This is a genomic window from Aeromonas sp. R1-2 (assembly GCF_040908505.1).
GTDB classification, from domain to species: domain Bacteria; phylum Pseudomonadota; class Gammaproteobacteria; order Enterobacterales; family Aeromonadaceae; genus Aeromonas; species Aeromonas veronii.
The window spans coordinates 53,286-109,904 of the sequence record NZ_JBFODU010000027.1 but is presented as its reverse complement, the minus strand read 5'-3'; the positions used below and the strand labels follow the sequence as shown (position 1 = coordinate 109,904).

Genomic DNA, 56,619 nt, shown 5'->3' with positions numbered 1-56,619 from the left:
AGCTTGATGAGGGTCTCGCGGTCGAGGTCAGAAGCCAGCAGATCGGCGTGGCGCGGCTTCATGCCGCCGTTGCCGCCCACATAGAGGTTCCAACCCGCGTCGGTGGCGATGATGCCGACGTCCTTGCCCTGCGCTTCCGCACATTCACGGGTACAGCCGGAGACACCGAACTTCATCTTGTGCGGGGTGCGAATCCCCTTGTAGCGGTTCTCGAGGAAGACCCCGAGGCCGACGCTGTCCTGCACGCCGAAGCGGCACCAGGTGCTGCCGACGCAGGTCTTGGCCATGCGCAGCGCCTTGGCGTAGGCCTGACCGGTCTCGAATCCGGCCGCCAGCAGCTTGCGCCAGATGGCGGGCAGGTCATCCTTCTGGGCCCCGAACAGGCCGATGCGCTGGGCGCCGGTGATCTTGGTGTAGAGCTTGTAGTCGCGGGCCACTTCGGCCACCGCCAGCAGCCCTTCCGGGGTCACTTCGCCGCCGGCCATGCGCGGGATGACGGAGTAGCTGCCGTCCTTCTGCATGTTGCCGAGGAAGATGTCGTTGGTGTCCTGCAGCGGGATGTTGCGCGGGCTCAGCACATGCTCGTTCCAGCAGGAGGCGAGGATGGAGCCGACGGTCGGTTTGCACACCTCGCAGCCATAGCCCTGACCGTGCTTGGCCAGCAGTTCGTCGAAGCTCTTGATCCCCTCCACCTTGACCAGATGGAACAGCTCCTGACGGGAGTGGGGGAAGTGGGCGCAGAGGTGGTTGTTGACCTCGATGCCCTGCTTCACCAGCTCGGCGTTGAGCACCTGACTGATGAGCGGCACGCAGCCGCCGCAGCCGGTTCCGGCCTTGGTGTGCTGCTTGATGGCGGCCAGCGTGGTGTGGCCCTCGGCGACGGCCTGGGCGATGTCGCCCTTGGATACGTCGAAGCAGGAGCAGATCTGGGCGCTCTCCGGCAGGGCATCCACCCCCAGCGTCGGCTTGGCACCGGCGTAGGCAGGCAGGATCAGGGTGTCCGGGTGGCTCGGCAGCGGCAGGGCGTTGAGCATCATCTGCAGCAGGTTGCCATAATCTTCCACGTCACCCACCAGCACGGCGCCGAGCAATCGGCTGTTGTCTTCGCTCACCACGATTTTCTTGTAGACGCCAGCCTGGTCATCCTGAAACACATAGCTGTGGCTGCCCGGGGTGCGGCCGTGGGCATCACCGATGGAGCCGACGGAGACACCGAGCAGTTTCAGCTTGGCGCTCATGTCCGCCCCCTCGAAGCGGCTGTCGCCGCCGAGCAGATGGTCGACGGTGATCTGGGCCATCTTGTAGCCCGGCGCTACCAGTCCGAAGAAGCGGCCCTGCCAGGCGGCGCACTCGCCGATGGCGTAGATGTCGGGGTCGGAGGTGAGGCAGTGATCGTCGATGACGATGCCGCCGCGCTCGGCGATGGCGAGATCACCGTAGCGGCCAAGGGTATCTTGCGGGCGAATGCCGGTGGAGAAGACCACCACGTCCACTTCCAGCTGGCTGCCATCGGCAAAGGCGAGGCGGTGTTTCGCCTGTTCGCCGCCATGCATCAGGATCTCGCTGGTGCTCTTGCTGGTGTGTACCTGCACGCCCATGGATTCAATCTTGCGGCGCAGCAGCTGGCCACCCTGACCGTCGAGCTGCTCGGCCATCAGCACCGGAGCAAACTCCACCACGTGGGTCTCGAGGCCCAGCGCCTTGAGGGCTCCGGCCGCTTCGAGGCCAAGCAGGCCGCCCCCGATCACCACCCCGCTCTTGCCGCTTTTGGCGGCGCTGCGGATGGCTTTCAGATCCTCGATGGTGCGATAGACGAAGCACTCGTGGTGCTGGCTGCCCGCAATGGGCGGCACCCAGGGGTAGGAGCCGGTGGCCAGCACCAGCTTGTCGTACCCGACCACAGTGCCCTTGTTGGAGTGCACTTCGCGGTTGGCCCTGTCGATTTTTTTCACCGCTTCGCCGAGCAGCAGGCGGATGCCGTGCTTGTCGTAGAAACCGGGTTTGACGAGGGAGAGATCTTCGCTGGTGTGATGGGAGAAGTAGGAGGAGAGATGGACGCGATCGTAGGCGGGACGGGGTTCTGCACCGAAGACGGTGATCTCGTAACGGCCTGGGGCGGCCCGCTCGATCAACTCTTCGATGAAGCGGTGCCCCACCATGCCGTTGCCCACAACGACCAGTCTGACTTTGCTCATGATTGCCTCTAGTTTGGAGTAATAAAACATCATTCTGGGGCTAGGCTACCCAGTCGGCAGGGGCGGGCAATTGATGCAAATCAAGTGTCTATTTATATATCTCGTCAGGGGTAATTCGATAAAATTCAAAGATATACAAAAATGGGTATACCAGTTGAGTGTTTTGCTGCTGGGTGCGAGTGGGACATAGAGAGAAGGGGACTGGGGCTTAAAATGCAAAACGCCCCCATTTCTGGAGGCGTTTTTTTACAAACAGAACTTCGCTTACAGAATAAAGCGGCTCAGGTCCTCGTCTTCAATCAGCTTGCCGAGGTGGGCGTTGACGTAGTCGGTGTCGATGACAAAGGTCTCGCCGGACTTCTCGGAGGCGTCATAGGAGATATCTTCCATCAGGCGCTCCATCACGGTGTGCAGACGGCGGGCACCGATGTTCTCGGTACGCTCGTTAACCTGCCACGCCGCTTCGGCCAGACGGCGGATGCCATCCTTGGTGAACTCGATATTGACCCCTTCGGTGGCCATCAGCGCCTTGTACTGATCGGTCAGGGAGGCGTTCGGTTCGGTCAGGATACGCTCGAAGTCATCTGTGGTCAGTGCGGTCAGCTCGACCCGGATCGGCAGACGGCCCTGCAGCTCGGGGATGAGGTCGGACGGCTTGGCGATCTGGAAGGCGCCGGAGGCGACAAACAGGATATGGTCGGTCTTGACCATGCCGTGTTTGGTGTTGACGGTGCAGCCCTCGACCAGCGGCAGCAGGTCGCGTTGTACCCCTTCACGGGAGACATCGGGGCCGGAGCTCTCGCCGCGCTTGCAGATCTTGTCGATCTCGTCGAGGAAGACGATGCCGTTGTTCTCGACCGCTGCGATCGCTTTCTGCTTCAGCTCTTCCGGATTGACCAGACGGGCTGCTTCCTCTTCGATCAACGCCTTCATGGCCTCTTTGACCTTGATCTTGCGCTTCTTCTTCTGGTTCTGGCCCAGATTCTGGAACAGCCCCTGCAGCTGGTTGGCCATCTCTTCCATGCCCGGCGGGGTCATGATTTCGACGCCCATCGGGGAGGCGGAGAGTTCCAGTTCGATCTCTTTGTCATCCAGCTGACCTTCCCGCAGTTTCTTGCGGAAGATCTGGCGGGTGTTGGAGTTGTCGGCTTTCTCTTCCTCACCCCAGGTGTTGCGCGGGTTGGGCAGCAGGGCGTCGAGGATGCGCTCTTCGGCAGCCTCCTCGGCGCGGTATTTCATCTTCTCCATCTCGGTTTCGCGCACCAGCTTGATGGCGGCATCGGTCAGATCGCGGATGATGCTGTCCACTTCCTTGCCGACATAGCCCACTTCGGTGAACTTGGTCGCTTCCACCTTGATGAAGGGGGCGTTGGCCAGCTTGGCCAGACGACGGGCGATCTCGGTCTTGCCGACACCGGTCGGGCCGATCATCAGGATGTTTTTCGGGGTCACTTCATGGCGCATCTCTTCGTTGAGCTGCATCCGGCGCCAGCGGTTGCGCAGGGCAACGGCAACGGCGCGCTTGGCATCGGCCTGACCAATGATGTGTCTGTCCAGCTCGTGGACGATTTCTCTCGGGGTCATCTCGGACATGATGGTGTTCCTGTATCCGGGGCGGGCAGTGCCCACCCCTTGGGAAATTGGGTTTGGCTGGCGGCCTTATTTCGCCGAATAGTCCAGCACTTCAATGGTGTGGTTGCCGTTGGTGAAGACGCAGATGTCGCCCGCAATCTTGAGGGACTTCTCGACAATGGTCCTGGCATCCAGCTCGGTGTTTTCCAGCAGCGCGATGGCGGCGGACTGGGCGAAGTTGCCGCCGCTGCCGATGGCGATGAGATCGTGCTCCGGCTGCACCACGTCACCGTTGCCGGTGATGATGAAGGATTTGTGTTCGTCGGCCACGGCCAGCAGCGCTTCGAGGCGGCGCAGGGCGCGATCGGTGCGCCAATCTTTGGCCAGCGCCACGGCGGCGCGCTCCAGATTACCCTGATGGGCCTGCAGTTTTGCTTCGAAACGCTCGAGCAGGGTGAAGGCGTCGGCGGTACCGCCAGCGAAACCGGCCAGCACCTTGCCGTTATAGAGACGATGAACCTTGCGGGCGTTGCCCTTCATGACGGTGTTGCCAAGAGAGACCTGGCCATCGCCACCGATGACGACCTGACCGTTGCGGCGAACTGAAACTATGGTAGTCACTTTACTTACCTCGCTTGAGCCGAATGACGGCCTGACTGTGCATGGCAAGAAAGATGGGGATGGCAAACGGGCTTTTCAACCCTGCCTTTGGTCGGGATAAACGGGGTAGTAAAGAGCGTGGGTGCGAGTGACACCAAAAGAACAGGGCCGGGTGTTGCCACTCGGCCCTGCGTCATCGGTAAGCGGATTACCCTTTCTTGGGAATGCAGCCGCTGATGCCGGAGCTCTGCAGCTTGCTGTTGGCCGCGTCGGCGGCCACCTTGCCGTTGAAGGGGCCCACCATCACCTTGTAGACGGTGCCGTTGGCGCCATTGATCACCTGCAGGCTGGAAGAGAGGCCGGCGGTGAAGGCGATACGTGCCTTGAGCGACTCTGCGGAATCCTGCGAGCGCAGGGCGGCGCACTGCATCATATAGCGACCGCTGTCGGCGGCTGCGGTCTGGGCTGGCGGGGTCGCCGCTTTGGCCTTGGCCGCTTCGGCGCGCTCCCGTTCCAGCTCGGCACGGATCTCCCGCTCCATCCGTTCCCGTTCGGCCTTGCGGTCGATCACCTGCTCTTGCGCGCTGGCAACCGGCGCTCCGGAGGTGGAAGGGGTGGTCGCCGGATTGGGCTGATAGGGCTTGGGCTGGCCGATAGGCGTTCCCGGTTGGGGAATGTCGGTCGGCACCGGCTGCGGCAGTTTTTCCGGCTGCAGGGTCATGGTATCTGCCGGCGGTGGCGGCAGCACACCCGGCTGGGTCGGCGGCTCTATGATATCGACCTGCTTGTTCTCAAGCCGTTCGATGTAGCTCCACTTCTCCTGAGGCAGCCCGTTATTCTGCGCTTTTGGCTTGTTGGCCTTTACCTGCTCCTCAATGGTGGGGGCGTCGTTGCCCTTGCCATTGATCATGTAAAGGAAGCCACCAAAGCCTGCCAGCAGTGCCACGACCAGCAGCACTGGAATAACAGGAAAGCGGCGAGGGGCCGCTTTCTTGGTATTGCGGCCACCCGCCCGACGTCGCGGGCGGCTGCCGACATAATCCCGGGTTGCCATCTATTACATGCGCTCCAGGGTATGGATGCCCAGTACGCCGAGGCCCAGTTTCAGCACCTTGGCGGTGGCGGCGCACAGCAGCAGACGGCTCTGACGGGTTGCTTCGTCCACGCCATCCTTGTTGATCGGGCAGGCTTCATAGAAGGTCATGAAGTTGCCGGACAACTCGTACAGGTAGGTACAGAGCAGGTGCGGCATGCCTTTGTCGGCCACGCCGTTGACCGCGTCGGAGAACTGGATCAGCTTCTGGGCCAGCACCTCTTCGGCCTCTTCGTTCAGGGTCACGTTGCCGGTCAGCGTCTCGGCATCGATGTTGGCCTTGCGGAAGATGGACTGGATACGGGTGTAGGCGTACTGCAGGTAAGGGGCAGTGTTGCCTTCAAACGACAGCATCAGATCCCAGTCGAAGATGTAGTCGGTAGTGCGGTTCTTGGAGAGATCCGCATACTTCACCGCGCCCATGGCGATGGCGTTGACCACGTTGGCCTTCTCTTCGGCAGAGAGGTCGCTGTTGCGGCTTTCCAGCAGCGCAGCGGCGCGCTCTTCGGCTTCGTTCAGCAGGTCAACCAGCTTGACGGTGCCACCAGAGCGGGTCTTGTAGGGACGACCATCCTTGCCCAGCATCATGCCGAAGGCGTGGTGCTCAAGCGGTACGGATTCCGGCACATAGCCCGCCTTGCGGGTGATGGTCCAGGCCTGCATCAGGTGCTGGTGCTGACGGGAGTCGATGAAGTACATGACACGGTCGGCGCCCAAGGTTTCATAACGGTATTTGGCACAGGCGATGTCGGTGGTGGTGTAGAGGAAACCGCCATCGCTCTTCTGGATGATGACGCCCATGGCCTCGCCATCCTTGTTCTTGAACTCGTCCAGGAAGACAACGGTGGCGCCTTCGCTCTCGACCGCCAGCCCCTTGGCTTTCAGGTCGGCCACGATCTCCGGCAGCATGTCGTTGTACATGGACTCGCCCATGATGTCCTTGTTGGTCAGGGAGACATTCAGGCGGTCGTAGTTGATCTGGTTCTGTTCCATGGTCATGTCGACCAGCTTCTTCCACATGGTACGGCAGTACTCGTCGCCGCCCTGCAGCTTGACCACGTAGTTACGGGCGCGCTCGGCGAAGGCTTCGTCTTCGTCGTAGCAACGCTTGGCCTGGGTGTAGAAGGCTTCCAGATCCTTGAGCGCCATGTCGCTGGCGTGCTCGTTGGACATCTTCTCCAGATAGGCGATCAGCATGCCGAACTGGGTGCCCCAGTCGCCGATGTGGTTGGCGCGGATCACTTTGTGGCCGAGGAACTCCAGCGCGCGCGCAGCCACGTCACCGAGTACGGTGGAACGAATGTGGTGTACCGCCATCTCTTTGGCCACGTTGGGGGCGGAGTAGTCCACCACCACGGTCTGTGGGGTCGGCAACTTCACGTTGGCGTTGGCAGAGGTCACCATGGCCTCGACCTGACCGGCCAGCCAGCGCTGGTCGAAGAAGAAGTTGATGAAGCCGGGACCGGCGATCTCGACCTTGGCGATCAGGTCGGAGGCGGGCAGGTGCTCGATGATGGCCGCTGCCAGCTCACGGGGATTCTTGCGGGCCGGTTTGGCCAGCAGCATGGCCAGGTTGGTAGCCAGGTCGCCGTGAGCTTTTTCCTTGCATCGGTCTACTTGCACGCGGGCTTCCAGGTCCGCCGGCAGGACGCCTGCTGACTTGAGATTGGCTACCGTTTGTTCAAGTAGATGATGAATATGCTCTTTCATAACTGACCACCAAGGTTGCGCGTCGAAAAATGACTGATATATAAGGGCGTGAATTTTACCCGCATCGGCCCGAGAAAACTATAGGGATGACCCGCCGCTCGCTGTCGGGCGGATATTTCACTGCGTTTGGCGCCATATTCCAGAATATTGGGCGGAAATTACGGTGCTTATCCATTTCTACTGCATATCGAAGCGGCTTGTCCAGGCTATTTTCCCCTGATTGTTAAGGGTTTTTCCTTTCCGCTGACGGGAATGATCTCCTCCCTCTGGCCCGGCGTATCAACAGAGGTTCCCAACCGAGGAGTTTGCGATGCGACTGGCGCTGTTTCCCCTATCTGCCCACCTGCTGCCCGGCGGCATCATGCCGCTGCGGATCTTCGAACCGAGATACCAGCGGATGATCGCAGAGGCGGGGGAGTCCGGCTTTGCCCTCTGCATGGTGGACCCTCGCCAGCCCGACGCCCTGCGCAACATGCTGCCCATCGCCACCCGGGTCACCATCATCGATTTCGACCGGCTGCCGGACGGCATGCTGGGGATCACGGTGCAGGGGATGGAGCGGGTGCAGATAGAGGATCTGTGGCTGGAGCCCGATGGCCTGCGTATCGGCGAGGTGACGCCGCTGACGGCCTGGCCGCCCCGCCGACTCCATCCCGATCAGCAACCGCTGGTCGAGGCATTGCGGGAGGTGTTTGCCGACTATCCCGACTATGCCGCCCTCTATCCCGCCCCCTGCTGGGACGATGGCAACTGGGTGGCCCAGCGCTGGCTGGAGGTGCTGCCGATCCCCCCCGAGCAGAAGCAGTTGCTGCTAGCTGCCGCCGACAATCAGCCCGCCATCGCCCTGCTCAAGGGGGTACTGGTGGCCAGCCACTGATTTTTTCTGACCCGCTGATCCGCCACTGCCGCAGCGCCGTACAAGTCATCACCACAGCATGTTCGACAGCACACCAAAGGGATGGCGCAATGGCATATACTGGCCAACCACACTCGACCATACGCAGGACCTCGCCCGTGATGGATAACCCGGATGGCGACCTCAAATCTCTGCTGATCAGGGTGGCAGAGCAGGCCGACAAGACTGCTTTTGCCCGCCTGTTCCAACACTTTGCGCCGCGTATTCGCAGCTACGGCCTGCGCCACCTCGGCAGCGAAGCCAACGCCATGGAGCTGGTGCAGGAGACCATGCTGCTGGTGTGGCAGAAGGCGCGTCTCTACCACCCCGAGAAGGGGGCGCCGACCACCTGGATCTATACCGTGATGCGCAACCAGTGCTTCGACATGCTGCGCCGTCGTCGCGCCAGCAAGGAGGATCTCTGTGCCGAGGAGCTGTGGCCGGTGCTGGAGTTTCAGGCCGAAGAGGAGCACCTGAGCGGCGGTGAGGATGCGGTGCTGACCCGTCAGATGGCCCACTATCTGGGCACCCTGCCGGAGCCGCAACAGCAGGTGGTGCGTGGCATCTATCTGCAGGAGTTCTCCCAGCAGGAGCTGGCGGAGCGACTCGGCGTGCCGCTCGGCACCATCAAGTCCCGCCTCCGGCTGGCGTTACAGAAACTGAAAGAGCAAGTGGAGCAAGGCCATGATTAAAGCCCATCCGACCAACCCTATGCTGCGCGCCTTCGCCGCCGACGAGCTCCCTCTGCCGCTGGCGGTAGGGCTCTCCGCTCACTGTGAACTCTGCCCCGATTGTGCTGCCCGACTGAAGACATTCGAAGAGGAGCTGGCGCAGCAATATCTTGCCTCGCCAGCAGAGCCCGAGCTGGACTCCCGCGATGAAGTGGGACTGGACGCCGGATTCGACGCCATGCTGGCGGATATTCTGGCGCAGCCGCTGGCAGAGCCCCTCTCCGAGCCAACACATGACCAGCCCCGAACGCAGCACGGCGAGCTGGAGGTAGCCGGGCAGGCCTACCGTTTGCCACGGGTGCTGGCCCGCTACCGTTCGCCCAAGTGGCGTCATATCGGGGCCATTCGTCAGCAGAGTCTGCCGCTGGACGAGATGGGGGCGCGCGCCAGCCTGCTCCATATCGAAGCGGGCGGCCGCATCCCCGAGCACACCCATCAGGGTTATGAGCTGACCCTGCTGCTGGCGGGCAATATTCAGGATGGCGATACCCTTTACAAGGCGGGGGATTTCATCTGGCGCGATGCCAGCCACTCCCACAGTCCGCATACGCCGGACGGTTGCCTCTGCTACACGGTGCAGGATGCGCCGGTGCAGTTCACCAAGGGGCTGTCGCGGCTGCTGAACGGCATCAGCCAGCACCTCTACTAAGCACCATGACGCCATAGAAAAAGGGACCAAGTTGGTCCCTTTTGTCATTTCATTGCAGGCTGCCGATCAGGCGACAAACACCAGATAGACGGCGAATGCCACGATAAAGCGGTAGATGGCGAACGGGATAAAGTCGATGCGGCGGATCAATGTCAGGAAGGTCTTGATCGCAAACATCGCTACCACGAAGGCGGTGATAAAGCCCACTGCAAACATCGGGAAGTCGGCCATCGAGAGGAAATCGCGGCTCTTGTAGAGATCAAGCCCACTGGCCGCAACCATCATGGGCACAGCCATGATGAAGGAGAACTCGGCGGCGGCGTGACGGCTGATCCCCATCAGCATGCCACCACTGATGGTGGCGCCGGAGCGGGAGAAGCCGGGCCACAGGGCCAGACACTGGAACAGACCGATGCCGAACGCCTGCTTGTAGCTGATGTCATCCAGGGTTTCGGCTGTGACGGCCGGGCGGAACTTCTCGGCGATGATCAGCAGGATGCCCCCCGCGACCAGTGCGTACATTACGGTCTGTGGACCAAACAAGTTGGCCTTGATCCAGCTGTGGATGGCCAGACCGACCACGATGGCGGGCAGCATGCCGAGGATGACGTGGATCAGCGACAGGGTGGCATGATCCTGAGAGGGCTTCTGGCCAAAGTGGATGCCAATCAGGCCAAACAGGCGGCGCCAGAAGACGGCGACGACGGCGAGGATGGAGCCAAGCTGGATCACCACTTCGAAGGTGGCAGCCTTGGGCCCTTCAAAGCCCAGCAGATGGCCGACGATAATCATGTGGCCGGTGGAGGAGACGGGGAGGAACTCGGTCAGCCCCTCGACGACGCCCAGAATAAAGGCGACCAGCAGGCTATAAGTGTCAGTCATCGAACAAACAATCCTTCACTTCGTTGATGTAAAAACGCCCCGGGAGGGTCTCGGGGCGGCTTATCTTGCTCGATAGTGACTGCTGAGGCTATGTAAAAATCATGAAACCTTTAAGTCAGTCGCGGATAAAACGGTAGCGGGTCTGGTGGTGATAACGCCCGCCCGGCAACAGCCAGGGGTCGCCCAGCTCGGGGCGATTGGGGCTGTCCGGTAGCTGTTGCGCCTCAAGACAGAAGCCGTCGTGATCCCGGTGCGACTGGCCGCTACGGTTCGGGGTGTTGGCCAGCCAGTTGCCGGTGTAAAACTGCAGCGAGGGTTGGTTGGTGTAGACCTCCATCGCCAGCTGTCTGTCACCCGATACCACGCGAGCTGCCCACTCCTGCGCCGGGCCGTTGAGCACAAAGGCATGGTCGTATCCCTTGGCCTGTTGTTGCTGGGGATGGCTCAGCCAATCCAGCCCGACAAGGCGCTCTTGGCGCAGATCGAGCGGCCCCTCCACCGGGGTGATGGCGATCGGCAAACCGCTCGGGTCGGTCGGCAGGAAGTGGTCGGCATTGATGCTGATGAGGTGGTCACGGATATCGCCGCCATCGGTTTGCCCATCGAGATTGAAGTAGGCGTGGCTGGTGAGGCTGACCGGCGTTGCGGCATCCGTGCTGGCCACAAAATCGACCACCAGATCGCTCTGCTCAAGCCGGTACTCCAGGGTGACCCGCAGATTGCCGGGAAAGCCCTGATCCCCCGCTCGCGAGAGCAACGCCAGCTTGACCCGATCCGCCTCCAGCTCTTTGATCTGCCACTGCTTGCGATGAAAGCCCGCCTGCCCGCCGTGCAGACAATTGGGTGCCTGATTGGCATCCAGCGGCCAGTGCTGGCCATCACGTACCAGCTCGGCACCGCCGATGCGGTTGGCAAAGCGTCCTGCCACCGCGCCCAGCCACACCTGTTGGGTGGGATAGGCGTTGTCGGCACAACCCAGCAGCACTTCGCGCCGTTTGCCCGCCACCGGCAGGGTGAGGGAGGTGAGGGTGGCGCCGAAGTCGAGGCCGCGCAGCCGCAGCCCCTCTTCATTTTCCAGTTCGAACGGGGTCATGGCGCTGCTCATAGCTTGCCTGCACCGGCGCTGGCAGAGCAGACGTAGCAGTCGGCCTTGAGGCCCGAGATGGCCGGATACTCCGCCTCGACGGCGGCAATCACCTCGGCCACTTTCTCGGGGCGCAGCAGGGCGACTACACAGCCGCCGAAGCCGCCGCCGGTCATCCGCACGCCGCCATCTGTGCCGATTTTAGCCTTGATGATCTCCACCAGACCATCGATGGCGGGCACTGTGATCTCGAAGTCATCGCGCATGGCGGCGTGCGACTCGGCCATCAGCTCGCTGAGGCGGGTCAGGTCGTGGCTCGCCAGCGCATCGGCGGCCGCCAGGGTGCGGGCGTTTTCACCGACGATGTGGCGGGCACGGCGATAGCAGGCCTCATCCAGCCCGGCTTTGCCCGCTTCCAGTCCGGCCAGATCGAGGTCGCGCAGCGCCTTGACCCCGTAGTGATGGGCGGCCGCTTCACACTGCTGGCGACGAGTGTTGTATTCGCTGTCCACCAGACCGCGGCGCACATTGGAGTTGACGATCAGCACCGCCAGATCCGCCGGCATGGGGATGAGGCGGGTCTCCAGCGAGCGACAGTCGAGTAGCAGGGCGTGGTCTGTTTTGCCGCTGGCGGAGATCATCTGATCCATGATGCCGCAGTTGCAGCCGACGAACTTGTTCTCCGCCTGCTGACCGTTGAGGGCTATCTCGGCCTGGCTGATGTCGAGCCCCAGCGCCTCCTTGAAGGCCTGACCGATGGCCACTTCCAGCGAGGCAGAGGAGGAGAGCCCCGCCCCCTGCGGCACGTTGCCGGAGACCACCAGATCGAGGCCGCGCAGGGCATAACCGCGCTCCTGCAGATACTTCACCACGCCGCGGATGTAGTCGCTCCAGCGTTGGCTGGGGTGGTGCTCGATAGGCTGGTCGAGGTCGAACTGGTCGCGCTGGTTGTCGTAGTCGGCGGCGATCACCTGCACTTGTCGGTCATCGCGCAGGCCGATGGCAACGCAGGTCTCGTAGTCGATGGCGCAGGGCAGCACGAAGCCGTCGTTGTAGTCGGTATGTTCACCGATGAGGTTGACGCGGCCGGGGGCACGCACCAGCAGATCGGGCGCTTTGGCAAATTGCTCGGCAAAAACGGTGCTGACGCGTTGGCTGGGGGTCATAGGGCCTCCTCATTGGTGTGGCTGGTCTGGGTGTAGTGAATGGGGCTCAGGGTACGCAGCCGCTCGGCAGCCTGCTCCGGAGTCAGGTCGCGCTGGGTTTCGGCCAGCATCTCGAAGCCCACCATGAATTTGCGCACGGTAGCGGAGCGCAGCAGGGGCGGATAGAAGTGGGCGTGCAGCTGCCAGGCCTCGGGGCAATCCGACTTTGGTGGTGCAAAGTGCCAGCCCATGGAGTAGGGGAAGCTGCACTCGAACAGGTTGTCGTAGCGGCTGGTGAGCTCCTTGAGCGCCACCGCCAGATCCTGTTGCTGGGCCTGGGTCAGGTTCAGCATGGAGGGGACGTGCGCCTTGGGCAGCAGCAGGGTTTCGAACGGCCAGGCGGCCCAGAAGGGAACCACGGCGAGCCAGTGCTCGGTCTCTACCACGATGCGCGAGCGATCCGCCAGCTCCCGCTCCACATACTCCAGCAGCATGGGGCGGCCGTGCTCGGCCAGCCAGCCGCGCTGGTGCTGCTCTTCGCGGGCGATCTCGTTGGGCAGGAAGTCGCTGCCCCAGATCTGGCCGTGGGGGTGCGGGTTGGAGCAGCCCATGACGGCCCCTTTGTTTTCAAACACCTGCACCCACTCCCACTGGGCCGACAGTTCGGCGACCTGATCCATCCAGGTGGTGATCACCCCTTCGATGGCGGGCAGCGGCAGCTCGGGTAGGGTCTTGCCGTGATCCGGCGAGAAGCAGATGACCCGGCTGGTGCCGCGGGTGGCTTCCAGCTTCAGCAGGGGGTCGCCAGCGTTGTCGGCGGCCGGAGTATCCTGCATCAGGGCGGCGAAGTCGTTGGTAAAGACGAAGGTGCCCTGATAGTCGGGGTTGATGTCACCGGTGACCCGGGTATTTCCGGCGCAGAGGAAGCAGTCGGGATCGTGGGCCTGTTTGGGGGCCTGACTCACCTTCTCTACCTGTCCCTGCCAGGGGCGTTTGGCCCGGTGGGGGGAGACCAGCACATACTGGCTGGTCAGCGGGTTGAAGCGGCGATGGGGATGATCGACGGGGTTGAACATCATCTCTCCTGAGTAAGGTATTGAAAAATAGAGTCGTTTATTACCGGGGAGCAGGTAGGCCTACTCCTCGTAACCGTTCGGATTGGCGGATTGCCAGCGCCAGCTGTCGGCGCACATGGCGTCGATGTTGCGGGTCGCCTGCCAGCCCAGTTCACGCTGCGCCTTGGCCGGATCGGCCCAGCAGGCGGCGATATCGCCCGGGCGGCGCGGTTCGATGCGAAATGGCAGCGGCTTGCCACAGGCTGCAGAGAAAGCGGCGACCAGCTGCAACACACTCTGGCCCTGGCCTGTGCCCAAGTTATAGGTGTGCACGCCACCCTTGCCGGCGCAGTGTTGCAGCGCCTTGACGTGCCCCTCGGCGAGATCCATCACGTGGATGTAGTCGCGCACACCAGTGCCATCCGGGGTGGGGTAATCGTTTCCAAAGACAGACAGGCAGTCGCGACGGCCAATGGCGACCTGGGTGATATAGGGCATCAGATTGTTGGGGATCCCTTGCGGGTCTTCACCCATGGTGCCCGATTCGTGGGCGCCGACCGGATTGAAGTAGCGCAGTAGGGTCATGCTCCAGTGGGGCTCGGCCAGCTGCAGATCTTCGAGGATCTCCTCGATGATCAGCTTGGATCGCCCGTAAGGGTTGGTGGCGCTGCGAGGGAAATCCTCGCGGATCGGCAGGCTGGCGGGATCGCCATAGACGGTGGCCGAGGAGCTGAACACCAGATTGTGCACATTGGCCCGCTTCATCGCCTGCAGCAGGGTGAGGGTGCCGCTGAGGTTGTTCTCGTAGTAATCCAGCGGAATGCGGGTCGACTCGCCAACCGCCTTAAGGGCGGCAAAGTGGATCACCGCATCGATCTGCTGTTCGGCGAAGATCCGGTCCAGCAGGGCGGCATCGCGAATATCTCCTTGATAGAACACGGGTTGCTGGCCGCTGATAGCCGCGACTCGAGTCAATACGCTGCGCTTGCTGTTGCAGAGGTTGTCGACCACCACGGGATTCATACCTGCCGCTTGCAGGGCCAGACAGGTGTGGCTGCCGATATATCCGCAACCGCCGGTGACCAGAACGTTCATCTTGCTCTCCACTGAAAAGTGTCTGTAAGCAGTCTAGCCGAGGGTGTGGCGACCAAACTGTGAGCTTGCTTGCAAAACAGTGTAAACGATTACACTGTTTTTGTGATCATCCTGACGGCAGATATACGTTTCATCCCTGTTTTCAATGGGTTTGCTGGGTATAATGGCGCTCTATTGCACAGTGAAAGAAGTGAAAACAGTATGAGCACCATCAAGGATGTCGCCCGTTTGGCCAATGTGTCAGTGGCAACGGTTTCACGGGTGATGAACAACTCCCCCAAGGCCAGCGCCGCGTCTCGCGAAGTGGTGCAGAAGGCCATGGCTGAACTGGGCTACACCCCCAACGCCAACGCGCGGGCACTGGTCAGCCAGACTTGCGACACCATGGGGGTGGTGGTCGGTGACGTGGCCGATCCCTTCTTCGGTGCACTGGTTAAGGGTGTCTCCGGCATCGCCGTCGAGCAGAACCTTCACCTGCTGATGGGTAACGGTTTTCACAAGGCGCGTCAGGAGCGTGAGGCTATCGAGCTGCTGATCGGCAAGCGTTGCGAGGCGCTGGTGGTGCACAGCAAGGCGCTGAGCGACGAGGAACTTTACGATTACGCCATGCGAGTGCCCGGCATGGTGCTGATCAACCGCGATATTCCGGCCCTCAAGGGACGCTGCATCGCCCTCAACAATCGGCTGGGTGCGGCTACGGCGACTCGCCACCTGATCGAACTGGGTCACCGCCATATCGCCTTTATCAGCTCGGATCACGCCATCGAGGATGCCACCTTGCGTCTGCAGGGCTATCAGGATGGACTGATGGAAGCCGGTCTGGCAGCCGATCCCGAGCTTATCGAGAGTGGCACGCCGAACGAGGAGGGGGGGGAGCGTGCCATGCTCAACCTGCTGGCCAAGGGGCTCAAGGTGACCGCCGTGGTGGCCTATAACGATGCCATGGCGGCTGGCGCCATCTCAGTGCTGGCGGACAACGGCCTGCGAGTGCCGGAGGAGGTTTCGGTGGTGGGCTTCGATGACATCATCTATGCCAGATACCTGAGGCCCAAGCTCTCCACCTTGCGCTATCCCATCGAGCTGATGGCGGCCCAGGCGGCCAAGTTGGCCATTCAGCTGGCGGCGGGGGAGAGTGACGCGACCCAGAGCCGGATCTATACCCCCACCCTGATCAATCGCCACTCGGTGGCACCGGTTCGGGCCGGATAGCCCCCTTTTGTGGCCCTGTTCGGGGCCGTTTCTTGCACAGTTATTGTTTTACCTATTTTTAATCATTTTTACTCCGCTTTACTTAACAAAATTAGTGTAATCGTTTACATCTGTGTGAGCGAGATCGCCGTTCCCTGCGTCATACTTCTCTAGACTGAATACGTTTTCCAATCAGCAGGGAGAGAGTGAATGCTCAGGGAGATAGTGGCGCGTCAGGATTGGCAGACTCAGGCCATTACATCGGTAAACCGGCTGGCTGCCCATACTCCCATGTTCAGCTGGCGCAGCGAAGCGGATGCCAGGGGTGATCTGGCCTCTTCCTCCCGTCTCTTGCTCGATGGCGAGTGGCGCTTCTCCTTCTTTGCCGCTCCCGAGCGGGTGCCCGAGAGTTGGCTGGCGCAGGATCTGGTGGATGCCTGCCCCATTACAGTGCCGGGCAACTGGCAGCTGGATGCCGCCTATCCGGCTGCGCGGCCGCTCACCGATGGCCCCATCTACACCAATATCAAGTACCCCTTTCCCTGCGATCCGCCCCGGGTGCCGGCAGAGAACCCCACCGGTTGCTACTCCCGCGAGTTCGAATTGCCCGCCGACTGGCTGGCAAGCGGCCAGAGCCGGATCATCTTCGACGGGGTGAGCAGTGCCTTCCACCTTTTTTGCAACGGCCGCTGGGTCGGCTACTCCCAGGACAGCCGCCTGCCCGCCGAATTCGATCTGACTCCTTATCTGCAGAGCGGTCGCAACCGGTTGGCGGTGCTGGTACTGCGCTGGTCCGACGGCTCCTATCTGGAAGATCAGGATATGTGGTGGCTGTCGGGGATCTTCCGCTCCGTCAGCCTGTTGCACAAACCGTCCCGCCATCTGATGGATATGTGGGTGACCCCCGAGCTGGATGCCTGCTATCGGGATGGCCGTCTCAAGATTGCCCTGCAAGTCGCCAATGGGGCCGGTCTGTCGGTGGAGGCCAATCTCTATGACGGTAGCGAGCGGGTCGCGACCCTGCGCCAGCCAATCGGCACCCAAGCCATTGATGAAAAAGGGGCGTATGACGATCGCGCCGAGTTCTGGCTCGACGTGGCTGCGCCGCGCAAGTGGAGCGCCGAGACGCCTCATCTCTATCGCCTGACCCTGACCCTGCTGGACGAGCAGGGCCGCGCCATCGAGAGTGAGGCGTGCGATGTGGGCTTTCGGGTGGTGGAGATCCGTGGTGGTCTGCTGCGGGTCAACGGTCAGCCGCTGCTTGTTCGTGGTGCCAACCGTCATGAACACCATCCCGCCAAGGGTTATGCTATTGATCGCGCCACCATGGAGCGGGATCTGCTGCTGATGAAGCGGCACAACTTCAATGCGGTGCGCTGTTCCCACTATCCCAACCACCCCGACTTCTATCGCCTCTGCGATCGGCTCGGTCTCTATGTGGTGGACGAGGCGAATCTGGAGACCCACGGCATGACTCCCATGGGGCGGCTGGCGCGGGATCCCGCCTGGAGCAACGCCTTTCTGGAGCGGGCGACCCGCATGGTGGCGCGGGATTTCAACCACCCCTCCATCATCATCTGGTCGCTCGGCAACGAGTCGGGTTACGGCCCAGCCCACGATGCCATGTATGGCTGGATCAAGCGCAGCGACCCGAGCCGTCCGGTGCAGTACGAGGGGGGCGGGGCAGATACCCCGGCGACCGACATCATCTGCCCAATGTATGCCAGAACCCATCAGGATCAGCCCTTCCCGGCGGTGCCCAAGTGGGCGCTGGCCAAGTGGATCGGCCTGCCCGGCGAGCACCGGCCGCTGATCCTCTGCGAGTACGCCCACGCCATGGGCAACAGTCTGGGGGGCTACGCCCACTACTGGCAGGCGTTTCGCGATCATCCACGTCTGCAGGGCGGCTTTGTCTGGGATTGGGTCGATCAGGGGCTCGACAAATACACCGCCGATGGTCGCCACTACTGGGGCTATGGCGGCGATTTTGGTGATGTGCAAAACGATCGCCAGTTCTGCTGCAACGGCCTGCTGTTCCCGGATCGCACTCCCCATCCCGCCCTGTGCGAGGCGAAGCGTGCCCAGCAGCCGTTCCGCTTCACTCTGCTTGAGCACACCCCGCTGCGGGTGCGGATCGAGAGTGAATACCTGTTTCGGGAAACCGACAACGAGCGGCTTTGCTGGCAGCTGTGCGAGAACGGTCATGTGCAGCAGCAGGGGGAGGTTTCCCTCATGCTGGTGCCGCAAGGGGTGGTCGAGTTGACCCTGAGCGAGAGGCTGCCCCCCTTTGCGGCAGGCTCACTGACCTGGCTCGATCTGGCCATCGTGCAGCCACAGGAAACCCTATGGTCGCAGGTGGATCACAAGGTCGCCCGTCAGCAGTTCACCCTGCCTACCCCCCTTGCCCTCCCTGCTCCCGCCGCTGCCGCCACCCTGAGCGAACAGCCGGATGGCTGGCGGATCACCACCGCAAACAGTCAGTGGCGGCTCGACAAGCAGAGCGGTCGCATCACCAGTTGGCAAAAATCGGGGCAGGAGCAGTTGCTGGCGCCGATCATGGATCACTTTTACCGCGCGCCGCTCGACAACGACATCGGCACCAGCGAAGCGGATCAGGCTGACCCCAACTCCTGGATTGCCCGCTGGCAGGGCTGTGGCCTCGGTCAGTGGCAGCACCGCTGTCTGGGGATCGCGGTCGCCGGAGGGGATATCCGGGTTAGTCATGGCTACTTCCACCACGATGAGCTGCTGCTGGTGAGTCACTGGCATCACCGCTTTACCGACGATGGAGCCATGAGCCTGGAGATAGAGACCGAGCTGGCGCAAGCGCTGCCTTCGCTGCCGCGGATCGGTCTGCTGCTCCATCTGGCCGAGGTACCAGCGCGAGCCGAATGGCTGGGGCGTGGGCCGCACGAAAACTATCCGGATCGCCTGCTGGGCGCCGATCTGGGGCGCTGGAGCCTGCCGCTGGAGGCGATGCACACCCCTTACATTTTCCCGAGTGACAACGGCTTGCGCTGCGATACCCGCCAGTTGCAGCTGGGCAGTACGACGGTGAACGGCAGCTTCCATTTCAGTGCCAGCCGCTTCAGTCAGCAGCAGTTGGCCGCCGCCCGTCACCAGAGCGATCTGGTGGTCGAAGAGGGGCTGTGGGTCTGCCTCGATGGCGCCCATATGGGGGTGGGCGGGGATGACTCCTGGAGCCAGAGCGTGCGTCCCGAGTATCAACTGCTTGAGCGCCGTTACCGTTGGGGCTGCACTCTCCGTTAAGCCAGCTATGGAGGCGACTGTCGAGCCAGTGCGCCATTTTGACAACAGACCAGTAACGACTAGCCTCAATGCAGTGGGAAAGATTGAGTCTCAAATCTGATTTTTATTTATATGTATTTGAAAAATAAATATAAAGTTTCAATGTAACAGAGTGTAAACGTTTTCATTTTGTCGTCATGATCACAGAAGAAATGACAACAAACTGATTACATTGATTGGCGCTTGCTCAATTGCTCGCCACCCTACAACACAGATAGACACATCGGAGCACACATAATGAAAAAACTGACCACAGTTGCCGCCCTGCTGATGGGCATGATGGCTGGAGCCAATGCCCAGGCTGACACCCGTATCGGGGTAACCGTCTACAAGTACGACGACAACTTCATGGCGGTCGTGCGCAAGGCCATCGAGAAGGAGGCGGCAGCCACTCCGGGGGTGGAACTGCTGATGAACGACTCCCAGAACGACCAGTCCAAGCAGAACGACCAGATCGACGTGCTGCTGGCCAAAGGGGTGAAGGCGCTGGCCATCAACCTGGTTGACCCGGCTGCGGCACCGGTGGTGATTGAGAAAGCCCGTGGCGAAGATATCCCGGTGGTCTTCTACAACAAGGAGCCGAGCGCTACCGATCTGGCCAGCTACGACAAGGCCTACTACGTGGGCACCGACTCCAAGGAGTCAGGGATCATCCAGGGTCAGCTGATTGCCAAACACTGGAAAGCCCATCCGGAGTGGGACCTGAACAAGGATGGCGTGATCCAGTTCGTGCTGCTGAAAGGGGAGCCGGGCCACCCGGATGCCGAAGCGCGCACCTCCTACGTGGTCAAGACCCTGAACGATGGCAGCGTCAAGACCGAGCAACTGCACATGGATACCGGTATGTGGGATACCGCTATGGCGAAAGACAAGATGGATGCCTGGATCTCCGGCCCCAACGCCAACAAGATCGAAGTGGTCATCGCCAACAACGACGGCATGGCAATGGGTGCAGTCGAGTCACTGAAAGCCCAGGGCAAGACTGCCATTCCGGTATTCGGCGTCGATGCGCTGCCGGAAGCGCTGGCCATGGTCAAGAGCGGTGCCATGGCGGGTACCGTGCTGAACGATGCGGCCAACCAGGCCAAGGCCACCTTCGAGCTGACCAAGAACCTGGCTGAAGGCAAACCGGCCGGTGAAGGCACCAAGTGGAATATCGTCGACAAGGTAGTGCGTGTTGCCTACGTCGGTGTGGATAAAGACAACCTGTCCCAATTCGAGTAATTCCCTCCTCCAGGGCAAGGGAGATCCCCTTGCCCTTTTTTCAACCAGATGTGATGGCTGATATGACAACACAGCAACAATCAGAATGGCTGTTGGAGATGATTGACGTCAGTAAGAGCTTTCCCGGCGTCAAGGCACTCGATAATGTCAATTTACGGGTCCGTCCTCATTCTGTGCATGCGTTGATGGGCGAGAACGGAGCGGGAAAATCCACACTGCTCAAGTGCCTGTTCGGCATTTACGAGAAGGATCAGGGCAAGATCTTCTTCAAGGGGCAGGAGATCAACTTCACCTCCTCCAAAGAGGCGCTGGAAAATGGCGTCTCCATGGTGCATCAGGAGCTCAACCTGGTGCTGCAGCGTACCGTGATGGACAACATGTGGCTCGGCCGCTACCCCACCAAGGGGTGGTTTATCGACCACGGCAAGATGTATGACGACACCAAGCGCATCTTCGATGAGCTGGATATCGACATCGACCCCAAGGTGAAGGTCGCGACCCTGTCGGTCTCCCAGATGCAGATGATCGAGATCGCCAAGGCGTTCTCCTACGACGCCAAGATCGTCATCATGGACGAACCCACCTCCTCCCTGACCGAGAAAGAGGTGAACCACCTCTTCAAGATCATCAACAAGTTGAAGGAGAAGGGGTGCGGCATCGTCTACATCTCTCACAAGATGGAGGAGATCTTCCAGCTCTGTGACGAGATCACCATATTGCGGGATGGCCAGTGGGTGGCAACCCAGCCGCTCAAGGGCATGACCATGGATCAGATCATCGGGATGATGGTCGGCCGTGAACTGACCCAGCGTTTCCCGGAAAAAACCAACCAGCCGAAAGAGGTGATCCTCGAGATCGAACACCTGACGGCGAAGAACCAGCCCTCCATTCAGGATGTGACCTTCAACCTGCACAAGGGGGAGATCCTCGGCATCGCCGGACTGGTGGGGGCCAAGCGCACCGATATCGTCGAGACCCTGTTCGGTATTCGCGATCGCAGCCAGGGCAGCATCAAGCTGCACGGCAAAGAGGTGGCCAACCACAACGCCCACGAAGCGATCCGCAACGGCTTTGCGCTGGTGACGGAAGAGCGCCGCTCCACCGGTATCTACTCCCGGCTCGATATCGCCTTCAACTCCCTGATCGCCAACATGGACAGCTACAAGGGCTCCATGGGGCTGCTCAGCGACAACAAGATGAAGAGCGATACCCAGTGGGTGATCGACTCCATGCGGGTCAAGACGCCGACCCAGCAGACCCAGATCGGTTCCCTCTCCGGGGGCAACCAGCAGAAGGTGATCATCGGTCGCTGGCTGCTGACCCAGCCGGAGATCCTGATGCTCGACGAGCCCACCCGCGGCATCGACGTCGGGGCCAAGTTCGAGATCTACCAGCTCATCCTGGAGCTGGCGAAGAAGGACAAGGGGATCATCATCATCTCGTCAGAGATGCCGGAATTGCTGGGGATCACCGACCGCATCATGGTGATGAGCAATGGCCGGGTCGCCGGGATCGTCAATACCAAAGAAACTGACCAGAGCGAGATACTGCGCCTGGCATCTCTGTACCTCTAGAGACAGGAAGACATTTATGGAGTCGGCTAAAAATTTCAATCTGATGCAGGCGCTCAAGGAAAACGCCATCTATCTGGTGCTGCTGGTGCTGCTCATGGTCATCGTGATCCAGGAGCCCTCCTTCCTGAGCCTCACCAACTTCAGCAACATCCTGACCCAGTCCTCGGTGCGGGTCATCATAGCGCTGGGGGTGGCGGGCATCATCATCACTCAGGGGACGGATCTCTCGGCCGGTCGTCAGGTCGGTCTGGCGGCACTCATCGCGGCAACCATGTTGCAGGCGTTGACCAACGTCAACAAGGTGTTCCCGACGTTGGGGGAGGTGCCCATTCCTGCGGTGATCCTGCTGGTGTGTGTGGTGGGGGCGCTGATTGGTCTGGTCAACGGTCTGATCGTGGCCTACCTGAACGTCACCCCGTTCATTACCACCCTGGGCACCATGATCATCGTCTACGGTATCAACTCCCTCTACTTTGACTCGGTGGGTGCTTCGCCGGTGGCCGGGTTTGACCCCCGCTTCTCCAGCTTCGCCCAAGGGTTTATCCGGATAGGAGGATTCAAGCTCTCTTATCTTACCTTCTACGCGGCCATCGCCAGCGTCTTTGTCTGGGTGCTGTGGAACAAGACCCGCTTTGGCAAAAACATCTTCGCCATCGGCGGCAACCCCGAGGCTGCCAAGGTCTCCGGCGTCAATGTGGCGGTCAATCTGGTGATGATCTATGCGCTGGCAGGGGTCTTCTACGCCTTCGGCGGCATGCTGGAAGCGGGCCGGATCGGTAGCGCCACCAACAACCTCGGCTTCATGTACGAGCTGGATGCCATCGCGGCGTGCGTGGTGGGCGGCGTGTCGTTTGCTGGCGGGGTGGGAACGGTCGCGGGTGTGATTACCGGCGTACTTATCTTCACCCTGATCAACTATGGCTTGACCTATATCGGCGTCAGCCCTTACTGGCAGTTCATCATCAAGGGCGGCATTATCATTCTGGCGGTGGCCCTGGACTCCATGAAGTACGCCAAGAAGAAATAACGATTGGCAGGGAGGGTTGGCGTTGCCAGCCCTCTCTTCTGGAGGGAACCCATGCCATTCAAGGTCAAGATTTACCTCTTGCTGCTACTGGCCATTCTGGTCACCATCGGCACCGCCGGACTCAGCGTGAATCACTTCATCAGTGGCTACATTCGCACTCAGGCCACCCACAACATCACCGAGCAGATAACTCTGGTCAAAGAGAAGCTGGCCAGCGACATCAATCAGAAGATCCTGTTGGCCGCCAACCTCAACTTCGGGGTGACCAACGTCAAGAAGACCCTGCAAGAGACCGGCTTTCACAACATCGTCAAAGTGATCGGCGACATGGCCTTCGACGTGAGCGGGGTCATCAACGACAGCGCCAAAGTCGATACCCTGCGCAAGCTGATCCCCGCCGCCAACAACCAGATCACCGTCAGCCCGCTGCAACAGGTGGATGGCAAGCCGGTCATCACCATTCTGGTGCCGCGCGGTGCCGATTCCGCCTATCTCTACTACCTCGACATGAGCGAGTTCAAGAGCCTGCTGGAGAAGATGAGTGGCGATGGCCGCTACTTCTCGCTGGCCGACAGTCAGGGCAACAGCCTCTATGACAGCAAGCCGCAGGGGGAGAGCGAGGCACGCCCCAACCAGCTGGATATTCGTGGCAGCAGCTGGATGCTGACCGGCTATATCGACCTTGACTACATCCGGGCCATGACCAGGGCCCTCAACGGCCAGATCATCATGGCGCTGTGCGGCGTGGCGATCGTGGTGATGGTGCTTGCCATACTGGCGCTCAACGTGGCCTATCGCCCCATTCTCTCCTTGCGGGATCTGGTGCTGGAGCTCTCCCGCGGCAGCGGCGATCTCACCCGCCGACTGGCGGTGACCAGCAAGGATGACCTTGGCCAGATCTCGGCCGGCATCAACCGCTTTATCGAGCGGTTGCAGGAGATGATGGGGGAGGTGCGGCAGGCGAGCGGCCAGCTCAACAGCGGCATCGAGGGGTTGGCCAGCCAGACCGGCGCCGCCCAGTCCCTGCTGGCGGACCATGTACGCGAGACCGAGCAGGTGGTGACTGCCATCAACGAGATGAGCCGCACCGCGGTCTCCGTCTCCGAGAGTGCGGCCAGCACCGCCCGGCTCACCGGCCAGAGTCAGCAGCTGGCGAGCCAGTCCCGTCAGGTGGTGGATCAGGCGATGGCCAGCGTGATGGCGCTGGTGGACGAAGTGGAAGCCACTGCCCGCTCCATCGAGGCGATGCAGCAGGATGTGCAGCAGATTGGCTCAGTGCTGGGGGTGATCGGCAGCATTGCCGAACAGACCAACCTGCTGGCCCTCAACGCCGCCATCGAGGCGGCCCGCGCCGGGGAACAGGGGCGCGGTTTTGCGGTAGTGGCAGACGAAGTGCGTTCCCTTGCGGCCCGTACCCAGCAGAGCACGGCGGAGATCCAGACCATGCTGGCCAGTTTGCAGCGGGGCACCCGAACTGTGGTGGAGGCCATGGGCAACACCAAGCAGAGCTGTCAGGGGGCGGCCGAGAACACTACCAGGGTCAACGAGTCGCTGGATCTGATGGCAGGGGAAGTAGTGGAGATCAACGATCTCATCAGCCATATCGCCACGGCGGCGGAGCAGCAGAGCGCGGTGGCCGAAGAGATCAATCGCAACATGAGCGCCATCGCTGAAGTGATCCGCCAGCTGACCCACAACGGGGAGGCAACGGTCGCCAGCTCCGTGGCGATGCAGCAGACCTACGACCGGCTGCGGGAGATCGTGGGTCACTTCCGGCTGGAGTGAGGCCGATGTTCAGCCAATAACAAAACAGGGCCATCCGGCCCTGTTGTTGTTTTCCTGTCTGCCTGAATCAACCGGCCTTGCGGCGCAGATAGACCCCGGCTTCCATGTGATGGGTCCAGGGGAACTGGTCGAACAGGGCGAAACGGGCGATTTCGTGGGTTTCGCCCAGCACGGCCATGTTGGCCTGCAGTGTCTCGGGGTTGCAGGAGATGTAGAGGATGTTGTCGTACTCCTGCACCAGCTTGACGGTGGCATCGTCGAGACCGGCGCGGGGCGGGTCGACGAAGATGGTGTTGCACTGGTAGCTCTTGAGATCGATCCCCTTGAGGCGGTTGAACTCCCGTTCACCACGCATCGCCATGGTGAACTCCTCGGCCGACATGCGCAGGATGATCAGGTTGTCGACGCCGTTGGCTGCGATGTTGAACTGGGCGGAGTCGACGCTCGGCTTGGCGATTTCGGTGGCCAGCACCTTGCGGAAGTTCTGCGCCAGCGCGATGGAGAAGTTGCCGTTGCCGCAATAGAGCTCCAGCAGGTCCCCTTCGCTCCCCTTGGTCACATCCAGCGCCCAGGCCAGCATCTGCTCGTTGATGGCGGCGTTGGGCTGGGTGAAGCTGTTCTCCACCTGCTTGTAGATGAGCTGGCGACCCGCCACGTTGAGCTGTTCGATGACGAAGTCATCCCCCAGACAGATCTTCTGCTTGTGGGCGCGGCCAATCAGTTGCAGCTCGAACCCCTTGGCGCGCAGATCGGCCTGCAGCGCTTCGGCGGCCTGTTGCCATTCGGCCTCCAGCTTGCGGTGATAGAGCAGGCTGACAATGATCTGGCCGGACTGGGTGGAGAGGTAGTCAATCTGGAACAGTTTGCGGCGCAGCACCGGGTGTGGGCGCAGCCCCTCCAGCAGCAGCGGCATCAACTGGTTGATGAGGCGGCTGGCGGTAGGGAAGTGGTCTATCTTGATGATCTCTTTGGTCGCCGGGGCATACATGCAGTGGAAGAGGTCATCCCCTTCGTGCCAGATGCGAAACTCGGCGCGCATCCGGTAGTACTCCGCCGGTGAGCTGTGCACTTCCAGCGCCGGGAGGGTGAAGCCGGCAAACAGCTCGGTGAGGCGAGCGCGCTTTTCGTCGAGTTGGGCCTGATAGTCGGCCGCGGTTCTAGGCGCCGGAGCGTTCGCGGAAGGCTGTTGGGACTGGGTCATAAATACCTCACATGCACACCGGCCGAGCCGGGTCGAAATCGGGGGAAGGCAACAGGCCACCCAAAGGGGCCCGATTTTAAAAGCCAGCCGCAGATTGTCCAGCATTTTGTGGTCAAGAAGTGTTCAGTCAGGCCGATAGCTGATCTACAGGCATGGTGGGAGGACACATTATGCAGATCGAAGGCGTGGGCGCAGCCCAACCCAAGGGAGTGGGTGTTTCTCCCAAATCGCCCCAACAGGCGGAGCAGAAACAGGTCAAGAGCGAGGAGGCGGTCTCCTTGCACAAGCCGCCCAAGTGGGCGCAGGTGCTGATCCAGCAGGCATTGCAGTTCTCGCTGGAGATCAACGGCCAGGGCTATCAGGCTCCGAAGGTGAAAGAGCCCGAGGAGATCACCCCGGAGACCCTGTTCGACTTCCAGTCGGTGGCGGACAACGTGCTGCAGTTCGTGACCGGGCGGCTTGGTGCCGCACGGGCCGATGGCAAATCTGACGACGACCTGACCGGGATGATGGAGCAGGCCCGCAAGGGGGTCGACAAGGGCTTTGACGAGGCGAAGAAGCAGCTCGGCAAGTGGGCGACTGACAACGACGATATCAAAACCGGTATCGATCAGAGCTATAAGTTGATCCAGAAGGGGCTCGAGGAGTTCGAGAAGGAGTTCTTCGGCAAGGTCTCTCCGACCGACATGGGACAGGCCGAGATGGCCAGTCGCCAGCAGGGTTATCTGGAGATCCAGACCAAGGATGGCGACAAGGTGGTGCTGCGCTTCAACGACAGCTGGCAGACCAAGTCCCAGACCAGCGAGAGTGGCAGCCAGTTCAGCCTCAAATCGAGCCAGAGCTTCAGCTTCTCGCTGGAGGGGGATCTCAGCAGCGACGAGATGGAGTCCATCGGCAAGCTGGTCAAGGGGATCGACGAGCTGGCGGGGAACTTCTTCTCCGGCAACTTCGAGGATCTGCTGGACAAGGCGGGCGAGCTGAAACTGGATGACAGCCAGCTGGCCTCCTACTCCCTCAAGCTCAAGCAGAGCGTCAAGCTGAGCCAGACCTATCAGGGGGCCAGCTCCCTGCAGGATCTGCTCAAGCCGTTTGCCGACTACCTGCCGAAGCTGGATCAGGTACAGAAACAGGCGGATACCCTGCTGCCACCATCCCAGCAACAAGCGCTGACCCCGGCCGTGCTGGCCGCGAGAGGTGAAGAGGAACCGGCGCAGGTCGATCGCTTCACCAGCTTCAACCAGCGGATGCTGGAGGCGCTGCGGATGATCAGCCAGTTCCAGCCCTCCACCGAGCCCGCCAGCAAGCGCGTCTGAGCCACAGCGCGTTACGCAAGTAATGACCTGCCGTTTGCCAGCCCTTCTCGGGGCTGGCAAACTGGCCTTTTCTCCAATCCGGTTGCCCCATGAACCCCAAGAAGCCAAGAGACAAGCGCGAGCTCTGCTACCCCTTTATCTTCGAAACCTCGTTCAAATGTGATTTTGAAATCGCCACCGACGAGCTCTGCTGTCAGGTCGGGGCCGTGCTGTCACACCTTGCGCCGGATGCGGATACCGAGCCCATGCTGGCGGATCTCGCGGCGTTGCAGCGACTTATCTACAACCTAAACGGCTCGGTACGCGGCAAGCTGGGGATCTTCGATGCAGATCTTGAGTGGCTCAAGGCCCGTTACGACCACTACAACGAGGCGAGTCGCGGCAGCGTCACCGGTTTTGTGCTGCCACAGGGGCCCCAGCCCATTCCCACCCTCCATCTGTGCCGCTGCGGCAGCAAGAAGGTGGTGCGGCTGCTGGTCCGGCTGGAAGAGAGCGGGGTGGCCTTCGATCCCATTCTCTATCGCTTCGCCAACCTGCTGGCCAACTTCTTCTTCGTGCTCACCGTCTACCTCAAGCAGCGCTGGCAGGTGCCGGAAGTGCCCTACGTCAGCATCAACTACTGATGGCGGCTGGTTAGGGGCCAGACGTCATGGTGGATTGAATGGAATAAAAAACCGGAGCCTTGGGCTCCGGTTTTGCTTTTCAGCGCGTAAGTTGCCCGCTCAGCTGGAGATCAGCACTCTCGCCGAGTTGGCGGGGATGGTGAGCTGCACCTCGCCCTGCACCACTTCAAACTTCTCACCGTTGAAGGCATCGGTGAAACGGCTGGCGGGGCTGGCGGTCTGCCACAGGGGCAGGCTGATGGTGCGTGGCTCGCTCGGATGGCGGTTGCAGGCCACCACCACCTGATCGCTTTGCAGGGTACGGGCGAACACATAGCTGTGGGGCCCGGCGTAGAGGGTCTGGATATCGCCACGGCGCAGGGAGGGGCGCTGGCGGCGGATCTGGATCAGCCGACGATAGTGGTCGTGCAGCACATGATCCCAGTCTGTGGTATCCCACGGGAAGCAGCGGCGGCAGTCCGGGTCGTTGCCGCCGGAGAGCCCCACTTCATCGCCGTAGTAGATGGAGGGCACGCCGATATAGGTGAGCAGCAGGGTGGCGGCCAGCTGCATCCGCTGCTTGTCTTCACCCAGCAGGTGGAGGAAGCGGGCGGTGTCGTGGCTGTCCAGCAGGTTGAACTGGGCCAGCTGGTTCTTGAACGGGATGTGGGCCCGCGCCAGCTTGAGCCAGCGATCCAGCTCTTCGGCGCTGATCTTGATGGGGTGGTAGGCGATATCCTGCCCCGCCAGAAAGGCGCGGATCGGGTGGGCGAAGCCGTAGTAGTTCATGGCACCGTCCTCCTGATCCCCTTGCAGCCACTGGCTCGCCTCGAAGAAGTGTTCGCCGAGCACATAGGCGTCCGGGTTCTCCTGCTTCACTGCCCCGCGAATGGCGCGTACATGGCTGCGGTTGCCCTCGGCGGTGCCGCGCTCCCCCAGCATGTGGATGACGTCAAAGCGCCAGCCATCGATCTGGTAGGGGGCGCGCATCCAGTAACGGAGGATGGCGTCGTCGGCCCGATAGACGGCGTCTTGCACCTTCTCGCAGGAGAAGTCGAGCTTGGGCAGGCTGCGAATGCCCTTCCAGCTGACGTAATCCCCTTCTTTATCAAAGGTGTAGAAGCTGCGCCACGGGGAGTCCGGGTTGCTCTGGGCGCCCAGTGGCGGGCAGAACCAGGGGTGCTCGGTAGAGGTGTGGTTGACCACCGCATCGAGGATGATCTTCATGCCGCGCTGGTGCAGGTTGCGGGTCAGCTCGGCGAACTGTTCGTTGCTGCCGAGGTGGGCATCGACCTTGAAGTAGTCCTGTGTGTCGTACTTGTGGTTGCTCGGCGAATCGAAGATGGGGTTGAGGTAGAGCGCCGTCACCCCGAGAGATTGCAGGTAGTGGAGCTTGGCATCGATGCCTGCCAGGTCGCCGCCGTAAAATTCGCAGGCGCCGTGGCCCTCTTCGTGGCGACTGACCGGCTCGCCCCACGCCTTGCTGATCACCGCTTTGCCACGGTACTCGTACTCGTGATGCTTGACGCTCAGCGACGGGTCGCCGTTGCAGAAACGGTCGGGGAAGATCTGGTAGAACACCTGATCCTGCACCCAGGCCGGTGGCTGGTGCAGGCTGTTGAAGCGAAAATGCTGCTCCCGTGGCGGCATGGACGCGCTGACGCCCGCCCCGTGCAGCCACCACTGCTCCTCGTCGGTGAGGCACTTGAAGCTGTAGAGATGGATATCCTGTCCCTTGATGAGCGGCAGGGTCGCCTGCCACACCTGCAGCCGATCGCGGGTGGAGACTGCCGTCATCGGGATCAGGTACTCCTCGTTATCCGGCTCGTGGCGCAGCCACACCTCGCGGATCGGCGCATCCAGCTCGCTAAAAAGAGTCAATTGCAGTGCGTCGGCGCTCTCTTTGAACCAGGGCGCCACCTGGGGATGAAACAGAAACGGATGGGTCATGATGCTTATTGAGTCAGAAGATCGGCGAGGGCATTACCCTGTTCATGCAGTGTTTCGAGCTGGCCTGCCAGCGACTTGGGATCCAGTCCCAGCTGATCGGCGAGCGGTTTGGGGAAGCGGGCGATGATGGCCTGGGCAGGCACGCCCGCGTTCCAGGCGAAGGAGATAAACACGGCGAGGCGGATCAGCACCGCCTCCTTGCTGACCGGATCGTGGGAGAGCGGGTCAAGCTGCTGGGAGATGGCATCGACGAAGGCCTCGGAGAGGTTCCAGCGCCGCGCCAGCTCGGCACCAAGCTGGGCATAGTCGTAGCCCAGCATCTCCCGCTGGGCCTCGACCCGGCTGCTGCCGTTCTGGATCGCCATGTTGATGAGCTCGGCCTCTTCCGGCAAGGTGCTCTGGATAAGCAGTTCGCCGATGTTGTGGATCAGGGCGCAGGTGAAGGCGGTCTCGGGATCCATCACCTTGGCCTCCTGCGCCAGGGTTTTGGCGATGGTGGCGACCTGGAAGGTCTCGGTCCAGAACTTGTTCTTGTCGAAGCTGGGCGGGGCCTTGAAGGTGCCGATGATGCCAGAGGCGACCACCACGGAGCGCAGCCGGTTGAAGCCGAGCCGGATCACCGCCTGTTCGATGGAGGTCACTTCGTTGCCCCTGCGCAGGGCGGCCGAGTTGGCCATCCGCAGCACCTTGACGCTGATCACCTGATCCATGGCGATCTTGGCCGCAATCTCGTCGATGCGGGCATTCTCGTCGTTGAAGCTCTGCATCAACTCGTGTAGCAGCTTGGGAATAGTGGGGAGTTGTTTGATCTTGTCAAACAGGCGATCCATCGACATGGCTGAGGCAGCCTCCGTTGCGAACTCTGCCTCATATTGTGCCACAGCCGGACAACATGTTCCTGTTTGTGATGCGGCTTTGTGAGCGCTAGAACACCCAGTCGCGCAAGGTGTATTCCAAACGGTGCTGTTTGCCCTGCAGGATCAGGTTCTGACTGGTGCCGCTCAGGGTCGCCCCCTCGGTAAGGGTGGTCAGCACGGCCTGCTCTATGGTGTCCAGCGGCGGCATGCAGGCCATTTCGGTGCTGCCCAGACTGGTGACCCACAGTTTGTCATCTTCCAGATGGCCCTGACCGAAATAGCGGTTGCAACCGGCGATGCCGTTGACGGTGAAGTGCTCGCCGATCTCGAAATCGGGGGGATTGTCGCGGGGGGCCTTGATCGGTTCGCCATCCAGTTTGCTCAGTACCCAGTGGTGGTGTTGCAGATCTTGCTGAACAAAGGCGGTCGAGCTGCAGCCAGCGAGCAGTAACAGGGGGATCAGCAAAAAGGGCAATCTGGGCATGAGGGGGCTCCGGTTGGGGGAGCGTCAAGAATACCCTTTTTGGGCAGTCGGGAGCAGGGCGGGAGAGGGGACGACCGACCGCTTCTGTCGCCCCTTGTCCCGCACGACTGTCGCTTAATGGCAACACACGGGTGATGTTGCCATCGATTTACGCTATCTCAGGGCTCAGTTGGCGAATAGCCGCTCGGCATAACGGGCAAGACCCGCAGCCACCGAGCCGAAGTCATCGCCACCCTCAAGCGGGATGGTCGGCAGCTTCTGGCGGATAAAGCTGGCGATCAGCGGCGAGCGGGCGCTACCGCCAGTGACGAAGATGCGATCCGGCTGCACACCGGCGGCGGCAATCGCTTCGTCCATCAGCTCGCCAATCTTCTCCAGCAGCAGGGCCGAGGCGTTGGCCAGCTGTTCGCGGGTCAGCTCCGCTTGCAGCCCTTTTTCCAGCTCGGCCAGCGACTGGCGATTGAGTTCCTGCTCCGAGAGGGCGATCTTGCCCTGCTCGGCACGCCACACCAGCTGGTGGCTCAGCTTGTGGGCCCGCAGGTTGGCCAGACGCCCCAGCTTGCTGCCGGGTTGGCTGTCGAGCTGCAGATCCTGCAGCTGGCGGGCGGTGTCGAGGCTGTAGAAACGGCTCTGGGCGCTGACGTCGTTGATGGCGGCCGCATCCCAGAACAGCGGGTGGGGCAGCGGCTTGCCGGTCTTGAGGGTTTCGTGCATGCCGAGCAGCGGCATCATCCCCTCCACCGTCAGGCGGATATCGAAGTCGTTGCCGCCGATCCGCTGGCCGCTGTGGCCGAGCAAATCGCCGCTGCGATCCAGCTGATCGCGGTAGCTGGGGCCCATCCGTAGCATGGAGCAGTCGGTGGTACCGCCGCCGATATCCACCACCAGTACCACGGCGTCTTCGGTGAGGCGCGCCTCGAATTCAAACCCGGCGGCCACCGGTTCATAGAGGAACTCCACCTGCTCGAAACCGGCCAGACGGGCCGCCTCGGTCAGGATGGCGATAGCTTGCTGGTTGCTCTCTTCCCCCGCCAGACCCTGGAAGTTGACCGGCCGACCGATCACCGCCTGGCGGATAGGGGCGCCGAGCTGTTGCTCCGCCTGCTGGCGAACGTGGAGCATCATGGCGCAGACGATATCTTCAAACAGGGCGATCTGGGGGGCCTTGAGGCCATAAGCGCCGAGGAAGGATTTCGGCGATTTGATGTAGTAGCCGTCGTCCGGCTCTTCCAGATAGCGCTCCAGTGCAGCGCCGCCAAAGCTCAGCTCGTCGATCAGTCCCTCTTCGCGCATCTGGCGGCGAACCATCTGGGCGCGGGTGACCACGGGGCCACGCAGCTTGAGGTACTCCGCCTGCTGGGCGGGGGCCAGCCCTTCGGCCAGCAGACCGGCGATAGCATCCCGGTGGGGGGCATGCAGGGTGGAGGGGAGATAGCGGGATGCGCCAAGATTCAGCAGCCTGGGGCTACCTTGTTCCATCACGGCCACGGCACAGTTGGAGGTGCCGTAATCAAATCCGATAAACATGGGCGCCAGACTCCTGAATAAAAAAGGGGGGCTAGCCTACCCGAAGGCGCCGGGTCTCACAACCCGGCGCACCGCAATGAAGAACAGGATGAAGGGATTAGCCCTTATTCCACTTCGTTGTCGCAGCGGCCCAGGCTTTCGATAGCGCGGATATTGCCGAGGGTGGTATCGGCGATGGCGTGCAGCGCCTCGCGGGTCAGGAACGCCTGATGGCCGGTGAACAGCACGTTGTGGCAGGCGGACAGACGGCGGAACACGTCATCGGTGATCACCTCGTTGGACTTGTCGGAGAAGAAGAGATCTTCTTCCTCTTCGTAAACGTCCAGCCCCAGCGCGCCAATGCGGGAAGTCTTGAGCGCCTCGATGGCGGCGTTGGAGTCGAGCAGGCCGCCACGGCTGGTGTTGATGATCATCACCCCGTCTTTCATCTTGGCGAACGCCTCCTTGTTCAACAGGTGGTAGTTCTCTTTGAACAGCGGGCAGTGCAGGCTGATGATATCGGATTGGCGGAACAGGGTATCGAGATCCACGTACTCGGCCCCCAGCTCGATGGCTGCCGGATTCTGGTAAGGATCGTTCACCAGCAGGCGAACCCCGAACCCCTTGAGGATACGCAGGGCGGCCAAACCGATCTTGCCGGTACCGATGACGCCAACGGTCTTGCCATGCATGTTGAAGCCGACCAGCCCTTCCAGCGAGAAGTTGGCGTCGCGGGTGCGCTGATAAGCCTTATGGATGCGGCGGTTGAGGCACATCATCATGCCGACGGCGTGTTCTGCAGTCGCCTCGGGGGAGTAGGCGGGCACCCGCACCACTTTCAGCCCCAGCTCTTTGGCGGCGGCCAGATCCACGTTGTTGTAACCGGCGCAGCGCAGGGCAATCACCTGGGTACCGTTGGCGGCCAATTCGGTCAATACCTCGCGGTCGGCATCGTCATTGACGAACAGACACACCACCGGGAAGCCGTGAGCCAGTCGGGCAGTTTTGGCCTCCAGCCGCACATCGAAAAACTCCAGGTCGAAGCCGTACTGGCTGTTGGCCTGGTTGAAATGCTCTTTGTCATAGCTCTTGGTACTGAATACGGCGACTTTCATGGTATGTGCTCCGCAGCGTGTGTGTCGTCAAATTACAACAAAATGGGTCAGCTATCACCTGACAAACCGGCTGGTTATTGTCCCCACGGCATAATGGGAACAGCGCTGACTGCACTCTTGTACGAACCATCCACCAGTTTGGTGCTGTAGGTCAGGTAAACCAGTGCATTGCGTTTCTTGTCGTAAAAACGCACCACTTTCTGCTCCTTGAACACCAGCGAGGTGCTGACATCGAACACCTCTTCCCCCGCTTTCAGCTTTTCGGGCAGGGTGATGGGGCCGATCTGGTGGCACGACAGGGAGGCGTGGGAGGGATCTTCCGCCAGTCCCAGCCCGCCTTTGACGCCACCGGTCTTGGGGCGCGCCAGATAGCAGGCGACGCCGTCGATGCGCGGGTCGTCGAACGCCTCCACCAGGATCTTGTGGTTCGGGCCAAACAGCTTGAAGGCTGTGCTCACTTCGCCGACCGGGTCGGCCTTGTCGGCCAGTGCCGGGCCGGCAAACAGGGCCCCCAGCAGCAGGGGCAGGGCGCGGCGCAGGGCATTATGTCGCGTGTGGTTATGTGTCATGGTCTCTCCTGTTGGCCCGGCATTCCTCAATAGGGAATGCCCAGGCGACGATAGAGGCTGGCAAGCACCCAGGCGGGGCCTATCAGCAGAAATTGCAGGTCGGCGAGGAAGGAGGGGCGCTTGCCCTCGATCTTGTGGCCGACAAACTGGGCTATCCAGAGCAGCACGAACGCTGCCACGGCGGGCCATAACAGCGGCCCCTGCCATTGGTGGCAGAAGGCCAGCCCGAGCGCGGTCAGCCCGGCCATCCCCGCGAACAGCGAAAACGACAGCTGCAGATAGAACAGCAGCACCGGAATGGCTGCCACTGCCGCCCAGTTGAGGGGCTCTGGCAAGGGCCCGTGTGGCAGACACCAGAGCAGTGCCAGCGAGCAGAGATAGATGCCCGGCACCGCCTGCTTGTGGATGGCGACGTTGACCGGATGGCGATGGCTCTGGCCATACTCCGCAAACCACTCCTGGATTCCTTTCATGGCACCTCCCTGGCGCACTGTGTTCTCGCAGCCTGACCTTCGTGGTCAGGCGCTCGTGATGATTATCCCTGTGGTGGATACTCCCAATATTGGGCCGGAATGGATTTTAGCAACGGGGTCATATCCGGATTGGGCAGGGCGATGGTGACCCGCTGATCGAGGTTGGCGCTGGCGAGCGCTTCGCGGATCTTGGGGTTGTCATTGAAGAACTTCATAAAGCTGCCATCGGCATAGGCCCGCTCCAGCCCGGTCTGAATCGCCTTGGCCAGCTTGGGGTATTCGGGGCTGACGAAGAAGAACTGGGCGAAGGGGTAGCGGATCAGCAGGTGCTGCTCGATGGCGAGGTTGGGATACTGCGCCACCAGCTCGCTGCGCTCGGCGAAGATCTCCACCAGGGCGCGCGGGAAGAAGTCGATCTTGTCGCCGTCGTTGATAAGGCGAAACAGGCTGCTGTATCGGCCGGATAAGGTCGGGATACCCGCATTTTCCAGAATTTTGTTATCGGCCCAACCGACCCCTTGTGCCGCCTTCAGCTGTTTGAGGTCGGCCAGGGTATTGATCTGGTTAAACTTCTCCTGAGCATCTGCGTGGATGAATGACAGCCGCAATCCTTCCAGCCCGCGAAACAGCGGAATGGGGACGGCAATCAGGGAGGATTCGAGCTCGCTGGAGGTGCCCATCCAGAAGACGTTGATGGTCTTGCCCTTGCTCAGCTGCTGCTGGAGGGTGAACTGGTTGAGGTCGAGTTCGACAGGCTGGATGCGAAAGGGTTGCCCGGAGCGGGTCAGGGCCAGTTCCAGCAGCTTGTACTGGTACTCCTGGTCAAGATTGTTGACGGGACGGCTGGGGACCTTGACCGTCAGAACCTGTGCTTGTGCCAGCAGTGGCAGGCACAAACACAGCTTGATGAGCCATTTCACTCTCTGTTCTCCTGTAGATTCCGGAAGGTGTCCGGAGTCTAACAGAACTTGTCACCATCTTGCTGCGAGGCGTTGTGCAAGGTTTGAGCGCAGGGCCCTGCCTTGCTGGCGTCTGTTGCACCAGAATGGTGACGGTTCTTCGAAGAATCAGGCGACGCGACGGAACACGTGGGTATCGTTAAATTCCTTGGTGCTCTGGCATTCGACGCAGAAACGGGATTCCGGACGGGCATGCAGCCGCTTGAGGGAGATCTCGTCACCGCAAGATTCGCAGTAACCAAAATCCCCTTCGCTGATGCGCTTCAATGCGCCCCGCAGCTTGCGCAGGTGCAGCTTGTCGTGCTCGATGCGGTTCAGCTCCAGACGGCGGGCTTCCTCGATACTGGCACGGTCAATTTCATCAGCCATCTCGTTGGTGTCGGTGGCGATGGCCTGGCTGGCCTGGGAGTTCAGGCGCTCTTCGAGCTCGACGATCTGTCGCTCGATCTGCCCCTTGTAAAAGGCCAGTTGGTCTTCAGTCATGAAATCACACATACGATTAACTACCAGTCAGTTTACTAACCCAATTATCCCTGTTTATGGGGGCTGTCTGCCTACAGACCAAGCCCTTGTATCCCGATTTGCACCTGTTTCATGCAAGAGAGTGCAAATCAGGGCGGGCCTTGTACCAAAAAAATGCAGCCAAGCAAAGCAAATAGGATAAGGATTGTGCGCCCTTGCAAAAAAATGGTCCGTTCCTGCGGGGGATTGGTCGGGCTCTGGCGTCCGCTTCACCCTCTGTTGGCATCGCCTTTGCAAAGATGAGAAAGGTGGGCTTCGTACGGATTTGAGTGTTTAGTATTTGGTGCCGCCTTGGCCATTATATGCGCCGTTATTTATAGTTTTTTAAACACGCCCGCTTGACATTGCCCTTGATGGCGGGCTTTTATGGTGATGTTGATTACAATTTTATAACAAGGGTGTTCCATATATTAGACACCCTTGCCAATGGCAACCGTAAAGTCGGGGTTTAACATGGACAGTATCAAAGGCTGGATGGAGAGCAATCGCATCACGGAAGTGGAGTGCCTGTTCCCGGATTTCACCGGCAACGCCCGGGGCAAGATCATCCCAGCCAACAAGTTTTTGCGTGAAGGGGGCATGCGTCTGCCCGAGGTGATTTTCACCCAGACGGTGACCGGCGAATATCCGGATGACGACAGCATGATCGACCCGCTGGAGCGGGACATGCAGCTCTATCCCGACCCCAACACCATCCGTTTTGTCCCCTGGGCGCTGGAGCCCACTGCACAGGTGATCCACGACTGTTTCGACGTCAACGGCAAGCTGATCGACATCGCGCCGCGCTCCGTGCTGCGTCGGGTTCTGTCATTTTACGAAAAACAGGGCTGGAAGCCGGTGGTGGCGCCCGAGCTGGAATTCTATCTGGTCACCCGCAACGAGGACCCCGACTATCCGCTGGTGCCGCCGGTCGGTCGCAACGGCCGCCCTGAGACCGCCCGCCAGTCGTTCAGTATCGATGCTGTCAACGAGTTCGACCCCATCTTTGAAGACATGTATGACTACTGTGAGGCGCAGGAGCTGGAAGTGGACACCCTGATCCACGAGTCGGGCGCCGCCCAGATGGAGATCAACTTCCTGCATGGTGATGCCATCGATCTGGCGGATCAGGTGTTCCTGTTCAAACGCACCATGCGTGAGGCCGCTCACCGCCACGGCATTTATGCCACCTTTATGGCCAAGCCGATGAGTGACGAACCGGGGTCGGCTATGCACATCCACCAGAGTCTGGAAGATGTGAACGGCCACAACCTGTTCGGTACCCCGAACGGCGGCAACAGCGAACAGTTCATGCACTTTATCGCCGGTCTGCAGAAATATACCCCGGCGGTGACCGCCCTGCTGGCCCCCAACGTCAACTCCTACCGCCGCCTCACCTTTGGCGAGAGCGCGCCGCGCAACGTCCAGTGGGGGGTTGAGAACCGCACCTGCGGCCTGCGGGTGCCCTTCTCTGACCCGAGCGCGCGGCGGGTGGAGAACCGCTTCGCCGGTGCCGATGCCAACCCCTATCTGGCGCTGGCCGCCACTCTGGCCTGTGGCTATCTCGGCATGATGGAGAAGCTGGAGCCGCTGCCGGAGATGAAGTCGAGCGCCTATGACCTGCCCTACAGCCTGCCCCGCTCGCTGGAGGAGGCACTCAGCCATCTCGAACAGTGCGAGCCCATCAAGGAGATGCTGGGCGAGCGCTTCACCCGCGCCTTCGTCGCGGTCAAACGCAAAGAGTACGAGACCTACTTCGGGGTGATCAGTCGCTGGGAGCGGGAGTTCCTGCTGCTGAACGTCTGATCCCCCTGTAACGGGGGGGCCGGAGTCGGCCTCCCCGGTCCCTGTATCGAAGAGACCGGAACGCGAGTCAGGTGGCGGCTGCCACCTGTGAGTGGTTGTGGCCGAAAGAGCGCTGCCACCTGGATTGATTAACGATTGAATCTTGCCAAATCGAAGGCGCAGGGGAGTAACGAATGCAGCAGACACGCCGTGAGTGACTGTGGCTGCGAACGTGCCGACTCACCTGACTATTTGACGACTGAATCTTGCTAAATCGAAGGAACCGAGGAGCAACAAATGCAGCAGACAACCCGTGAGTGGCAACAACTGGATGCCAGCCACCACCTGCACCCCTTTACCGACTTTCAGGCCCTGAACAAGAAGGGCTCGCGCATCATTACCAAAGCCAGCGGTGTCTATCTGGAAGATTCCGAGGGCAAACGCATTCTCGACGGCATGGCGGGCCTGTGGTGCGTCAATATGGGCTATGGCCGCCAGGAGCTGGTGGATGCCGCTACCCGCCAGATGCAGCAGTTGCCCTACTACAACCTGTTCTTCCAGACCGCTCACCCGCCGGTGATCGAGCTGGCGACCCTGCTGGCCGAGGTGACGCCAGCCCATCTCAACCACGTCTTCTTCACCGGCTCCGGCTCCGAGTGCAACGATACCGTGCTGCGGATGGTGCGCCACTACTGGGCCAGCAAGGGTCAGCCTAACAAACAGGTGATCATCAGTCGCCATAACGCCTATCACGGCTCCACCGTGGCGGGGGCGAGTCTGGGTGGCATGAAGGGGATGCATGCCCAGGGCGGACTGCCCATTCCCGGCATAGTGCACATCGATCAGCCCTACCACTTCGGTGAGGGGCAGGGGATGAACGCCCACGAGTTCGGGCTGGAGCGGGCCCGTCAGCTGGAGCAGAAGATTCTGGAGCTGGGGGTGGACAAGGTGGCTGCCTTTATCGGCGAGCCGATCCAGGGGGCGGGCGGCGTCATCATTCCGCCTGACAGCTACTGGCCGGAGATCCAGCGCATCTGCGATCACTACGGCATCCTGCTGATCGCCGACGAGGTGATCTGCGGCTTTGGCCGTACCGGCCACTGGTTTGCCAGCGAAGGGTTTGGCATCAAGCCGGACCTGATGTGTCTGGCCAAGGGGATCACCTCCGGTTATCTGCCGCTCGGCGCTGTGATGGTCAGTGACCGGGTTGCCAAGGGGCTGGTGGAGGAGGGGGGCGAGTTCAACCACGGCTTCACCTACTCGGGTCATCCGGTCTCCTGCGCCGTGGCGGTGGCCAATATCCAGCTTATGCAGAAAGAGAGCATAGTTAAGCGAGTGCATGATACTATCGGCCCCTATTTGCAGCGCCGCTGGGCGGAGCTGGCCGATCATCCGCTGGTGGGAGAAACCCGTGGCAAAGGATTGGTCGCCGCGCTGGAAATCGTTGAGGACAAGCAGACCAACCGGCGTTTCCCGGCTCAGGCAAATGCGGGGATGACTTGCCGGGAGTTCTGCTTTAACAATGGCTTGGTGATGAGGGCGGTAGGCGATACCATGATCATATCGCCCCCCTTGGTCATCACCGAGGAACAGGTTGATGAATTGGTCGATCTGGCCAGGCGCAGTCTGGATCTGACAGCCGCAAAGCTGAAGGGTTGAGGCAGGTCGGGCAGGTTGGCATGCGCATACAATTTGCTTAGGAGACAAGGATGATGTCTTTCAAAACAGGAGTGATCGCTGCCTCTGTGGCTCTGGTCATGGCAAGTGCCGGAGCAATGGCTGAAGAGAAGGTGCTGCACGTCTACAACTGGAGCGACTACATAGCGCCGGATACCCTGGATAACTTCCAGAAGGAGACGGGGATCAAGGTGGTCTATGACGTGTTCGACAGTAACGAGGTACTGGAAGCCAAGTTGCTGGCGGGTAGTTCGGGCTACGACATCGTGGTGCCATCCAACCCCTTCCTGGCCAAGCAGATCAAGGCGGGCGTGTTCCAGAAACTGGACAAGTCCAAGCTCTCCAACTGGCAAAACATGGATGTCGACCTGCTCAAGGCGCTCGAGCCGAGCGATCCGGGCAACCAGTACTCCATCCCCTATCTGTGGGGCACCATCGGCTATGCCTACAACGCCGAGAAGGTTAAAGCCGTGCTGGGGGCTGATGCCCCGGTCAACTCCTGGGATCTGGTGTTCAAGCCGGAGAACATGGCCAAGTTGAAAGAGTGTGGCGTCTCCTTCCTCGATTCACCGACCGAAATGCTGCCGGCTGCCCTGCAATATCTGGGCTTCAAACCGGATAGCCAGAAACCGGCAGAGCTGAAGAAGGCTGAGGAGCTGTTCCTCTCCATCCGTCCCTATACCGCCTATTTCCACTCCTCCAAGTACATCTCGGATCTGGCCAACGGCAACCTCTGCGTCGCGGTCGGTTACTCCGGTGACTTGCAGCAGTCCAAGGCGCGGGCAGCCGAGGCCAAGAATGGCGTCGCGCTCACCTACACCATTCCGAAAGAGGGGGCAGGCAGCTTCTTTGACATGATCGCCATTCCGGCGGATGCCAAGAACGTCGAGGCGGCCCACACCTTCATCAACTACCTGATGAAGCCTGAGGTGATCGCCAACATCACCAACGTGGTGCAGTTCCCGAACGGCAACAAGGCGGCGACTCCGCTGGTGGATGAGGCGATCCGCACCGATCCGGGTATCTACCCTGATGCGGCTACCCTGCAGAAGATCTACACCTTCCCGGATCTGCCGGCCAAGGTGCAGCGTCTGATGACCCGCAGCTGGACCAAGATCAAGTCCGGCAAGTAAGTAACGAATGCCCCTCCCGGTCCGCAGTTCGGCCGGGAGGGTAGTGATGCCATCCATCCGGATGGGCCGCGCGAATGGATGCGCAGACGGTCAACCACTGAAACAGGAGAACTGACACCGTGAATACAACCAGATTGCTAACCATAGCGCTGACCATGGGATTGGCGAATGTGGCCCAGGCTGCCCCTGTGCTGCACTTCTACAACTGGTCTGACTATATCGGCGAGACTACCCTCAGCGATTTCCAGCAGGCGACCGGGATCAAGACCGTCTATGACGTGTTTGACTCCAACGAGACCCTGGAAGGCAAGTTGCTGACGGGGCGGACCGGTTACGATCTGGTGGTGCCCTCCAATAATTTCCTGGCCAAGCAGATCAAGGCGGGAGCCTTCCAGAAACTGGACAAATCCCTGCTGCCCAATCTGGCCAACCTGGATCCCGTGCTGCTCAAGCAGCTCGACAAGGTGGATCCGGGTCATCAGTACGCGGTGCCCTATCTGTGGGGGACCAACGGCATCGGCTACAACGTCGACAAAATCAAGGCGGTGCTGGGGGTCGACAAGATTGACTCCTGGGCCACCATCTTCGAACCAGAAAATATGGCGAAGCTCTCTCGCTGCGGCGTCGCCTTCCTCGACTCTGCCGACGAGATGATCCCTGCTGCCCTCAACTACCTCGGGCTCGATCCCAACAGTCATGCGACGGGGGATATCAAGCAGGCCGAGGCGCTGCTGCTCAAGGTGCGGCCCTATGTGGCCTACTTCCACTCCTCCAAATACATCGGCGATCTCGCCAATGGCGACATCTGCGTGGCAGCCGGTTTTTCCGGCGACATCCTGCAAGCCGCTGCCCGCGCCGATGAAGCTGGCAAGGGGGTGAAAATTGCCTACAGCATTCCGAAAGAGGGGGGCAATCTCTGGTTCGACATGATGGCGATCCCGTCCGATGCCACCAATGTCAAAGAGGCGCACGCTCTCATCAACTACGTCCTGCAGCCCGAAGTGATCGCCAAGGTCAGCGACTATGTGGGCTACGCGAATCCCAACTCAAGGGCGGGCGAGTTTATGGATGAGGCGGTGCGCAACAATGAGGAGGTATATCCCCCTCAAGCCGTGCTGGAGCGACTCTATGTGCAGGAAGCACATCCCCGCTCGGTACAGCGTCTAATCACCCGGAGTTGGACCAAGATCAAGTCCGGTACCTAACCTTGGTGCCCGTTCGGGGGCGCCAAATCGCTTTTATGGATCGGCCGCAAGGCCGGTATCACGTTGGGGAGTTTGGTAATGGCGATAGCCTCCAGTGCCTACAAGAAAGCCCTCGAGGGCAGTCAGCAGCGCAAAGAAGTGCTGGTGAAAATTGATCGGGTAAGCAAGCAGTTCGACGAAACGCTGGCGGTCGATAACGTATCTCTCAATATTCACAAGGGGGAGATTTTCGCCCTGCTCGGCGGGTCCGGTTCCGGCAAATCGACCCTGCTGCGGATGCTGGCCGGTTTCGAACGCCCGACCGAGGGGCGGCTGTTCCTCGACGGGGTCGACATCACCGACATGCCCCCCTATGAACGCCCCATCAACATGATGTTCCAGTCCTACGCCCTGTTCCCCCATATGACGGTGGCCCAGAACATCGCCTTTGGCCTCAAGCAGGATGGCCTGCCCAAGGCCGAGATCGATGCCCGGGTGGAGGAGATGCTCAAGCTGGTGCAGATGACCCAGTATGCCCGTCGCAAACCGCATCAGCTCTCCGGTGGCCAGCGTCAGCGGGTGGCGTTGGCTCGCTCGCTAGCCAAGCGTCCCAAGTTGCTGCTGCTGGATGAACCCATGGGGGCGCTCGACAAGAAGCTGCGTTCCAAGATGCAACTGGAGCTGGTTGAGATCATCGAGCGGGTCGGGGTTACCTGCGTCATGGTGACCCACGATCAGGAAGAGGCCATGACTATGGCGGAGCGGATCGCCATCATGCACCTCGGCTGCATCGAGCAGATCGGCAGCCCGATGGATATCTACGAGACTCCGGCCAGTCGGCTGGTGTGCGAGTTCATCGGCAACGTCAACCTGTTTGACGGCCTGCTGGTGGAGGATGAGCAGGACCACGCCACCATCGCCTGCGCCGATCTGGAGCAGCCCATCTATGTGGGCCACGGCATCAGCTCCCGCGCCGAAAACAAGAAGGTGACCTACGCCCTGCGGCCGGAAAAACTGCTGATGAGTCTGCAAAAACCGGAGGAGATCGAGCACCCGGACTTCAACTGGACCAAGGGGGAGGTCTATGACATCGCCTATCTGGGCGGTCACTCGGTTTATCACATCCAGCTGCCCTCGGGCAAAATCGTTCAGGCTTTCATCGCCAATGCCGAACGCCACGGCAAGCGGCCAACCTGGGATGACCAGGTGTTCCTCTACTGGGAAGATGACAGCGGCGTGGTGCTGCAATCATGAAGTTCTTGCAACGACTGAAGCGGGTCGGGGGGCGCCGACTGGTGATTGGCATCCCCTTCTTCTGGCTGTTCCTCTTCTTCCTGCTGCCCTTCGTCATCGTGGTGAAGATCAGTTTTGCGGAAGCGGATGTGGCGATCCCGCCCTACACCGACGTGGTGAGCTGGGCCGACAATCAGCTCACCATCCTGCTCAATATGGGCAACTACCTGCTGCTGCAGGAGGATGAGCTCTATATCGCGGCCTATCTGGGCTCCCTCAAGATGGCCTTCGTCAGCACTTTGCTCTGCCTGCTGATTGGCTATCCGATGGCCTACTCCATCGCTCGGGCCAACAAGGAGACCCAGACCGTTCTGCTGCTGCTGATCATGATGCCGACCTGGACCGCCATTCTGATCCGGGTCTATGCGTGGATGGGGATCCTCAGCAACAACGGCCTGCTCAACAGCGTCTTGCTGGGGATCGGGGTGATCGACGAACCGCTGCAGATCCTCAACACCAACCTGGCGGTCTATATCGGCATCGTTTACTCCTATCTGCCGTTCATGGTGCTGCCGCTCTACGCCAATCTGGTCAAACACGATCAGAGCCTGCTGGAGGCTGCTTCTGACCTGGGGGCCCGCAACCTGACTCGTTTCTGGCAGATCACGGTGCCGCTCTCCAAAAACGGCATTATCGCCGGCTGCATGCTGGTGTTTATTCCGGTGGTGGGGGAGTTCGTTATTCCGGAAATGCTGGGCGGCCCGGAGACCCTGATGATCGGCAAGGTGCTGTGGCAGGAGTTCTTCAACAACCGCGACTGGCCGGTTGCCTCTGCACTGGCGGTGGTGATGCTGGCGGTGCTGATCATTCCGATCATCCTCTTCAACCGTAACCAGGCCAAAGAGCTGGAGGGCAAGGCATGATGAAGCGTTTCGGTTTTGCCAAACTGATGCTCTGGCTGGGGCTGCTGTTTATCTACCTGCCCATGATCATCATGGTGATCTACTCCTTCAACGCCTCCAAGCTGGTGACGGTCTGGGGCGGTTGGTCGCTCAAGTGGTATTTCGGCCTGCTCGACAACAAGCAGCTGATCGGGTCTGTGTTCCGCTCGCTGGAGATCGCCTTCTACACCGCGATCGCCGCGGTGGCGCTGGGGACGGTGGCAGCCTTCGTGCTGACCCGAATTCCCCACTTCCGTGGTCGCACCCTGTTCGGCGGCATGGTGACGGCGCCGCTGGTGATGCCCGAGGTGATCACCGGTCTGTCGCTGCTGCTGCTGTTCGTGGCGATGGCCCAGCTGGTGGGCTGGCCCGCCGAGCGGGGCATGCTGACCATCTGGATCGCCCACACTACCTTCTGTACCGCCTATGTGGCGATCGTGGTGTCGGCGCGGTTGCGGGAGCTTGATCTCTCCATCGAGGAGGCGGCGATGGATCTTGGCGCCAAGCCGTGGAAGGTGTTCTTCCTGATCACCATCCCGATGATTGCCCCCTCGCTGGCGGCAGGCGGCATGATGTCGTTTGCCCTGTCGCTGGATGATCTGGTGCTGGCGAGCTTCGTCTCCGGCCCGGGCTCCACTACCTTGCCGATGGAGGTCTTCTCGGCGGTACGGCTCGGGGTGAAACCCGAGATCAACGCTGTAGCCAGCCTGATCCTGCTGTCGGTATCGCTCTTTACCTTCGGCAGCTGGTATCTGATGGCCAGGGCGGAGAAGCGCCGTCGCGCCGAGATCGCCATGACCACCCAGATGCAGGCCGTGGTCTGACGGCATGATAAGATCCGCCTACTCTCGTCAACCTGGAGGATGAGTATGCGGATCTCCCTTTTTAGCGGTCGTGGCACCGAGCTGGTGCCCGGCCTCACCAGTGCCATTCACAAGCAACCGATCTCTGCACCAGTTCGCTGTACCTTTGCCGGTCTGGAAGGGGATGAGCAGTGTGACCTGCGCCACCACGGTGGCCCGGATCGGGCGCTCCACTACTATCCGGCCGATCACTATCTCTGGTGGCAGACCTGGCAAACCGCGCTGAGCTTGCCTGCGCCACGTACAGCCTGGCAACCTGCCGCCTTTGGCGAGAACCTCTCCGGTCTCGGGCTGACCGAGGCACAGGCATGCATTGGCGATGTCTATCGACTCGGCGAGGCGCTGATCCAGATAAGTCAGCCAAGATCCCCCTGCTTCAAGCTCAACCAGCGCTTTGGCTATGGCCAGATGTCGCAGGTGATGCAGCTGGGTGGCCGTTGTGGCTGGCTGCTGCGGGTGCTGGAGGAGGGCATGATCGCGCCTGACACGGCCATGGAGCTGGTAGACAGACCCTATCCCGAACTGACGGTGAAGCGCACGGCGGATATCCTGTTCAATCAGGTGCGCAATGAAGCGGATCTGCTGATGCTGCTGGAGAATCCGGCTCTCTCGCCCAACTGGCGCCAGCATGCAGCCGACTGGCTGGAGCATGGCACTGTGGCTGACTGGCAGCGCCGTCTGCTGGGACCGGCATCCCTGCGCCTGGCCTGACAGTCGGTTACCGGAATGTCACCAGCTGGCTGCAGCCCGGTAAACGGATGAAAAGAGTGCTGAATAGTTGAGCGAACAGCACTTTTTTTCCTGCAAAATGCAAAAAAGGCTTGTGTCAGGTCGGGGCTTTCGGTAAATTCCCGTCCCGCAGACATCGGTGTGTAGCGCAGCTTGGTAGCGCACTTCGTTCGGGACGAAGGGGTCGGAGGTTCGAATCCTCTCACACCGACCAAATTTGAAAAGGCCGCTCAATAGAGTGGCCTTTTTGCATTTCCCTTCCAGTTACTCGGCTTTTCATTAGCTGCTGACCTGTTACCTGGCCAAGTGATCTGACTTGCAGTATGCAGGGTCGAAGCAAGACCACAGACATTAAAAGGGCCACCGTTCGGTGGCCCATCGGTGGAGTCTGATCCTGACTCCGGCACTCTAGATTGTGGCAATCTCGCTATGGGTCTTGTCTATGGTGCCCTCCTTGCGCGCCAGGCGCTTACTCAGATATGCCAGTGCTGATGCCGCAAAGCCTTGAAACTGTGTTGAGGCAGCAAGGCCGCGTGCTTGGGGTACTCACTAATGAAATGTTCTATTCCCTCCATCAGTTGTGCACGTAATGAAATCACGGGCTCATGCCAGGCTTGCAGGCATAAATGGCCGGGGATCAACTGCTCCTGATAATCTTCCAGCAGCTGTTCTGGCCAGGGTTCAATACCGGAATTGCGTTGCAGCAAATAGTGGGCGGCGGGTTCACGGGCATAAATGAACTGAATTTGGGCCAGATCGCGTTGGCATAGCGTTTGACTGTTGATGTGACAGGTCAAATATTTTCCCGTTTTCAGATCCAGAAAGTGACCGCGTTGCCGACAGGGAACGATGCGATACCAAGGCAGGGGTGAGGAGAGAGAATACCCCTCAAGCTCCTGTTCCAACCAGTGGCGACACTCGGGTGTCTGCACCTCGTCGAGCATGGACTCGAGCTGTGTCAACAAGGCTCTGGATGGTTTGATGGCCAGTTTCGCACTCATCGCCTGCAATCCTCCCTCTGCACACAATCCCGACTATCAGTATGGACCTTGTTCGGCCAGAGGGGGTAAGGAATCTAATGATTAAAAGTGGATTAGCCGCGTGGTTTTTATGCACTAACTTGGTTCAACCCACCAGATAGGTTCCTGTGCCGAAGGCGATGTGGGTGCCCTCTTCGTTGTGCAGCTCCATCCGGGCGACGGCCACCTTGCTGCCAGCCCGGATGATGTGGGCGGTGGCGATAAACTCGTTGCCGCGTCCCGGGCGCAGGTAATCCACCCGCAGATCGATGGTGCCTAGGCGGGCGAAGCGCTCCTTGAGATAGCTGGGGGAGAACTCCTCCAGCTCGTCGATGCAGGAAGCGGCGACGATCATGCCGCCCGCCACATCCAGCAGCGTGGCGGTGACGCCGCCATGCAGGATGTTGTGGAAGGGGTTGCCGATCAGCTTGTCGTCCATCTTGATGCGCAGTTCCACCTTGTCGAAGTCGTAGTGGGTCACCTGCATGCCGATCAGCTTGTTGAAGGGCATCTTCTCGGCAAACAGGTTGGCAATGCCACTGAGCGCCATCTTCTTGAGCATCTGTTTCATTCTCTGATCCCAATCCTTGTCATCAAAGCCGAGTAAAAACTCCAGCCAGTCTGCAACAGTTCCTTAACAGTCGCAATGGCAGGTTTATTGTGGGCGGCGGCTGCTTTAGAATGGCGACCCCAAAGGAGAGCCCATGACCGCGATTGCCGAAACCCTGCCAGATCCTCAGCCAGAGAGTCCGCTTGCCCTGCTGCAGGCGGTCTTCGGCTATCAGCAGTTTCGGCCGGGTCAGCTCGAAATCATCGAGCAGATCGTCGCGGGGCGCGATGCACTGGTGCTCAAGCCCACTGGCGGCGGCAAGTCGCTCTGCTATCAGATCCCGGCACTGCTGCGGCCCGGGCTCGGTGTGGTGGTCTCTCCCCTTATTTCGCTGATGAAGGATCAGGTCGACAGCCTGCGCGCCAACGGTGTGGCGGCGGTCTACATCAACTCGGCCCTCAGTCGGGAGGAGATGATCCAGAACTTCGCCGCCATGCGCCGCGGCGAGATCAAGCTGGTCTATGTCTCCCCCGAACGACTGTTGCAGCACGAGTTTATGGATCGGCTGGCCGAGCTGCCGCTCGGGCTGTTCGCCATCGACGAGGCGCACTGTGTCTCCCAGTGGGGCCACGATTTCCGGCCTGAGTATGCGGCGCTGGGGCGACTCAAGCAGTGGTTCCCGCAGGTGCCGGTGGTAGCACTGACCGCCACTGCCGACGAGGCGACCCGCAGCGACATGCTGCACCGTTTGGAGCTCAACGATCCCTTTATTCACACTGCCAGCTTCGATCGCCCCAATATCCGCTACAGCCTGGTGGAGAAGTTCAAGGCGGCCGAGCAGCTGCTGCGTTACGTGCAGAGCCAGAAGGGCAACTGCGGCATCGTCTACTGCTCCAGTCGCAACCGGGTGGAGGAGGTGGCCGAGCGGTTATCCCGCCACGGCTGCAAGGCCGCGCCCTATCATGCGGGGCTGCCGCTCGAGCAGCGTCAGCAGACCCAGGATGCTTTCCTCAAGGATGATATCGAGATAGTGGTGGCAACGGTGGCGTTCGGTATGGGCATCGACAAGCCCAACGTGCGCTTCGTGGTGCACTACGACATTCCGAAGAACATTGAATCCTACTATCAGGAGACCGGCCGCGCCGGTCGCGATGGCACCCCCGCCGAGGCGCTGCTGCTCTACGATCCCGCCGATATCGGCCGGGTGCGCCGCCTGCTCGACAACATCGAGAACCCGCAGCAGTTGCAGGTGGAGCAGTACAAGCTCAACGTGATGGCGGCGTTTGCCGAGGCGCAGACCTGCCGTCGTCAGGTGCTGCTCAACTATTTCGGCGAGTACAACGACAAGCCATGCGGCAACTGCGATATCTGTCTCGATCCGCCCAAAAGTTATGACGGCACCGAAGATGCCCAGAAGGCGCTCTCCTGCGTCTGGCGGGTGGGGCAGAATTTCGGGGTGGGTTATGTGGTGGAGGTGCTGCGCGGTTCCCTCAACCAGCGCATCAAGGATCACGGCCATGACAAGCTGTCGACCTATGGCATCGGCAAGGATCAGAGCCACGAATACTGGATGAGCGTGATCCGCCAGCTGATCCACAAGGGGCTGCTGACTCAGAACATCACTCGCAATCTGGTGCTGCAGTTGACCGAAGCGGCCCGTCCGGTACTGCGTGGCGATGTGAAGCTGGAACTGGCGGTACCCCGCCTGCAGCCTATCTCCAGCCGCAAGGAGAAGCGCAACGGTCTGCTCGACAATGCCAACTATGACAAGCGGTTGTTCAAGGAGCTGCGCGGTCTGCGCAAGCAGATTGCCGAGGATGAAGAGGTGCCGCCCTACGTGGTGTTCAACGATGCGACCCTGGTGGAGATGGCACAGCTGATGCCGATGACCGAGGACGAGATGCTGGCCATCAACGGTGTCGGTCACCGCAAGCTGGAACGTTTTGGCGAAGCCTTTATGGACCTGATCATCGACTACTGCCGTCGTTAGGGTCGATTAGGCAGCCTAATCGACCACGGTAAGCGCGGCTCGGAAGAACCTGGGGTCAGACGCGAGGTTATTTCAGGCTGGCGTAGAAGGCCGCCAGATTGTCGATATCCGCATCGGTCAGCGGCGCCATGAAGGGGTCCATCAAGGGCTCTTTGCGAGTGCCATCCTTGAACGCTTTCAACTGTTTCACCAGATAGGCGGCATTCTGACCCGCCAGATGGGGATAGTTGGGGATCATCGCCTTGCCTTCTACGCCGTGACAGGCGGCACAGACCGCCGCCTTGGCCTTGCCTGCCTCGATATCTGCAGCCTTGGCCTGATGACCCCACGCCAGTGCCAGCAAGGGCAGGGCATATACCCATTTTTGCATCTTCTTCTCCTTGAATTGAAAAATGATGGTTGCCAGTGAGCACAAGCATGGCTGACGGCAGTATAAAGAGTGACACGAGCATACGCAGGGACGAATGGCACAACCATGAAGTTGATCAACACTTTTGCGACCGAGCTGCCTTGGGCCTGTGAACCCGTGGTCCCCCAGCCGCTGCAGCAACCCCGGTTGCTTCATCTCAACCGGACTTTGCTGGATGAGCTGGGATTGGGAGGCGTCAGCGAGGCTGACTGGATCGCCTGTTGTGGTGAGGGAAAAGTGCTGCCCGGTATGCAGCCGGTAGCGCAGGTCTATGCCGGCCATCAGTTCGGGGGTTATAGCCCGCGGCTTGGGGATGGTCGCGCGTTGTTGCTGGGTGAGCAGCTGGCGCCGGATGGTCAGCGCTGGGATCTGCACCTGAAGGGGGCAGGAAAGACGCCGTTTTCCCGCTTTGGCGACGGCCGCGCCGTGCTGCGCTCCAGCATCCGCGAATATCTCGCCTCCGAAGCGCTCCATGCTCTCGGCATCCCGACCACCCGGGCGCTGGTATTGGTGGGGAGTCAGGAGCCCGTTTATCGCGAGCAGGTTGAGACTGGGGCGACTGTGCTGCGCACCGCCCCCAGCCATCTGCGCTTCGGTCATATCGAGTATTTCGCCTGGAGCGGGCAGGGGGAGAAGATCCCGCCACTCATCGACTATCTGCTGCGCCACCACTTCCCCGAACAGGAGAGTGGTGCCGAACTGTTTGCTGAGGTTGTGCGCCGCACCGCGCGGTTGATTGCCAAATGGCAGGCGGTGGGGTTCTGTCACGGGGTGATGAACACCGACAACATGTCGCTGCTCGGCCTGACGCTGGATTACGGGCCATACGGCTTTATCGATGCCTATGTGCCCGATTTTGTCTGCAACCACTCGGATCCGGCGGGCCGTTACGCGCTGGATCAGCAGCCCGCGGTCGGTTACTGGAATCTGCAAAAACTGGCGCAGGCGCTGGCTGGCCATGTAGACTGTGATGCGCTGGCTGCTGCGTTGGCCCAGTACGAACAGCAGCTGATGCTGCACTACTCCGAACTGATGCGGGCCAAACTCGGGTTGGCGATGTGGGAGGAGGATGACCCGGCTCTGTTCCGCGAGCTGTTCCGGTTGCTGGCGGCCCACAAGGTGGATTACCACCTGTTCCTTCGCCGTCTCGGTGAGGTGACGCAAGAGGGGGCGTGGCCTGCGTCTCTGCTGGCCCTGTTGCCTGAACCACTGGGTTGGCAGGCGTGGCTGGAGCGCTATCGGGCGCGGCTAATGCGCGAAGGCAGCGAGGATGCCGTGCGCAAGGCGCAGATGGATGCCATCAATCCCAAGTATGTGCTGCGCAATGCGCTGGCCCAGCAGGTAATCGACGCCGCCGACGCAGGGGATATGCGGCCTTTCGAGCGGCTGTTCGCCGCCTTGCTGCGCCCCTATGATGAACAACCCGAATATGAGGATCTCGCCACCCCGAATCCGGCATGGTATTGCGGTGGTGAGCTCTCCTGCAGCAGCTGAGAGACAGGGAATGAGTTGGCAAATCAAACAGGTAGATAACGAAGCTGGCGTGGTGACGCTGGATTGCCCTGCACTCGACTGGGACACGTTTCCGCTGTTGGCGCAGGTCTTGTTGCGAGAGTGGGAGCTGCAGCCGCTCGAGCAGGATGCGGGGGCCGACCGCCATAGCTGGTTGCTGGAGTTTGAAGAGAGCCAGTTTCGGCTGGAGTATGAACACTACAGCGGCTGCTGGCTGGAGGCGGTGCGCCCGGTGGATCGGGAGGCACTGCTCTGGCTCGCCAGACAGCACAAGGTGTGACTATCGCCTGCAAGGCTAGCTCTGCGGCTGGCCAACCTGGACAAGTGTAATCGCATAAAGATTGAACTATCGGTTTTGGGGCGTATAATCCTGCCCCTCGATTATCGCCAATGGTGGCGATATGGGTTCCCTAACCCCATTAACCAAAAAGGTCACAAGATGAATCTGACCCCTGCGCAGTACCAAACGGCGCTCGTTCGCCTGTCGTTGTTCCACATCCTGATCATTGCCAGCAGCAACTATCTGGTGCAGCTGCCGATCACCGTGTTTGGCTTCCACACCACCTGGGGTGCGTTCAGCTTCCCATTTATCTTCCTGGCGACCGACCTGACGGTGCGGATCTTCGGTGCTGGTCTGGCACGCAAGATTATCCAGACCGTGATGCTGCCAGCGCTGGCGGTCTCCTATGCGCTCTCCGTTCTCTTCTTCGAAGGGAGCTTCCAGGGCGTTGGTCATCTGGCCGAATTCAACCTGTTCGTGGCGCGTATCGCGCTGGCCAGCTTTATGGCCTATCTGGTAGGGCAGTTCATGGATGTGGTGGTGTTCAACCGCCTGCGTCTGCTCAAGCAGTGGTGGATTGCACCTGCGGCCTCCACCCTGTTCGGTAATCTGGTCGATACCATCGCTTTCTTCAGTGTGGCCTTCTGGCGCACCACAGATCCTTTCATGGCAGAGCACTGGGTCGAGATCGCAACCGTCGATTACGTATTCAAGTTGCTGATAAGCCTTGGTTTGTTCGTGCCGCTCTACGGTGTCTTGCTGCGCTACCTCAGCCGCAAGCTGGTGGGCGAGGCCGGATTATCCAGCCTGCAAACGGCCACCCGGCAAGCCTGACCAGATTGACCACCCTTCGCGGTGGTCAATTTTTTTGCACTTTCTGCAAATAGCGCTTGCCTAGTTAAATGAGAATGATTATTGTTAACTTGTTTTCCGGGAAAGACTTCATTCGTTCCAACGTGATGGACTTCTTGTGAAGGCACGACATTGCTCACATTGCTTCCAGTTAAGGGCCAGTTTATCTGGCCCTCTTTTTTTGTCATTTTTCAGCAAGTTGCAGGCATAAAAAACGGGAGCCAAGGCTCCCGTCGTCACTCTGTTTGTGGCTTACTCGATGTCGAGTGCCTCGGGGGAGAGGATCACCCCTGTGGTATCGGCGTAGAGGTGGTCGTCAGGCAGGAAGGTCACGCCACCGAAGTTGACCGGCAGATCGGTCTCCCCTACATCCTTGCTGTCGGCACCGACCGGAATGGCTGCCAGTGCCTGAATACCGATATCCAGATCTTCCAGAATATCGACTTCGCGGACGCAGCCGTAGCAGACAATCCCTTCCCAATCGTTCTCTGCCGCCGTGGTGGCGATGTCGCTGTCGATCAGAGCTCGGCGCATGGAGCCACCGCCATCGATCAGCAAGACGCGTCCCAGTCCGTTCTCTTTGACGAGTTCACGGATCAGGCCATTCGATTCGAAGCATTTGACGGTGGTGATGACGCCGCCGAAAGAGGCGCGGCCGCCGAAGGAGCAGAGCATGGGTTCAAGCACATCCACCATGTCCTGATAGATGTCGCACAGTTCAGAAGTATTGTATTCCATAGTGTCAAATCCACGGCTGGAAACAGGTGCAACCAGTATAAGGAGTGGGTGTGGCATTTCAATGAATATTCCTTGCACAGATCACCTGTCGCCGCTTTTCTGCATAAGCTCAATGCAGTTCACTGCCAGTTTGCGAGAGGTCCATCGTGCTTATCCGTCATAAGTTGATCCTGAATACCGTGCTGGTTGCCGTTGCCATGCTGGTACTGAGCGGCCTGTTTATCTACTCCAGCCAGGTGCACCGTCATCTGACCGAAGCCCAACGTAATATCGACCAGCTGGAGATCGCCATGCTCAACCTGCGGCGGGCCGAGAAGGATTTTCTGATCCGCAAGGATATGACCTTCGTCGAGCGCTTCAATCAGGGGCTGTCAGATTTTCACCAGCACAACCGGGAGCTGCTGACTGATGACAATCTGGCGGCCGTCGAGGGGGAGCTGACCAGACTGGATCAGCAGATCAGCGGTTATGGCAAAGCCTTCAATGATCTGGTGGCCCAGCAGCAGAAGATTGGTCTGGGGCCTGAGGAGGGGCTCTATGGCAAGCTGAGGGCGGCGGTGCATGAGGTGGAGAATGGGCTCAAGCAGCTGGATCAGCAGGGGCTGCTCATCACCATGCTGCAACTGAGGCGGGCGGAGAAAGACTTCATGCTGCGCTCCGATATCCAGTATCTGGAGCGTTTCGAGACCTTGCACAAGAGTTTTCAGGATAGTCTTGCCACTTTGCCGGAGGCGGATCGCGGCAAGCTGGAGCAGGCCAGCAAGCAGTACCGGCAGGACTTTGTGGCGTTGGTGCAGGGGATGCAGGTACTGGGGCTGAAAGAGGATGAAGGGCTGCGCAACCAGATGCGGGATCTGGTGCATCAGACCGAACAGGGGTTTGCCGCCGTCGATCAGCACATTGTCGCTGAGCTGGAGCGGCAGAGCGCTCGCCTCAACAGCCTGATGCTGGTCTGTGGCGGGGTGATTGTGGTGCTGATCGGCATTATGAGCGTGTTGCTGGGGCGCAGCATCGACCGTCCCATTACTCAGGTGAATGATACCGTCAACCGCATTCGTCAGGATAATGACCTGCGCCTGAAGATAGATCTGCGCGGGGCAGATGAAATGGCCCAGCTGGCAGGCAATCTCGACGTAATGCTGGGCGGGTTTCGCGATCTGATCGGCGATGTGAAGCAGAGCGTGCACACCCTGACCGAAGCGGCGGATCACCTCTCGGCCAACGTCAAGCGCACCAGTGAAGGGGCGGCGCGCCAGCTGCAGGAGACCGATATGGTGGCGACCGCGTCCACCGAGATGGGCTCCACCATCGAAGAGATCGCCCGCAACACCGAGCAGGCGGCCAACAATGCACAGGCAACCAACAACAAGGCGATGGAGGGGCGGGCTGCGGTCGAGAATACTGTCGAGCAGATCCGCTCGCTGGCGGACAATCTGGAGAGCTCATCCCGCGAGGTGAGCCAGCTGCAAAAAGAGAGCGAGACAATCGGCTCCGTGCTCGACGTGATCCGTGGTATTGCCGAGCAGACTAACCTGCTGGCCCTCAATGCGGCCATTGAAGCAGCCAGGGCAGGGGATCAGGGGCGCGGCTTTGCGGTGGTGGCCGATGAGGTGCGCAATCTGGCCATCCGTACCCAGAAATCGACCCAAGAGATTGCCGGCATCATTAGCTCGCTGCAGAAACAGACCGGCAGCATCGTCGAGGTGATGGCGACCTGCCGCGAGCAGGGCAACCGCAGCTCGGATCAGGCCAGTACTGCAGGGGAGTTGCTGGGGCAGATCACTCAGGATGTTACCCACATCATGGATATGAGCACCCAGATTGCGGCAGCCATCGAACAGCAGAGTCTGGTGGCCAACGAGGTGAACCGCAACGTCAACAACATCCGCGACATCGCCCAGGAGTCGAGCATCATGGCGGAGGAAAATGCGAGATCCAGCGAGGGTCTCAACGAGCAGGCCCAGCTGCTCAACAAAGCGGTGGCAAAATATCGGGTTTAGTGAGCGGACTGGCATCCTTGTGAGGTTTTTGCACCAGAGTGGCAATGATTTGATCGTAATGGCTGTTATTGGGGTAATTCGCTCATATAATCGCCGCCACTATGATGATTCGGAAGGATTCGATGGCAAAGTTGCTGGTGGCCGTATTCGGGCTGCTCTGTTCCTGTCTGGTGTTGGCAGGGCCGGCGCCTCAGGCTACCCCACTCAAGCCCGGTATGGAGCCGCTACTCAGCTGGTTCAACGGGGCCTTTACGAGCCGGGAGCAGGCCAGTTACGACAGCCGCTTTACCAGTGCCGAGCTGCGCCTGATGGAGATCTGGCCTGGCTATCAGGGCTATCGCTGGGTCTATGCCGAGCAGTATCTGAGCATGCGCTCCATCCGCCCCTTTCGCCAGCGTATTTATCGCTTCTCACCCGCCCCTGACGGGCGGATCCTGATGGCAGAGCTGACCATGCCTCGGGCTACCGATTTTGCCGGTGCCTGGCATGATCCCGCCCTGCTCGACAGCCTGACCCCACAGCAGCTCTCCTTGCGCCACGGTTGCGAGATCTGGCTGACACGCACTCCCTCCGGCGAATATGCCGGTCACACCCGGGTGGGCCACTGCTCCACCGATTTTGGTGGTGCCACGACGCTGGTGCAGCATATCTGGATTGGCCCCGACAGCGTCAGACTGCTGGATCGTGCCTATGACAACGCAGGGAGCCCGCGCTGGGGTAGCCCGGGTGAGGGCTATGTCTATTTGCGTCGTTCCAAAGGGTTTGGCCAGTAGATGCGAGAGCGTCTGGCTGCGGGAAAGGGGTAAACCATATTCAGGACGGGACAAAGACAATGAAAAAGGCGCCCATTGGGCGCCTTTTTCAGAATTCTTCAGAAGTAAAATTACTTCTTGGTGGTCATCGCACCGAAACGCTTGTTGAACTTGTCTACGCGGCCGCCGCTAGAAACTTCTTTCTGCTTGCCGGTGTAGAACGGGTGGCACTCGGAGCACACGTCCAGGTTCAGATCTTTACCGATGGTAGAGAAAGTGTTGATGATGTTACCGCAAGAGCACTTGGCGGTGATGGCTACGTAGTCAGGATGGATACCAGCTTTCATGGACAACCTCAATTAATAGGCCGTGTCGCCATCCGATCTCTTGTCGGACACCACACGATTGTTGAACACAGTTTCAAAGGCTGCGAATAATATAGGAAATGCCTGAGATCAGGCAAGTGGCTTCGCAGAAAAAATAGGCAACCCCTGGTGAATTCTTCCCAAACGCTGGATCTGGTTCGTGTCGCTGTCCCGGTACCGTTACGCCGTCACTTCGACTATCTCTCTCCCCTGCCGTTACCTGCCCCCGGTTGCCGGGTCGAGATCCCTTTCGGTCCCCAGACC

Annotated in this window: 51 protein-coding genes and 1 tRNA gene (2 of these 52 running past the window's edge); 27 read left to right on the top strand and 25 right to left on the bottom strand. The window is 60.4% G+C overall.

Annotated elements, in window-relative coordinates:
- From nirB to argS, 5 genes are all read right to left on the bottom strand, one after another.
- Positions 1-2,195, bottom strand: partial view of a nitrite reductase large subunit NirB gene (gene nirB, locus AB5Y76_RS10910; protein ID WP_263717975.1) — the 5' portion only. It extends 352 nt beyond the left edge of the window; only the first 2,195 of its 2,547 coding nucleotides appear in the window; it begins with the start codon at positions 2,193-2,195; the stop codon falls past the left edge of the window.
- 264 nt (positions 2,196-2,459) lie between these two features.
- On the bottom strand, positions 2,460-3,788 hold the full coding sequence (hslU, locus tag AB5Y76_RS10905; RefSeq protein WP_033136355.1) for an HslU--HslV peptidase ATPase subunit: 1,329 nt from the start codon (positions 3,786-3,788) through the stop codon (positions 2,460-2,462).
- A 66-nt stretch (positions 3,789-3,854) separates the two neighbouring features.
- The gene (gene hslV, locus AB5Y76_RS10900) at positions 3,855-4,388 is read right to left on the bottom strand and encodes an ATP-dependent protease subunit HslV (RefSeq protein WP_005340772.1); all 534 of its coding nucleotides are present in this window, start codon (positions 4,386-4,388) and stop codon (positions 3,855-3,857) included.
- A 187-nt stretch (positions 4,389-4,575) separates the two neighbouring features.
- The gene (locus AB5Y76_RS10895; RefSeq protein WP_100644793.1) at positions 4,576-5,421 is read right to left on the bottom strand and encodes an SPOR domain-containing protein; all 846 of its coding nucleotides are present in this window, start codon (positions 5,419-5,421) and stop codon (positions 4,576-4,578) included.
- Positions 5,422-5,424: 3 nt separating this feature from the next.
- The gene (argS, locus tag AB5Y76_RS10890; RefSeq protein ID WP_263717976.1) at positions 5,425-7,170 is read right to left on the bottom strand and encodes an arginine--tRNA ligase; all 1,746 of its coding nucleotides are present in this window, start codon (positions 7,168-7,170) and stop codon (positions 5,425-5,427) included.
- Between the two features lie 310 nt (positions 7,171-7,480).
- Here argS and AB5Y76_RS10885 point away from each other — a divergent pair, with 310 nt between their 5' ends.
- The 3 genes from AB5Y76_RS10885 to AB5Y76_RS10875 all read left to right on the top strand — a co-directional run bounded on the left by AB5Y76_RS10885 (position 7,481) and on the right by AB5Y76_RS10875 (position 9,445).
- Positions 7,481-8,047: an LON peptidase substrate-binding domain-containing protein gene (locus tag AB5Y76_RS10885; protein ID WP_263717977.1), complete on the top strand. Its 567-nt coding sequence runs from the start codon at positions 7,481-7,483 to the stop codon at positions 8,045-8,047.
- A gap of 140 nt (positions 8,048-8,187) precedes the next feature.
- Positions 8,188-8,757, top strand: a complete 570-nt coding sequence (locus AB5Y76_RS10880) for a sigma-70 family RNA polymerase sigma factor (RefSeq protein ID WP_263718007.1) — start codon at positions 8,188-8,190, stop codon at positions 8,755-8,757.
- Positions 8,750-9,445 (top strand): ChrR family anti-sigma-E factor, encoded by a 696-nt coding sequence (locus tag AB5Y76_RS10875; protein WP_263717978.1) that lies wholly within the window; start codon positions 8,750-8,752, stop codon positions 9,443-9,445. The genes AB5Y76_RS10880 and AB5Y76_RS10875 overlap by 8 nt, the downstream gene beginning before the upstream one ends.
- A gap of 66 nt (positions 9,446-9,511) precedes the next feature.
- On the opposite strand, the gene bacA is transcribed toward AB5Y76_RS10875, so the two are convergent.
- From bacA to galE, 5 genes are all read right to left on the bottom strand, one after another.
- Positions 9,512-10,327, bottom strand: a complete 816-nt coding sequence (bacA, locus tag AB5Y76_RS10870) for an undecaprenyl-diphosphate phosphatase (protein WP_167571508.1) — start codon at positions 10,325-10,327, stop codon at positions 9,512-9,514.
- Between the two features lie 115 nt (positions 10,328-10,442).
- Positions 10,443-11,432 (bottom strand): galactose-1-epimerase, encoded by a 990-nt coding sequence (gene galM, locus AB5Y76_RS10865; RefSeq protein WP_263717979.1) that lies wholly within the window; start codon positions 11,430-11,432, stop codon positions 10,443-10,445.
- A complete protein-coding gene (gene galK / locus AB5Y76_RS10860) occupies positions 11,429-12,577 on the bottom strand; it encodes a galactokinase (RefSeq protein WP_263717980.1) in 1,149 nt (382 codons plus the stop codon). The genes galM and galK overlap by 4 nt, the downstream gene beginning before the upstream one ends.
- Entirely contained in the window at positions 12,574-13,632 is a 1,059-nt protein-coding gene (locus tag AB5Y76_RS10855; RefSeq protein WP_263718008.1) for a UDP-glucose--hexose-1-phosphate uridylyltransferase, read from the bottom strand. Before AB5Y76_RS10855 ends, galK begins: the two co-directional genes overlap by 4 nt.
- A gap of 60 nt (positions 13,633-13,692) precedes the next feature.
- Positions 13,693-14,706, bottom strand: coding sequence for a UDP-glucose 4-epimerase GalE (gene galE, locus AB5Y76_RS10850; RefSeq protein ID WP_263717981.1), 1,014 nt, complete (start codon positions 14,704-14,706; stop codon positions 13,693-13,695).
- A 201-nt stretch (positions 14,707-14,907) separates the two neighbouring features.
- Here galE and AB5Y76_RS10845 point away from each other — a divergent pair, with 201 nt between their 5' ends.
- From AB5Y76_RS10845 to AB5Y76_RS10820, 6 genes are all read left to right on the top strand, one after another.
- A complete protein-coding gene (locus AB5Y76_RS10845) occupies positions 14,908-15,915 on the top strand; it encodes a substrate-binding domain-containing protein (RefSeq protein ID WP_263717982.1) in 1,008 nt (335 codons plus the stop codon).
- Positions 15,916-16,104: 189 nt separating this feature from the next.
- Positions 16,105-19,164, top strand: coding sequence for a beta-galactosidase (locus AB5Y76_RS10840; RefSeq protein ID WP_263717983.1), 3,060 nt, complete (start codon positions 16,105-16,107; stop codon positions 19,162-19,164).
- A gap of 276 nt (positions 19,165-19,440) precedes the next feature.
- The gene (mglB, locus tag AB5Y76_RS10835) at positions 19,441-20,427 is read left to right on the top strand and encodes a galactose/glucose ABC transporter substrate-binding protein MglB (RefSeq protein ID WP_144715697.1); all 987 of its coding nucleotides are present in this window, start codon (positions 19,441-19,443) and stop codon (positions 20,425-20,427) included.
- Between the two features lie 53 nt (positions 20,428-20,480).
- Positions 20,481-22,001, top strand: coding sequence for a galactose/methyl galactoside ABC transporter ATP-binding protein MglA (gene mglA / locus AB5Y76_RS10830; RefSeq protein ID WP_041234376.1), 1,521 nt, complete (start codon positions 20,481-20,483; stop codon positions 21,999-22,001).
- A gap of 16 nt (positions 22,002-22,017) precedes the next feature.
- Positions 22,018-23,028 carry a galactose/methyl galactoside ABC transporter permease MglC gene (gene mglC, locus AB5Y76_RS10825; RefSeq protein WP_005342585.1) on the top strand — a complete coding sequence of 337 codons (1,011 nt, stop codon included), beginning with the start codon at positions 22,018-22,020 and terminating at the stop codon, positions 23,026-23,028.
- A gap of 51 nt (positions 23,029-23,079) precedes the next feature.
- Entirely contained in the window at positions 23,080-24,813 is a 1,734-nt protein-coding gene (locus AB5Y76_RS10820) for a methyl-accepting chemotaxis protein (protein WP_263717984.1), read from the top strand.
- Between the two features lie 67 nt (positions 24,814-24,880).
- On the opposite strand, the gene trmA is transcribed toward AB5Y76_RS10820, so the two are convergent.
- Positions 24,881-26,014 carry a tRNA (uridine(54)-C5)-methyltransferase TrmA gene (gene trmA / locus AB5Y76_RS10815; protein WP_042656544.1) on the bottom strand — a complete coding sequence of 378 codons (1,134 nt, stop codon included), beginning with the start codon at positions 26,012-26,014 and terminating at the stop codon, positions 24,881-24,883.
- 170 nt (positions 26,015-26,184) lie between these two features.
- Between trmA and AB5Y76_RS10810 the strand changes: the two genes are divergently transcribed.
- Positions 26,185-27,327: a DUF5610 domain-containing protein gene (locus tag AB5Y76_RS10810; protein ID WP_236272196.1), complete on the top strand. Its 1,143-nt coding sequence runs from the start codon at positions 26,185-26,187 to the stop codon at positions 27,325-27,327.
- 89 nt (positions 27,328-27,416) lie between these two features.
- Positions 27,417-27,950: an ATP--cob(I)alamin adenosyltransferase gene (locus AB5Y76_RS10805; protein ID WP_101530434.1), complete on the top strand. Its 534-nt coding sequence runs from the start codon at positions 27,417-27,419 to the stop codon at positions 27,948-27,950.
- Between the two features lie 99 nt (positions 27,951-28,049).
- On the opposite strand, the gene malZ is transcribed toward AB5Y76_RS10805, so the two are convergent.
- The 9 genes from malZ to AB5Y76_RS10760 form a co-directional block, all read right to left on the bottom strand.
- Complete coding sequence (malZ, locus tag AB5Y76_RS10800) at positions 28,050-29,879, bottom strand: maltodextrin glucosidase (protein WP_005356962.1); 1,830 nt, start codon at positions 29,877-29,879, stop codon at positions 28,050-28,052.
- Between the two features lie 5 nt (positions 29,880-29,884).
- Complete coding sequence (locus tag AB5Y76_RS10795; protein WP_005355498.1) at positions 29,885-30,715, bottom strand: HDOD domain-containing protein; 831 nt, start codon at positions 30,713-30,715, stop codon at positions 29,885-29,887.
- A gap of 88 nt (positions 30,716-30,803) precedes the next feature.
- Positions 30,804-31,220 carry an META domain-containing protein gene (locus AB5Y76_RS10790; RefSeq protein ID WP_005340725.1) on the bottom strand — a complete coding sequence of 139 codons (417 nt, stop codon included), beginning with the start codon at positions 31,218-31,220 and terminating at the stop codon, positions 30,804-30,806.
- Positions 31,221-31,385: 165 nt separating this feature from the next.
- Positions 31,386-32,747 carry a molecular chaperone gene (gene yegD / locus AB5Y76_RS10785; protein ID WP_263717986.1) on the bottom strand — a complete coding sequence of 454 codons (1,362 nt, stop codon included), beginning with the start codon at positions 32,745-32,747 and terminating at the stop codon, positions 31,386-31,388.
- Between the two features lie 104 nt (positions 32,748-32,851).
- On the bottom strand, positions 32,852-33,841 hold the full coding sequence (locus tag AB5Y76_RS10780) for a 2-hydroxyacid dehydrogenase (protein ID WP_236356876.1): 990 nt from the start codon (positions 33,839-33,841) through the stop codon (positions 32,852-32,854).
- A gap of 74 nt (positions 33,842-33,915) precedes the next feature.
- Positions 33,916-34,410 (bottom strand): CreA family protein, encoded by a 495-nt coding sequence (locus AB5Y76_RS10775; protein WP_005355485.1) that lies wholly within the window; start codon positions 34,408-34,410, stop codon positions 33,916-33,918.
- Positions 34,411-34,436: 26 nt separating this feature from the next.
- A complete protein-coding gene (locus AB5Y76_RS10770) occupies positions 34,437-34,883 on the bottom strand; it encodes a DUF962 domain-containing protein (protein WP_263717987.1) in 447 nt (148 codons plus the stop codon).
- Between the two features lie 62 nt (positions 34,884-34,945).
- A complete protein-coding gene (locus AB5Y76_RS10765; protein ID WP_159162690.1) occupies positions 34,946-35,803 on the bottom strand; it encodes a hypothetical protein in 858 nt (285 codons plus the stop codon).
- A gap of 147 nt (positions 35,804-35,950) precedes the next feature.
- Positions 35,951-36,337, bottom strand: coding sequence for a TraR/DksA C4-type zinc finger protein (locus tag AB5Y76_RS10760; protein WP_005356952.1), 387 nt, complete (start codon positions 36,335-36,337; stop codon positions 35,951-35,953).
- A 480-nt stretch (positions 36,338-36,817) separates the two neighbouring features.
- On the opposite strand from AB5Y76_RS10760, the gene AB5Y76_RS10755 reads away from it, so the two are divergent.
- From AB5Y76_RS10755 to AB5Y76_RS10715, 9 genes are all read left to right on the top strand, one after another.
- Complete coding sequence (locus tag AB5Y76_RS10755) at positions 36,818-38,149, top strand: glutamine synthetase family protein (protein ID WP_013723370.1); 1,332 nt, start codon at positions 36,818-36,820, stop codon at positions 38,147-38,149.
- 276 nt (positions 38,150-38,425) lie between these two features.
- Entirely contained in the window at positions 38,426-39,787 is a 1,362-nt protein-coding gene (locus tag AB5Y76_RS10750; RefSeq protein ID WP_263717988.1) for an aspartate aminotransferase family protein, read from the top strand.
- Between the two features lie 53 nt (positions 39,788-39,840).
- Positions 39,841-40,938 (top strand): extracellular solute-binding protein, encoded by a 1,098-nt coding sequence (locus AB5Y76_RS10745; RefSeq protein WP_005340709.1) that lies wholly within the window; start codon positions 39,841-39,843, stop codon positions 40,936-40,938.
- Positions 40,939-41,057: 119 nt separating this feature from the next.
- Entirely contained in the window at positions 41,058-42,143 is a 1,086-nt protein-coding gene (locus AB5Y76_RS10740; protein WP_005355476.1) for a polyamine ABC transporter substrate-binding protein, read from the top strand.
- Positions 42,144-42,221: 78 nt separating this feature from the next.
- Complete coding sequence (gene potA / locus AB5Y76_RS10735; RefSeq protein ID WP_005340704.1) at positions 42,222-43,376, top strand: polyamine ABC transporter ATP-binding protein; 1,155 nt, start codon at positions 42,222-42,224, stop codon at positions 43,374-43,376.
- Positions 43,373-44,278: an ABC transporter permease subunit gene (locus AB5Y76_RS10730; protein ID WP_005340703.1), complete on the top strand. Its 906-nt coding sequence runs from the start codon at positions 43,373-43,375 to the stop codon at positions 44,276-44,278. The genes potA and AB5Y76_RS10730 overlap by 4 nt, the downstream gene beginning before the upstream one ends.
- On the top strand, positions 44,278-45,120 hold the full coding sequence (locus AB5Y76_RS10725) for an ABC transporter permease subunit (protein WP_041202837.1): 843 nt from the start codon (positions 44,278-44,280) through the stop codon (positions 45,118-45,120). Before AB5Y76_RS10730 ends, AB5Y76_RS10725 begins: the two co-directional genes overlap by 1 nt.
- Before the next feature lie 45 nt (positions 45,121-45,165).
- The gene (locus AB5Y76_RS10720; protein ID WP_263717989.1) at positions 45,166-45,870 is read left to right on the top strand and encodes an MOSC domain-containing protein; all 705 of its coding nucleotides are present in this window, start codon (positions 45,166-45,168) and stop codon (positions 45,868-45,870) included.
- 155 nt (positions 45,871-46,025) lie between these two features.
- A tRNA-Pro gene (locus AB5Y76_RS10715) sits at positions 46,026-46,102 on the top strand.
- A gap of 259 nt (positions 46,103-46,361) precedes the next feature.
- Here AB5Y76_RS10715 and AB5Y76_RS10710 read toward each other — a convergent pair.
- Together AB5Y76_RS10710 and AB5Y76_RS10705 are read right to left on the bottom strand one after the other, a co-directional pair.
- Positions 46,362-46,889: a hypothetical protein gene (locus AB5Y76_RS10710; protein WP_005356927.1), complete on the bottom strand. Its 528-nt coding sequence runs from the start codon at positions 46,887-46,889 to the stop codon at positions 46,362-46,364.
- A gap of 124 nt (positions 46,890-47,013) precedes the next feature.
- The gene (locus AB5Y76_RS10705) at positions 47,014-47,478 is read right to left on the bottom strand and encodes a thioesterase family protein (protein WP_042054246.1); all 465 of its coding nucleotides are present in this window, start codon (positions 47,476-47,478) and stop codon (positions 47,014-47,016) included.
- A 133-nt stretch (positions 47,479-47,611) separates the two neighbouring features.
- Between AB5Y76_RS10705 and recQ the strand changes: the two genes are divergently transcribed.
- Positions 47,612-49,447, top strand: a complete 1,836-nt coding sequence (gene recQ / locus AB5Y76_RS10700; RefSeq protein ID WP_005355462.1) for an ATP-dependent DNA helicase RecQ — start codon at positions 47,612-47,614, stop codon at positions 49,445-49,447.
- Between the two features lie 67 nt (positions 49,448-49,514).
- Here recQ and AB5Y76_RS10695 read toward each other — a convergent pair whose 3' ends face one another.
- Entirely contained in the window at positions 49,515-49,817 is a 303-nt protein-coding gene (locus tag AB5Y76_RS10695; protein ID WP_005340687.1) for a cytochrome c, read from the bottom strand.
- A gap of 105 nt (positions 49,818-49,922) precedes the next feature.
- On the opposite strand from AB5Y76_RS10695, the gene AB5Y76_RS10690 reads away from it, so the two are divergent.
- The 3 genes from AB5Y76_RS10690 (at position 49,923) to AB5Y76_RS10680 (ending at position 52,482) form a co-directional block, all read left to right on the top strand.
- Positions 49,923-51,350, top strand: coding sequence for a YdiU family protein (locus tag AB5Y76_RS10690; protein WP_263717991.1), 1,428 nt, complete (start codon positions 49,923-49,925; stop codon positions 51,348-51,350).
- Between the two features lie 10 nt (positions 51,351-51,360).
- A complete protein-coding gene (locus tag AB5Y76_RS10685; RefSeq protein WP_263717992.1) occupies positions 51,361-51,648 on the top strand; it encodes a DUF3630 family protein in 288 nt (95 codons plus the stop codon).
- A gap of 159 nt (positions 51,649-51,807) precedes the next feature.
- A complete protein-coding gene (locus AB5Y76_RS10680) occupies positions 51,808-52,482 on the top strand; it encodes a 7-cyano-7-deazaguanine/7-aminomethyl-7-deazaguanine transporter (RefSeq protein WP_005340680.1) in 675 nt (224 codons plus the stop codon).
- Between the two features lie 270 nt (positions 52,483-52,752).
- Here the strand turns inward: AB5Y76_RS10680 and rraA are convergent, their stop codons facing one another.
- On the bottom strand, positions 52,753-53,238 hold the full coding sequence (gene rraA / locus AB5Y76_RS10675) for a ribonuclease E activity regulator RraA (RefSeq protein ID WP_005340678.1): 486 nt from the start codon (positions 53,236-53,238) through the stop codon (positions 52,753-52,755).
- A gap of 146 nt (positions 53,239-53,384) precedes the next feature.
- Here rraA and AB5Y76_RS10670 point away from each other — a divergent pair, with 146 nt between their 5' ends.
- Both AB5Y76_RS10670 and AB5Y76_RS10665 read left to right on the top strand, forming a co-directional pair.
- A complete protein-coding gene (locus tag AB5Y76_RS10670; protein ID WP_263717993.1) occupies positions 53,385-55,238 on the top strand; it encodes a methyl-accepting chemotaxis protein in 1,854 nt (617 codons plus the stop codon).
- A gap of 122 nt (positions 55,239-55,360) precedes the next feature.
- The gene (locus AB5Y76_RS10665; protein WP_064339158.1) at positions 55,361-56,011 is read left to right on the top strand and encodes a chromophore lyase CpcT/CpeT; all 651 of its coding nucleotides are present in this window, start codon (positions 55,361-55,363) and stop codon (positions 56,009-56,011) included.
- A 110-nt stretch (positions 56,012-56,121) separates the two neighbouring features.
- On the opposite strand, the gene rpmE is transcribed toward AB5Y76_RS10665, so the two are convergent.
- On the bottom strand, positions 56,122-56,337 hold the full coding sequence (gene rpmE, locus AB5Y76_RS10660; RefSeq protein ID WP_368177723.1) for a 50S ribosomal protein L31: 216 nt from the start codon (positions 56,335-56,337) through the stop codon (positions 56,122-56,124).
- A 147-nt stretch (positions 56,338-56,484) separates the two neighbouring features.
- On the opposite strand from rpmE, the gene priA reads away from it, so the two are divergent.
- Positions 56,485-56,619: the 5' portion of a primosomal protein N' gene (gene priA / locus AB5Y76_RS10655; RefSeq protein ID WP_263717994.1), read on the top strand. 2,073 nt of this gene lie beyond the right edge of the window; 135 of the gene's 2,208 nt are visible here — the first part of the coding sequence; its start codon is at positions 56,485-56,487; the stop codon falls past the right edge of the window.

Bases quoted from the DNA above. Each gene is read 5' to 3' on its own strand.
- potA (WP_005340704.1), top strand. From the start codon at position 42,222: ATGGCGATAGCCTCCAGTGCCTACAAGAAAGCCCTCGAGGGCAGTCAG.
- bacA (WP_167571508.1), bottom strand. From the start codon at position 10,327: ATGACTGACACTTATAGCCTGCTGGTCGCCTTTATTCTGGGCGTCGTC.
- AB5Y76_RS10770 (WP_263717987.1), bottom strand. From the start codon at position 34,883: ATGAAAGGAATCCAGGAGTGGTTTGCGGAGTATGGCCAGAGCCATCGC.
- AB5Y76_RS10790 (WP_005340725.1), bottom strand. From the start codon at position 31,220: ATGCCCAGATTGCCCTTTTTGCTGATCCCCCTGTTACTGCTCGCTGGC.
- AB5Y76_RS10760 (WP_005356952.1), bottom strand. From the start codon at position 36,337: ATGTGTGATTTCATGACTGAAGACCAACTGGCCTTTTACAAGGGGCAG.
- AB5Y76_RS10875 (WP_263717978.1), top strand. From the start codon at position 8,750: ATGATTAAAGCCCATCCGACCAACCCTATGCTGCGCGCCTTCGCCGCC.
- AB5Y76_RS10690 (WP_263717991.1), top strand. From the start codon at position 49,923: ATGAAGTTGATCAACACTTTTGCGACCGAGCTGCCTTGGGCCTGTGAA.
- galM (WP_263717979.1), bottom strand. From the start codon at position 11,432: ATGAGCAGCGCCATGACCCCGTTCGAACTGGAAAATGAAGAGGGGCTG.
- AB5Y76_RS10720 (WP_263717989.1), top strand. From the start codon at position 45,166: ATGCGGATCTCCCTTTTTAGCGGTCGTGGCACCGAGCTGGTGCCCGGC.
- AB5Y76_RS10685 (WP_263717992.1), top strand. From the start codon at position 51,361: ATGAGTTGGCAAATCAAACAGGTAGATAACGAAGCTGGCGTGGTGACG.
- mglC (WP_005342585.1), top strand. From the start codon at position 22,018: ATGGAGTCGGCTAAAAATTTCAATCTGATGCAGGCGCTCAAGGAAAAC.
- AB5Y76_RS10895 (WP_100644793.1), bottom strand. From the start codon at position 5,421: ATGGCAACCCGGGATTATGTCGGCAGCCGCCCGCGACGTCGGGCGGGT.
- AB5Y76_RS10840 (WP_263717983.1), top strand. From the start codon at position 16,105: ATGCTCAGGGAGATAGTGGCGCGTCAGGATTGGCAGACTCAGGCCATT.
- AB5Y76_RS10705 (WP_042054246.1), bottom strand. From the start codon at position 47,478: ATGAAACAGATGCTCAAGAAGATGGCGCTCAGTGGCATTGCCAACCTG.
- AB5Y76_RS10755 (WP_013723370.1), top strand. From the start codon at position 36,818: ATGGACAGTATCAAAGGCTGGATGGAGAGCAATCGCATCACGGAAGTG.
- trmA (WP_042656544.1), bottom strand. From the start codon at position 26,014: ATGACCCAGTCCCAACAGCCTTCCGCGAACGCTCCGGCGCCTAGAACC.
- AB5Y76_RS10725 (WP_041202837.1), top strand. From the start codon at position 44,278: ATGAAGCGTTTCGGTTTTGCCAAACTGATGCTCTGGCTGGGGCTGCTG.
- hslU (WP_033136355.1), bottom strand. From the start codon at position 3,788: ATGTCCGAGATGACCCCGAGAGAAATCGTCCACGAGCTGGACAGACAC.
- AB5Y76_RS10880 (WP_263718007.1), top strand. From the start codon at position 8,188: ATGGATAACCCGGATGGCGACCTCAAATCTCTGCTGATCAGGGTGGCA.
- AB5Y76_RS10780 (WP_236356876.1), bottom strand. From the start codon at position 33,841: ATGAAAGTCGCCGTATTCAGTACCAAGAGCTATGACAAAGAGCATTTC.
- AB5Y76_RS10680 (WP_005340680.1), top strand. From the start codon at position 51,808: ATGAATCTGACCCCTGCGCAGTACCAAACGGCGCTCGTTCGCCTGTCG.
- AB5Y76_RS10795 (WP_005355498.1), bottom strand. From the start codon at position 30,715: ATGTCGATGGATCGCCTGTTTGACAAGATCAAACAACTCCCCACTATT.
- galK (WP_263717980.1), bottom strand. From the start codon at position 12,577: ATGACCCCCAGCCAACGCGTCAGCACCGTTTTTGCCGAGCAATTTGCC.
- AB5Y76_RS10885 (WP_263717977.1), top strand. From the start codon at position 7,481: ATGCGACTGGCGCTGTTTCCCCTATCTGCCCACCTGCTGCCCGGCGGC.
- AB5Y76_RS10730 (WP_005340703.1), top strand. From the start codon at position 43,373: ATGAAGTTCTTGCAACGACTGAAGCGGGTCGGGGGGCGCCGACTGGTG.
- AB5Y76_RS10710 (WP_005356927.1), bottom strand. From the start codon at position 46,889: ATGAGTGCGAAACTGGCCATCAAACCATCCAGAGCCTTGTTGACACAG.
- yegD (WP_263717986.1), bottom strand. From the start codon at position 32,747: ATGTTTATCGGATTTGATTACGGCACCTCCAACTGTGCCGTGGCCGTG.
- mglB (WP_144715697.1), top strand. From the start codon at position 19,441: ATGAAAAAACTGACCACAGTTGCCGCCCTGCTGATGGGCATGATGGCT.
- AB5Y76_RS10805 (WP_101530434.1), top strand. From the start codon at position 27,417: ATGAACCCCAAGAAGCCAAGAGACAAGCGCGAGCTCTGCTACCCCTTT.
- mglA (WP_041234376.1), top strand. From the start codon at position 20,481: ATGGCTGATATGACAACACAGCAACAATCAGAATGGCTGTTGGAGATG.
- AB5Y76_RS10775 (WP_005355485.1), bottom strand. From the start codon at position 34,410: ATGACACATAACCACACGCGACATAATGCCCTGCGCCGCGCCCTGCCC.
- recQ (WP_005355462.1), top strand. From the start codon at position 47,612: ATGACCGCGATTGCCGAAACCCTGCCAGATCCTCAGCCAGAGAGTCCG.
- AB5Y76_RS10745 (WP_005340709.1), top strand. From the start codon at position 39,841: ATGTCTTTCAAAACAGGAGTGATCGCTGCCTCTGTGGCTCTGGTCATG.
- rraA (WP_005340678.1), bottom strand. From the start codon at position 53,238: ATGGAATACAATACTTCTGAACTGTGCGACATCTATCAGGACATGGTG.
- argS (WP_263717976.1), bottom strand. From the start codon at position 7,170: ATGAAAGAGCATATTCATCATCTACTTGAACAAACGGTAGCCAATCTC.
- AB5Y76_RS10665 (WP_064339158.1), top strand. From the start codon at position 55,361: ATGGCAAAGTTGCTGGTGGCCGTATTCGGGCTGCTCTGTTCCTGTCTG.
- AB5Y76_RS10820 (WP_263717984.1), top strand. From the start codon at position 23,080: ATGCCATTCAAGGTCAAGATTTACCTCTTGCTGCTACTGGCCATTCTG.
- AB5Y76_RS10845 (WP_263717982.1), top strand. From the start codon at position 14,908: ATGAGCACCATCAAGGATGTCGCCCGTTTGGCCAATGTGTCAGTGGCA.
- rpmE (WP_368177723.1), bottom strand. From the start codon at position 56,337: ATGAAAGCTGGTATCCATCCTGACTACGTAGCCATCACCGCCAAGTGC.
- AB5Y76_RS10855 (WP_263718008.1), bottom strand. From the start codon at position 13,632: ATGTTCAACCCCGTCGATCATCCCCATCGCCGCTTCAACCCGCTGACC.
- AB5Y76_RS10810 (WP_236272196.1), top strand. From the start codon at position 26,185: ATGCAGATCGAAGGCGTGGGCGCAGCCCAACCCAAGGGAGTGGGTGTT.
- AB5Y76_RS10695 (WP_005340687.1), bottom strand. From the start codon at position 49,817: ATGCAAAAATGGGTATATGCCCTGCCCTTGCTGGCACTGGCGTGGGGT.
- malZ (WP_005356962.1), bottom strand. From the start codon at position 29,879: ATGACCCATCCGTTTCTGTTTCATCCCCAGGTGGCGCCCTGGTTCAAA.
- AB5Y76_RS10750 (WP_263717988.1), top strand. From the start codon at position 38,426: ATGCAGCAGACAACCCGTGAGTGGCAACAACTGGATGCCAGCCACCAC.
- galE (WP_263717981.1), bottom strand. From the start codon at position 14,706: ATGAACGTTCTGGTCACCGGCGGTTGCGGATATATCGGCAGCCACACC.